The sequence below is a fragment of the Pseudomonas morbosilactucae genome (assembly GCF_023241715.1).
GTDB lineage: Bacteria > Pseudomonadota > Gammaproteobacteria > Pseudomonadales > Pseudomonadaceae > Aquipseudomonas > Aquipseudomonas morbosilactucae.
In genome coordinates, this window is sequence record NZ_JALQCW010000004.1 from 1 (window position 1) to 56964 (window position 56964).

A 56964-nucleotide genomic window follows, 5' to 3' on the forward strand; every position below is an offset into this window, starting at 1 on the left:
GCCGAAGCGGTCGGAGATCGTCGCCACGCCGAAGCCCCACAGCACCCAGGCGCCGCCCAGGCAACTCATCACCGTGCCCATGCTCGCCGGGCTGTAACCGCGGACCTTGACCAGAAAGGTCGGGGTGAAAGAGATCAGGATCACGAACCAGGTGAGGAACACGCAGCTGATCAGGGTGCAGAGCACGATGTTGCGGCTCTTTAGCAGCGCCAGGCGATTCACTGGGGGTTGGCTGCGGTCAGTGGTGGCGGGGGCCAGCGGTGCATCGTTGCGCACATAGCGCCAGATCAGCAGAGCAATCAGCAGCCCGGGGATCAGGGAGACGATAAAGGCGTGGCGCCAACCATAGGCTTCGGCCAGGGCGATCAACACCGGCGGCCCGATCACCGCCCCCAGCAGCCCGGCCGCCGACCCTTGCAGCAAGCCCATGTTCAGGCCTCGGCGATGGGGCGATGAGGCTTCCACCATCAAGGATTGCGAGAGCGGCAGGATCGGCCCTTCGGCCAGGCCCATGATGCCGCGGAACAGCAGCAGGCTGAAAAACCCGGTGACCAGCCCCGACAGCGCCGAGCACAGGGAAAACAGGATCACCGCGATGATCAGCAGCGGCTTGCGTTTGCCGCGCCGGTCCGACCAGGCCCCGACCAGCGCACCGGACACTGCCCAGGCCAGGGCCAGGACCGACGACAGCATGCCCAGGTGGCTGTTGCTCAGTTGCAGCTCGTCAGCCATGAACGGAAACAGGAAGGACAGGGCCAGGCGATCGAAAAAGACGAAGCCGAACGTCAGGAACAGCACGCCCAGCAGGATGTTCTCGTAACCGGCTTTATTGTTGTTGTAAGCCATGGTCGTTCTCCGCGAGAGGGGCAGGTGAAAGTCGCAAACTCAGCGAAACAGGGTGTCGATGTAGGCCGCACCGAGGCCGACCTTTTCGTAGTGCGCGCGGCACAGGGCGATGTAGGAATGCACGTCGAAATAACCCTCCGGCTCGCCTTGCTCGTCGAGCCAGATCAGCGGGCCCTTGACGATGAAAAACGCGCGCATCGGTTGCTCGTGCTCGTAGGCCACCAAGGTGTGGCCTTCGCCCGGGGTCTCGTAGACGAAGTCGCCGGCGGTGGCGGTCCAGTCATGCTCCAGGTAGCCCCACTTGCCGGACAGGGTGTAGGCGAACACTTCGTGGGGGTGGTAATGGCGGTTCACCAGCCCGGCGCTGCTGGCCATCAAGATGTCGCACCAGCGGTTCTCGCTGGGCGAGATCCACAGCGGCCGCGAGGACACGGTGTCGGTGAAGGGCACGTACAGCTTCAGGTCGTCGCTGGCGGCATTGGGCAGGTAGACCTCGGGCTTGGCGTCCGGCTTGAAGCAGTTGGCAATCGGTTGCAGGTCTTTCCAGAATTCACGGCGGGGGGCTTCGGGCATGGTCGGCCTCTTTGTTGTGGGGGGAGTCGAGGCGACTTTAGGCGTGGCGAGGGGGCGGGGTTTTATCGAATCGGACGGGATTGTTGACTGGATCGGACGAGGTTTTTTCTACAGGCGCCTGGCACGATTCTTACCCAGACGAGCGGCCCGGAGCGGCAACGTTTCAAGTTGACAGGGCCTAATATTCATATGTTAATGAATCGCTCCGGCCGCCCTGTGGCGCGGCCTCGGTATCCGGTCAGGGCCTTGCTGGCCGGGAACTTCCAGCCCATGAGAAGAATAAAAATGTCTCCATGCGCCTTGCTCGAAACCCGGCATGCCTGCACCCAAAGCATCGCCCCGGATCAACGGCTGGCCTTCTGGGAGGACTACAACGCCTCCACGCTGGTCGGCCTCAAATGCAGCTCATTTTGTGAAAGCGGTTTTGCTGCCAGCCAGGACAACCTGCAACTGGAGGGCATGCGCCTGGCGCATATCCAGGGCAACGAGCACGTGGTCGAGCGGGACAGCTCGATGATCCGCACGGTGCCCAAGGAGTCGGTGTTCGTGTCCTTTGTCACCGGCAGCGCTTCGTTTTTCTATCAGGATGGCGGCTGCCAGTTGCTCGAGCCCGGCGAGGTGATTGTCTACCGCACCGACAAGCCTTACCTGTTCGGTTTCTCCGGGCCGATGCGCCAGTTCATTTTCGACATTCCCCAGGCGTTGTTCGCCGAGCGCTGCCTCAAGCGTTTCGATCGTCCGTTGAAGATTGGTGGGCAAAGCGGTGTACAGCGTTTGTTGCTGCGCACACTGGGCGAGCGCACCCGTGGGTTTTTCCAGCAGCCGTTGAGCCAGGACGCGGAGTGTTATCAAAACCAGTCGTTCGAGCTGTTGGGCAGCCTGATCGCTGGGCAGGTGGGCGAGCGACGGATCAATGCCTTGAGCGCCTCTTACCTGTTGGCGGCCAAGCAGTGCATCAACGAGCAGTTGGCCGACCCGGACCTGAGCTGCGAGCGGGTGGCCGCGCAAACCGGGATTTCACCCCGGCACCTGAGCCGTCTGTTCGCCCTGGAAGATACCCAGCCCAGCCGCTTTATCCTGGAAAAACGCCTGCAGCAGGCCCATGACCTGCTGAGCAGCCCACGGGGCCTGGGCCTGGATATCGGCGAAATCGCCTACCGCCATGGCTTCACCAGCCAGGCTCACTTTGCCAGGGCGTTCAAGGCCCATTTCCGCCAGACACCCAGCGAAGTAAGGGCGCTGTTGCCGTTGTCGGGTCAGTGATGTCAGGGGAGGGCGGTGCTCGATCCGCTCAGGAATGCTCGATCACCATCACCGCCGTGGTGTCTGCCTCAAGGGCCTCGAACACGTGGGGCACGTTCGCCAGGTAGCTGATGTAGTCGCCCGCGTGCAGCAGCACAGGCCCGCTGGCCGGGCCGATATGGGCGCTGCCGGTGCACAGCACCACGTGCTCCACCGTGCCGGGTGGGTGGGGCTGAGACAGGCGCACTTCGCCGGGCTGCACCTTGAGTCGGTAAATATCGCGCTGGATCCCAACCGGGCAGTCCGCAAGCAGCGTCGCGGCATAACGGGCGGTTTCGGAATAGCGGGTCAGGCCTTCGTTGGCGCGGATCACCCGCAGGGGCTGCTGGGGTTGCTCGAAGAACCGAGTGACCTGCAAGCCCATGGCGGTGGCCAGCGACCACAAGGTTTCGATACTGGGATTACCGATCCCCGACTCCAACTGGGACAAGGTTGATTTCGCCACCCCGGCGCGTTTCGCCAATTCAGTCAACGAAAGCCCGGCTGACAGGCGCTCGTGCTTGATCGACAGGGCCAGCAGGTCAATTCGGCTGGGGTTGTTGCTTGCCTGGTTGTTCGTTATATCGGTCATTTGTTTGTTAAATCATCCGATTCTGGGTTGACGCTCTGATACGGCGTGTTCAGTATAGTGACTAATTGTTCATTATAAAATTCGTGTTGCCCGGTGCCAGCCAACGAAAGAGGGCGGCGGTCAGGGCAATGCCAGCCGCAAGGAAGCCGTACCTGATGCAGCCGCAAACCCGTGGGACAGTGGAAATGATTTCGGCCATGGTGATCTCTGGCACGGTGGGCTGGTTCGTCGTTATGTCGGGCCAGAGCCCGGAGGCGGTGGTGTTCTGGCGCTGCGTGTTTGGCGCCATGGCGATGCTGGTGGCATGCCTGGCACTCGGCGTGCTGCGTCGCTCGTTGATCAGCCCCCGGCAACTCCTGTTGGCCTGCCTGGGCGGGGTCGCGTTGATCCTCAACTGGGTGCTGCTGTTCAGTGCCTACCGCCATTCCACGATTGCCATCGCCACTGTGGTCTACCACGTCCAGCCCTTTATGCTGGTCGGCCTGGGCGTACTGTTTTTCGCCGAGCGCTTGAGCGCGGTCAAGGTGGGTTGGTTGCTGCTGGCTTTCTCCGGCCTGCTGTTGATCGTGTCGGCCAAGGGCAGTGGGCAGGCTAACGGTTCCGATTACTTGTTGGGGGTCGGCCTGGCCTTGGCGTCGGCCTTTTTCTATGCGCTGGCGGCAGCGATAACCAAGCGTCTCAAGGAGCTGCCTGCGCACCTGATCGTGCTGATCCAAATGCTGGTGGGGGTTCTGGTCCTGGCGCCTTTTGTGGACTTCTCGGCGGTCGGGTCCCGCACAGAGGCCTGGACTTACCTGATCATTATCGGCGTGGTGCACACCGGGCTGATGTCGACCCTGCTGTACAGCGCCATCCAGAAAATCCCCACGGCACTGGTAGGGGCGCTGTCGTTCATCTATCCGATCGTTGCCATCCTGGTGGATTGGCTGGCGTTCGCCCACCCACTCGGCGTTCTGCAAATGGTGGGCGCGAGCGCCATCCTGTTGGCGGCGGCCGGCATGAACTTCGGTTGGTCGCTGGGCAGTGCCAAGCGTGTGGAGGTGAATGAGTGAGCTTCCAGAGGGGAGACTTTTAGTGGGCTTAGCGGGCCAGTCGTGGTTACCGCATTCAATAGGCGTCGTAGTGAGCCGCAGCGACCAGCCAATGCCGTAAGCCCCTGGCGGTGCTCTGGAGCCCCCATGCAAAGGGTGCATGGGGCTCTTGCAGATAGCACGTACGAACAGGGCCGTATTGTTGCTCAAGGTGATGGCTGGAGGGGCCGGCAATCCTTACTCGGACATGGACAGCAAGCCTTCATCCAATCGCCCACCCTGAATGTTGATTTTCGACAGTTGTTCGTCGATTTCCCGCAGGTCAACCTGGGTCAGGTGGAGTTGCACAGACTTAATGTTGTCATCGAGGTATTCGACTTTATCCATGCCGGGAATGGGCACGATCCAGGGTTTTTGCGCCAGCAGCCAGGCCAGGGCAATCTGCACCGGCGTGGCGTTTTTCTTCGCGGCCATGGCGCGCAGCATGTCGACCACGGGCATGTTTGCCTGCATCGCCGCTTGCGTGAACCTAGGGAAATTGGCCCGCAGGTCGGTCGTGCTGTCGAAGGTGGTGTTGGCATCGATGGTGCCCGTGAGGAATCCGGTTCCCAGAGGGCCCCAGGGCACAAACCCGATACCGAGTGCCTCGCAGACAGGGATGACGTCTTTCTCGGGCTCTCGTGTCCAGATGGAGTATTGGTTTTGCACGGCCGCGACGGGATGCACCGCATGGGCTCGGCGGATCGTCGAGGCCCCGGCTTCGGACAGCCCGTAATGCCGAACCTTGCCTTCAGCGATCAGGTCTTTCAGCGTCCCGGCGACGTCTTCAATCGGCACATTGGGGTCAACCCGGTGCTGATAGAACAAGTCGATGTAGTCCGTTTTAAGGCTCTTTAGCGAGGCTTCGGCCACGGTGCGGATGGTCTCTGGCCGACTATCGGTGCCTACGGTTACACCGTTTTCAAGCTTGAAGCCGAACTTGGTGGCAACCACCACGTCCTGGCGCCGCTGGACCAGGGCCTCGCCCAGCAGGATTTCATTGGTGTAGGGCCCATAGGCCTGGGCGGTGTCGAAGAAGTTGATGCCTCGTTCGATGGCCGCGTGGATGACTTTGATGCCCTGACTCTGTTCCACAGCGTTCCCGGTGCCGAAGCTCAGGTTCATCACGCCCATGCCCAGAGCAGACACTTCAAGGCCGCTGTTGCCCAACTTGCGCTTGATCATTCTTTCCACCTTTTTAGGTTGCGGTAATATCTGACGGCGCTGATTTTGTGCGGGCAAGGCCTGCTGCTCTACCTCAGGTTTGCGGGGCCTGTTGCGATTTTGCTTTTATCTTGGGTGCCAGGATCTGCACTGCGCGCGCCCAGCACTGCGACGGTATCAACGGCGTGGTCCACCAGGAGAGTTCCCTTGAAGGTCACGTCTGTTCCCGAGATGACGTCGGTAGAGAGCCTCGACTCTTACCCGGCAGGCCAAAAAACCAGAACCACCAGCGGCCCGGCCTGGAGACAGGTGCGGCTGTCCGTTTTTTCCCTTGCCGATGCCGCGGCGACCTTCGAGATGCCGACCGTGGCAGAGCCGCTCATCGTCTGGGTAACCGCCGGTGAAGCGCAAACCCAAGAACGCGATAATGATGGCCCATGGCTGACCAGCCGGATAAAACCGGGCTCGCTGTTTGTGACTGCCGCCGGCGCGCCTTATGAGTTTGGCTGGAGGCGCTTAAGCGAGGTGCCGCTGGAAGTGGTGATGGTGCTACTGGATCTGGCGTTGTTTGAACAGGCGCTTCGGGACATCCATGGTGCCAACGCCGCCTTTGCCATGCTTCAGGATGTGTCTGCCGCTGAAGACTTGGCGCTGGTCCACCTGCTCCAGTGCCTGCGCAGTGAGGCAGAGCGCGACGACGCCAGCGCTCTGTTCACCCAGGGCCTGGCCCAGGCCGTTTGCGTGCACCTGGCCCGTCACTATGTCGAACTCGATCCGGGCTCATGCAAAACGGCGCCGTCGCTTCCGGCCTTCAAACTACGCCGTATCACCCGCTGGATGGCCGAGAACCTGGCGCAGGAGTTCAGCCTGGGAGCCCTGGCAGAGCAAGCGGGCATGAGCGAGTACCACTTCAACAGGCTGTTCAAACGCGCCGTCGGCCTTCCGCCCTCGCAGTATCAAATCAAGCTGAGAATGAGCGAGGCGCGTCGCTTGCTAAGGGAAACCGAAATGACGGTGGTGACCGTGGCGAACGAGGTTGGTTACACCAACCCCAGCCACTTCTCGCGTATTTTCCGCAAAGATACCGGCTTTTCCCCCAGTGACTATCGGCGACAACGTTAAAGGCCATAGCGCCCCGACCAAGCGGGGTCGGGGTAGGGGGGCTGTCCCTTATAAGGCGTGCCGATCTGCCTGGGGGCGCCGTTGGCAATGATTTCAAATTGTATCGTTCCTTCGGACGCTCGGCGCCCATGCCACTGGCTACGTGGCTTTGCGCCTATTCATGAGCAGCGCTCATATGCGTATGTTGACTGAGTGCCGTAGTCGCCTTGTCGGGCCATCGCTAGATTCGCGCTAAGCCAATTTCAGCAGGATCCGCCGATGGCGATCGAATGCGTCAACACCATTGAAATACGTCTCTTCGAGGCCCTTGATTCGACGTTTACGGAGAGCATCGAGGCATGCACCGGAAGGCTTCAAGAGGCGCCTGGATGCCTCGATTACACCCTGAGCCGAAGCACGCGAGAGGCCGGTCTTTGGTGGCTGACCGGCTACTGGGACAGCGAAGCTCGAATGACCGAATCCTTTGAGAGCGTGCCGATGGCGCAGTTGCTCAACTGCCTGATCGAAGCGGGCGCACGCCTGAGTTTTGGCAGCTTTGTTGCCCTGACGGCCACCGCTCAAGGCAATTGACCCCCTCACCCCCGCCTTCATGCACATCGACGTTGCCTTGGGGCACGCCCAGTCGAAGCGCTGAAGCGAATTCAACTTTTGTCGATCAAGTGACCGGAGCCATCAGTGCTGATACGGACCGTGATGCTGGCCTTGCGCCGCCCCTATACTTTTGTCGTGATGGCATTGCTCGTCTTGATCGTCGGCCCCTTAACGGCCTCGCGCACACCGACTGACATTTTTCCGGACATTCGAATCCCGGTGATTGCCGTGGCCTGGCAGTACACCGGGCTGCCACCGGACCAGATGGCGGGGCGCATCTCCACGGTTTTCCAGCGCTTGCTCACCGCGTCGGTCAATGACATCGAGCACATCGAGTCCAACACTTATCCGGGCGTGGGGGTGGTCAAGATCTTCTTCCAGCCCGGCGTCGACATTGCGGTGGCCAACGCGCAGATCACCGCGGCCTCGCAAGTCGCGTTGCGGCAGATGCCGGCGGGTATCCAGCCGCCGGTGATCCTCAATTACAACGCCGCCACGGTGCCGATCCTGCAACTGGCGCTGTCGGGGGAGGGTTTGTCGGAACAGCAGCTCTTCGACCTGGGCATGAACACCGTGCGCACGCCCCTGATTACCGTGCCCGGCGTGGTGATGCCCCTGCCTTACGGTGGCAAGCAGCGCCAGGTGCAGATCGACGTCAACCCAGAGGCGCTGCAGGCCCGGGGGCTCTCGGCCCAGGATGTTTCCGCAGCCCTGGCGGCGCACAATATCCTGGTGCCGATTGGCACCCAAAAGCTCGGCGAGCTGGAGTACACCTTGCAGCTCAATGGGGCGCCTTCAGCGATCGACGAACTGGGACTGATCCCGGTCAAAGTGGTAAACGGCAGCACGGTCTATCTCCGTGACGTCGCCGATGTGCATGACGGCAATGCGCCGCAAACCAACATTGTCCACGTTGACGGCAGCCGTTCGGTTTTGATGTCGGTGCTCAAGAACGGGTCCGCCTCGACGTTGGCCATTGTCGACGGCATTCGGGCGCAGATCGAAGCCCTCAAGCCGGGTTGGCCCGAAGCGCTGAAGGTGCAGCCGATCAACGACCAATCACTGTTCGTCCGGGCGGCGATCAAGGGTGTGGTGCTGGAGGGCGCGATTGCGGCTGCGCTGACCAGCGTGATGATCCTGCTGTTCCTCGGCAGTTTGCGGTCGACCGTGATCATTGCGGTGTCGATTCCGCTGGCGATCCTGGGCTCGTTGATCATCCTCGCGGCCTTGGGTGAAACCCTCAACCTCATGACCCTGGGAGGCCTGGCATTGGCCATCGGCATCCTGGTGGACGATGCCACGGTGACCATCGAGAACGTTAATTGGCACCTGGAGCAGGGCAAGGACGTCGAGACTGCGATCGTGGATGGCGCCCGCCAGATCGTCACCCCGGCGTTCGTGTCGTTGCTGTGCATCTGTATTGCGTTCGTTCCGATGTTCTTTCTCGAAGGTGTTTCACGCTATCTGTTCGTGCCCATGGCCGAAGCGGTGATCTTTGCCATGATCTGTTCCTTCATCTTGTCGAGGACGCTGGTACCGACCCTGGCCAAGTACCTGCTGCAGCCGCACTCCCTGCACAGCGCGCCGCAAGCGACCTCACGCAACCCGTTGGTGCGCCTGCAGAAGGGCTTCGAGCTCCGTTTCGAGCGCTTGCGCCAGCGCTATCAGCAGGTGCTCGAAGGCGCATTGCGCCGGCGCAAAGTCTTCCTTGCGGGTTTTATGGCGGTGGTGATGCTGTCGTTCGGGCTGGTGCCCTTTATTGGCAGTAACTTTTTCCCCACGGTGGATTCTGGACAGGTGCTGATGCATGTGCGGGTGCCGGTGGGCACTCGCGTGGAAGAGACCGCCTCGCGCTTTGCGCAGATAGAGGAGGCAATACGCAGCATCATTCCTGCCGAGGAGATCACCACCCTGGTCGACAACATCGGCCTGCCACCCAGCAACATCAACCTGACCTACAACAACACTGGGGTTATGGGGTCCCAGGATGGCGACTTTCAAATCGCCCTGCGCGCCGGCCACCAGCCCACCGCCGACTACGTAAAGAAGCTGCGTGAGTTGTTGCCTGAGCGCTTCCCGGACAGCACCTTTTCCTTTCCTCCGGCGGACATCGTCAGCCAGATTCTCAACTTCGGTGCCCCGGCGCCCATTGATATCCAGGTGCGCGGCAACAACGTCGAAGCCAACTTCGCCTACGCACAGCAGTTGCTCAAGCGCCTGCGCACGGTGCCGGGCCTGGCCGATGCACGAATCCTGCAATCGAACAGGGCGCCGGTGTTCAATGTTGACCTCGACCGCACCCAGGCCCAGTTGCTCAATTTAACCACCCGCGATGTCACCAATAGCCTGGTCGTCAACCTTGCGGGCAGCAGCCAGGTGGCCCCCACTTACTGGCTCAACCCCGCCAATGGCGTGAGCTATCCGATCGTGCTGCAGACGCCGCAGTCAAAGCTGGACTCCTTGTCGGCGCTGGCCAACCTGCCGGTCGGCAACGGCAGCAGCGTGAACGTGACGACGCTCGGCGCGGTGGCGGACTTTGAACGCACCACCGGCAGCGGCATGGTCAGCCAATACAACGTCCAGCCGATGGTGCAGGTCCATGCGGCCACCCAAGACCGTGACCTGGGCGCCGTGGCTAAAGATATCCGCCAGATCATCGGGCAAATGGCCGATGAGTTGCCGCGTGGCAGCACGGTCCACCTGATGGGCCAGGTGCAAACCATGGAGCGGGCGTTTTCTGGCCTGCTGTACGGCCTGCTCGGCGCCGTGGTGCTGATCTACCTGTTGATCGTGGTCAACTTTCAATCCTGGGTCGACCGGCGGTGATCGTTTCCGGCCTGTCCGCTGCCCTTGCGGGAATCGTCTGGATGCTCTTCGCCACCGGCACCACGTTATCGGTGCCAGCGTTGACCGGGGCGATCATGTGCATGGGCGTGGCCACTGCCAACAGTGTGCTGGTGATCAGTTTTGCCCGTGAGCGCCTGCAGGCACTGGGTGATGCCAGCGCCGCCGCGCTCGAGGCCGGCATCGCGCGCCTGCGGCCAGTGCTGATGACCGCATTGGCAATGATCCTCGGCATGCTGCCCATGGCCTTGGGCATGGGCGAGGGGGGCGAGCAGAACGCCCCTCTGGGCCGCGCCGTGATCGGCGGCCTGCTGTTCGCCACTGTCGCGACCCTGTTGTTTGTCCCGGTGCTTTTCAGCCTGGCGCACCGCAATGATTTCCGTACTGAACCCAAGCAGCACCTTGTTCCTGGAGCCCTCTGATATGCCTGTGAAAGCCTTCAGCGCGAATGGTCGCGTCCTGTTTATTCTCGGGGCCCTGGCGACGGCGGGTGTGATCATCGTCGCTGGCACCCTGAGCCGACACTCGCAAGCGGACCAGTTGGAGCAGATCGCCCAGCGCAAACGCGTCGCTACGGTCGCGCTGGTCCAGCCCAGCCTGGTGACGCCTGCGTCCCTGCAACTGCCCGGGCGTATCGAAGCCTGGTCGCGGGCGCCGTTGTACGCACGGGTCAGCGGTTACCTGAAACGCTGGGACCAGGACATCGGGGCGCCGGTCAAGGCGGGACAGCTGTTGGCCGAGATCGATGCCCCGGACCTGGACCAGCAACTGCGCCAGGCCCGTGCAGAGTTGGCCACCTCCCGCAGTGAAACGGCGCTGGCCGGCACCACGGCCAAACGCTGGGAGCAGTTGCGTGAAAGTGAAGCCGTGTCGCTCCAGGAAGTCGAGGAGCGGCGCGGTGATCTCGCCACCAAGCGCTCTCGGGTGAACGAGGCTCAAGCCAATGTGGATCGGCTGCAGGCGCTGCAGGGCTACACCCGCATCGTGGCGCCGTTTGACGGCGTAGTGACGGCCCGTAATACCGACGTCGGCGCCTTGATCAATGTCGGCATGACCGCCGGAAGCGAGTTGTTCGTGGTCTCTGATGTGAGTCGCCTGCGGGTGTATGTCAGCGTTCCCCAGCGCCAACTGGCCTGGGTAAAAACCGGCAGTCGCGCCAGGCTCAGCGTGCCCGAGCACCCGGGAAAAACCTTCGATGCCACCGTGCAATCCTTGTCTCAAGCGGTGGATGTGGGTTCGGGCGCCATGCGCGTGCAACTCAGCGTGGAAAACCATGGGGGAGAGCTGTTGCCCGGATCCTTTGCCACCGTGCAGTTCGAGGGCACGCTGGCCCCCAGCACTCTGAGCCTTCCCCCCAGCGCGCTGATCGTTGGCAAGCAGGGGGTGCAGGTGGCGACGGTCGATGGTGATGGGAGGGTGCAGCTCAAGCAGGTCACGGTGACCCGCGACCACGGTACCTACCTCGAACTCGCCGATGGCGTCGGCCCGTCCGATGAGGTCATTGCCAATCCGCCGGATGGATTGAGTTCGGGGGATCAGGTGCGCGTCGCCCAGGCCGAGACTGCTGTGGCGCAGTAGACCTTGCCCTAGCCTCGGTAACGTAACGCTTCCAGCAACAGGGCGAAGGCAGGGGAGGCCTGGCGCCTGTTGGGGTAATAAAGGTGGAAGCCGGGGAAGCAAGGGCTCCAGTCTTCCAGCACTTGGATCAGGCGCCCGTCTGCAAGGTGCGGCGCGACGATGTCGGAAGGCAGGTAACTCAGGCCAAAACCGTCCAGGGCCGCGTCCAGCAAATGATAAATACCGTTGTAGATGATTTGCCCCGAGACACGGACGTTCAGGCTCTCGTTGTCTTTTTTGAACTCCCAGGCGTACAGGCCCCCGTTGGTGGGCAGGCGCAGGTTGTTGCATTGGTGCTGGACCAGATCACGGGGTGTTTGCGGTGGCGTACGGTCGGCGAAGTAAGCGGGCGAACCGACCACCGACATGCTGATGTCCGGACCGATTCGCGTGGCAATCATGCCTTCGGCGACGTCCTCGCCAAGTCGCACCCCGGCATCGAAGCCTTGTGCTGCGATATCGACAAAGCTGTAGTCGCAGCACACCTCCACTGAGATATCCGGGTATTCCGGGAGGAATTTTTTCAGCACCGGGCGCAGTACCAGGTCCAGCGAGAAGTCCATGGCATTGATGCGGATCTTGCCGGTGGGGGTGTCTCGCAGGTCACTGAGCAGTGTCAATTCGTGTTCGATTTCCTCGAACCGCGGGCCGACCTTTTGCAGCAGCCGTTCGCCGGCTTCGGTGAGCGAGACGCTGCGTGTGGTGCGGGTCAGCAGGCGCAGCCCCAAGCGTGCCTCCAACCCGCGAACGGTGTGGCTCAGGGCCGATTGCGATACGCCCAGCTTGGCCGCCGCCTTGGTGAAACTGCGCTCTCGGGCGACGGCGAGAAAGGCAAGCAGGTCGTTGGCGTTTTCCCTAAGCATTGATGAGCCCGGTTCATGAGGTTATTGGGATTCTACTGGCTAATCACAGGTACCCGTAAAGGCTACATTCAACCGCTGGGTCCCCCGTTCGCGCCCCCCCCCCCACTCGAGGACATCCCATGCCGGCTGTTGACGTACCCGCGCTCAGCGCACACCGCCGCCAATACTCACGCGTGCTGCAAGTGCTCGGCGCGGCGCTGGTGCTGGTGGTGTTCAGTGCTCGTGGCGAAGTGCACCCACGGGTGACGGTTTCTCCGGCCGGCTCCCAGCCGTCCACCCCAGGCCCGGCGCAATACTTCTCCGGCAAGGTGCGCGTTGACGGTCGCTTCCAGGGCAGCCATGGCGCTCGCGTCAGCGGCGGTACAGTCACTTTCGAACCGGGTGCGCGCAGCGCCTGGCACACCCATCCCCTGGGTCAGACGCTAATAGTGACGGCCGGTGTCGGCCTGGTGCAGCAGGACGGCCAGGCCGCCCATCTGATTCGTCCGGGCGACACGGTGTGGATACCGCCCGGGGTCAAACACTGGCATGGCGCAACCCCCAGCGATGGCATGAGCCATGTCGCAATCGCCGAGTTGCTTGAAGGCAACGCGGTTCAATGGCTAGAGCAGGTGTCCGACGCAGACTATGCCAAGGCCTTTTGCTGCTCAGCACGCTCCGGCACCGTAGCGGCGCCCGTTAAAGGTGAAACCTGATGACTTGAGGGGCGATGCCGGGCCGCCCCTCAAGCGTTGTGATGACGCCGGAGCTCCTCTTTCAAGGGCCGGGCAGACCTCAGCGCACGCTCTTCACAGTCAAGGTTTGCTGGGCGCTTCAACGCCGGAGTAGGCCAGCACCGTATCCGGCAAGCGGGCGCCCTGGACCTTGATCCCTGCGACGGCGCTATTCAGTTCGCTGAGTTCTTGCGGTGTCAGTTGAACCGACGCGGCCCCAATGTTCTCCAGCAGGTGAGGCATCTGCGTGGTGCCGGGAATGGGCACGATCCAGGGTTTTTGCGCCATCAGCCAGGCCAGGGCAATCTGGGCCGGCGTCGCTTGTTTGCGGCTGGTCCAGGCCTTCAGCAAGGCAACGAGTTGCAAATTGGCGGGCAGGTTTTCCTCGGCGAAGCGGCTTTCCAGCTTCCTGATATCGCCGTCTGCAAAGCGCGTTTTAGCATCGATGGCTCCCGTGAGGAACCCGACGCCCAAAGGGCTCCAAGGTACGAAGCCGATGCCCAGTTCTTCGCAGGTGGACAGCACGCCATCTTCCGGCCCCCGCCAGAGCATCGAGTATTCGCTTTGTACGGCCGTCACCGGGCTGGCCGCATGGGCGCGACGAAGGGTGCCCAGCCCCATTTCACTGAGGCCCCAATGCAGCACCTTGCCCTGGGCGATCAATTCGTCGATGGCCCCGGCCACGTCTTCAATGGGCACCTGGGGATCGACGCGATGCTGGTAGAGCAGATCGATACGGTCCGTGCGCAGACGTTTCAGCATGGCCTCCACCACTTGCTGGATGTGCTCCGGGCGGCTATTGAGGCCGGGGCTGCGCACTCCTGTTTCGGGATCAATGTTCCACCCGAACTTGGTGGCGATCACCACCTTGTCACGAAACGGCGCGACGCCCTCGCCAAGGATTCGCTCGACCTCAAGCGGGCCATAGGCTTCAGCGGCGTCGAAAAAGGTGACGCCCTGGTCGAATGCCCGATGGATGATCGCGAGCATCTCGGGGCGGCTGGGAAGGGTGGTCTGGTAGGTGCGGCTCATGTTCTGCACGCCAAGGCCCAGGGATGAAACCTCCAGTGCGCCCAAGCGGCGGCGACCCACAACCTGGGCTGCGTGCGGGGCTGCGTTGGGTGCTGGAATACTGGGAGCTGCGCTCGCCCCAAAGGTTGCTGCACTGGCCAACAAGGGAACCGCCGCCACGCTGGCGGCGGCAGCGAGCAAGCCGCGACGGCTGATGTCATACGGGGTGTGTTGTGTCATGGCTGATCGTCCATTGGTTGAGCCGAAGGGCCAGGCTTACTGCCCGACCATTTTCATCGCTGCTGCTGGCAATCGATCGCCCTGGACCTGGATGTTCGAGACCTCGGAGTCGATTTCAACCAGGTCGGCTTGAGTCAATTCAAGCTCGACGGCCGCCAGGTTTTCTTCCAGGCGATGCTGTTTGGTGGTGCCCGGAATCGGAACAATCCAGGGCTTCTGGGCCAGCAACCAGGCAAGGGCGATTTGCGCCAGCGTTGCGCCCTTGCGGTCGGCGATGCGTTTGATCGCCACCACCAAGGCAGCATTGGCCTTGCGGGCTTCGGAGCTGAAACGGGGGACAGCGTTGCGGAAATCCGTTGAGTCGAAGGTGGTGTTCTCGTCGATCTTCCCGGTCAGGAAGCCTGCGCCTAGTGGGCTGAAAGGCATAAAGCCAATCTTCAGTTCTTCGAGCACCGGCAACAGTTCCTGCTCCGGGGTTCGCCAGAACAGTGAATATTCGCTCTGAACGGCGGCGACGGGTTGCACAGCGTGGGCGCGGCGGATAGTTTGGATACCGGCTTCAGACAGCCCAAAGTGCCCGACTTTGCCTTCGGCAATCAGTTGTTGCACGGTGCCGGCAACGTCCTCGATCGGTACGGCGGGGTCGACACGGTGCTGATAAAGGAGGTCAATGCGCTCGGTGCGCAGGCGTTTCAAGGAGGCCTCCACTACCGCCTTGATATGTGGCGGACGGCTGTTGGTACCACCACGCCGTTCGCCGCTTTCCAGGTCGATGTCAAAGCCGAATTTGGTGGCGATGATCACCTTGTCCCTGATGGGCGCCAAGGCGCGGCCCAGCAAGGTTTCATTGACGAATGGGCCATAGGCTTCTGCCGTATCGAACAGCGTAACGCCTTGCTCATGCGCGGTACGGATCAGCTTGATCATCTCTTCGACGTCGGCCGCCGGGCCGTAGGCCGCGCTCATGCCCATGCAACCCAGGCCCAGGGCGGAAACCTCGAGTCCATTGCTTAGTGTTCGGGTCTGCATCTGTTCGCTCCAATCCAGTGGGAAAAGTCGACAAGGCTGGGTGGCTGAGCCCTCTGCCTGGGTCGTTCAATGTGATTGGCAAGCAATTTATCCAGTCGCAACCGTTCCAACTAGCCGAGTAAATCGGGACGGGCTTATGAGGCACATTCATCAGTGAGCGACTGACAGTCAGGGTGCGCTCTCGCGGGGCAAGAGCCCGGTGAACTGCTGAGCCTTAGCCGCGTGACGCGAAGACTTCCTTGAGCACGGGTACGGCGGACATCGCCTTTGGCCAGCCCACATAGAAGGCCAGATGGGTGACCACTTCGGCCGCCTGGGCCTGGCTGAGGCCGTTATCCATGGCTCGGTTGAGGTGGAAGGGCAGTTGTGCCGCCTGGCCCTGGGCGATCAGGGACGCGACGGTGACCAGGCTGCGGTCGCGGGCGCTGAGGTCGCTGTGACGCCACAGTTCACCGAACAACACTTCATTGGTGTAGCGCGCCAGCACCGGTGCAACCCCGCCGACCCCGGCCTCGACGGCGGCTCGGCGTTTGCCTTCACTGTCTGGGTCGAGGGCCAAGGGCTCACCGACGGGTGGTGCTATCTGGTCGGCAGGGATGTTTCGCTCATTGAAGACTTGCTTGGCGACCCCCGCCGCCGACATTGCGTTCGGCCACCCGGAGTAAAACGCCAGGTGGGTGATCAGCGCGCTGATTTCACTGGGTTTGAGGCCATTGTCGAGCCCCAGCTTGATGTGCCCAGTGAGTTGCGGGGCCTGGCCGCTGGCGACCAGGGCCGACAAGGTGATCAGGCTGCGATCCCGTGGTAGCAGCTCTGCGCGCTTCCACACTTCGCCGAACAGCAGGTCGGTGGTGTATCGGTACAGCTGTGGGGTGACTTCCAGCACGTCGGGTGACGGTTTGGGATCCGGGCGCGGCTGAGCCTGGTCGGCGTCCACGGCCGCGGAGAAGAGCAGGGTGGCAAAGGTTGTAGCGGTGAGCAGTTTCATCGAGCGTTCCTGATGGCCAAGTCGAAGTGCTCGCAGGCCTGGAGCTCGACCCGCGAACCTGGTGCGGTGGTGAGTGGTCAGGCTGGTTCCGGGGCGGGCAACGAGCCCATGTCGATGACAAAGCGATAGCGCACGTCGGCGCGCTCCATCCGCTCAAAGGCTTCATTGATCTGGTCCATGCGGATCATTTCGCACTCCGGCAGGATGTTCTTCTCGGCGCACAGGTCGAGCATCTCCTGGGTTTCCCGAATGCCGCCGATGGGCGAGCCTGCAATGCGCCGTCGACCGAGAATCATCGGCACGGTGTTCTGTTCTTCCATGGGCCCGACCTGGCCAACCATCACCAGGGTGGCGTCGACATCGAGCAGCGACACATAGCCATCGAGTTGGTGCTTGACCGGCACCGTATCGATAATCAGGTCGAAACTTGAGGCCGCAGCAGCCATGGCCGCGTTGTCACTGGACGGCAGCAGGCGTGTTGCACCCAGGGCCAGCGCGTCGCCTTCCTTGTCCCGCGTGCGGCTGATCACCGTCACCTCGGCCCCCATGCCCACTGCCAGCTTGACCGCCATATGGCCCAGGCCGCCGAGGCCGATCACACCGACGCGGCTGCCGGGAACGACGTTCCAGGTGCGCAATGGGGAATAGGTGGTGATGCCCGCACACAGCAGCGGGGCGACTTTGGCCAAGTCCAGGCTTGCGGGGACGCGCAGGATAAATTCTTCACGGACCACCAGGTGCTTGGAGTATCCGCCGAAGGTGTTTTCGCCCGTTACACGGTCCTTGCCGTTGTAGGTATTGGTATTGCCTTCGCGGCACAGTTGCTCTTCGCCTTTGCGGCATTGGTCGCAGGTCATGCAGGCATCCACCATGCAGCCGACGGCCACCGCGTCACCGACCTGGTAGTGGCTGACGTCGCTGCCGATGGCCGTCACGCGGCCGACAATCTCGTGTCCGGGCATGGCAGGGTAGACCGTCCAGCCCCAGTCGTTGCGCGCCGTATGCAGATCGGAGTGGCACACACCGCAGTAGAGCACTTCCATGGCGACGTCATTGGGGCGCAGCTCGCGGCGATTGAAGCGCAGGGGCGTGAGAGGGCTTTGCGGGGTTTGCGCGGCGTAACCGATGGTCTTCATTGCATACCTCGAACAATTGAAACGAATGAACAGACCTCTCCATGGTAGGCAACGCTGATCCATTGATTAAGAGGCATAACCTGCATGGCGTCATGAGCCTGGCTCATCAATCCCGCCCCTGGCACTGTCCCTCGACATCGGCTATTCATGAGCCGGGCTCATGTCCGTATCCCTCTTTTGCACCTTAATCATCAATCCCCGTTGGTCTAGGATCAGCTCACCTGTTCAACGCCTTTGAGGGTGAATGATGAATTACCGTTATCTGGGCCGCAGCGCCTTGAAAGTCTCGCCTTTGTGCCTGGGCGCCATGATGTTCGGCGGCGAGACCGACGAAGCCACGGCCAAGCGCATCATCGACAAGGCGGGGGCCGCTGGCATCAACTTCATCGACACCGCCGATGCCTACCACGCAGGGCGCTCCGAAGCCGTGGTGGGTCGCGCCATCGCGGCTCAGCGGGACCATTGGGTCGTGGCGACCAAGTTCGGTTATCCGTCGTCGGCCGATGCGGCCCGAATCAACAGGGGCAGTCGCGCAAATGGATCATGCAGAATGTCGAAGCCAGCCTGAAACGCCTGGGCACCGACTACATCGACATCCTGTATTTCCACCGCCTCTTGAACGATGCGCCGATGGAAGAGGGCTTGCGCGCCATCGACGACCTGATTCGTCAGGGGAAGATCCGCTATTACGGGGTGTCGAATTTCCACGGCTGGAAAATCGCCGAGATGGTGCGTATCGCCGATTCGTTGGCCATCCAGCGGCCGACCGTCAGCCAGCCGCTGTACAACATCGTCAACCGCATTGCCGAAGTCGAGCAACTGCCGGTGGCCGGCCATTACGGCATCGGGGTGGTTCCTTACAGCCCACTGGCCCGGGGTGTTCTCAGCGGTAAATACGCCGTGGACGCGCCACCCCCGGCGGACACCCGGGCAGGGCGCGGCGACAAGCGCATCCAGCAGACGGAGTGGCGCCCCGAGTCGTTGAAGATCGCGCAGACCATCGCCCAACATGCGACCGATCGCGGCACCACGTCCGTGGCCTTTGCCATCGCCTGGGTATTGAAGAATCAGTTGGTCAGCGCGGCGATCGCAGGCCCGCGCACCGAGGCCCATTGGGACAGCTACCTGCAGGCCCTGGGCCTGGAGTTGGGGCCGGATGACGAAGCACTGGTGGACAGCCTGGTGGTGCCGGGCCATGCATCCACCCACGGGTTCACCGATCCGGGCTACCCGGTGGAAGGGCGCAACGTGATCTGAGACGTTTGAGCCAGGGGCAGTCGTCGCCAGGCGACTGCCCCCTCCTAGGGCTCTGCAGGCTGGGTGTTGCTGGCCTCTGCCGGGCTCGATTTAACCAGCCAGAACGCGCACAGCAGGCTTGCCACTCCAAACACGGCAATGACCATTGCCATGGGTTTTGGACTACCGTCTGCGAGCACCCCCACCAGGCCTGAACCCAGGATTCCGGTGCCATATTGCAAGGCGCCCACCAATGCCGATACCGCACCGGCGACATGTGGAAAGCTGTTCAGCGCCCCGACGATCGAGTTGGCTACGATCAAGCCCGCCGCCGAGACGAACACGAACAAGGGCAGGACCAATCCCGCAAGCCCTCCAAACTCGCTCCACGCATCCATGGCCAGGCAGATACCGGACAGTGCCGCCAATAGTGCGCCCAGGCGCATGAGCCGATCGCTGCCGACCCGGCGAACCAGCCTGGCGTTGATCTGGTTGGCCAACATGATGCCGACGATGCCCACGCCGAATAACACACCGTAGGTTTGCGGGGAGACGTGGTAATAGTCGATATAGGCAAAGGGGGTTCCGGCGATGTAGGCATACATGCCGCCGTAGAGAAAACCACCGGCAGAGGCGTAGCCCAGCACTCGGCGATCTTTGAGCAATTGCCCGTAGCGGCGAAAGGCGCCGCTGAGTGGGGCGTAATTGCGGCGCTCGGCAGGCAGTGTCTCGGGGAGGCTGTAGAGGGCGACAACCGTCGCCATGCCAAACGCCGCCAGGGCCCAGAAAATCAATGGCCAGGAACCGAACTTGAGCATGAGCCCACCCAGGCTTGGGCCGAGCAACGGAGCAATCGCCATCACGGTCATCAGGGTAGACAGCATCTGCGCCGCCCGGTGGCCTTCATACACATCCCGGATCATCGCCCGAGCCAGTACCACGCTGGCGCAGGCCCCAGCAGCCTGCACCGCACGCCAACCGATCATCATCGGCGCGGTGCTCGACAGTGCGCAGCCGGCGGACCCGGCGATAAAGAGCAGTAACCCCAGGGCGATCGGTAGGCGCCTGCCGTATCGATCACTGATGGGGCCCCATACCAACTGCCCCAGGCTGAAGCCGATCAGGTAGCTGGAAATCGTCAGCTCCAGCTGGCCCGCGTCGGCATGCAGCGACGTCGCCATGGCGGGCATGGCAGGGAGGTAGAGGTCGGTTGAAATGGACGCAAAGGCCATCAGGGCACTGAGGATCGACAGAAACCAGAGGCTCTGCTTTTCCGATGGTGGTGCTCCGTCTAGGGGGCGATCTGTGGGGGGCATGGTCAGTGGGGCTCTCTCAATCAGGGGCATGAAACACGAGGGCCGGCGCCCATGAACGGGGCCGGCGAGTAGCGAAGGGTTGCAGCGAGCGGTTAACGTTCCGAGGCGTTGACGCCGGTTTTGAGGGGCTGCGGCCGGTTGTCCAGGCTGTCACCCGACCGCTCAATAGCGCGGTTGTCCCGATGAGGTTTCCGCATGTTTCCGCTCCTTCGCAAGGATAGGGTTGATAGGTAAACTTTAAATTCCTGTGCAAAATTCAACAATTAGCCCATCACTTCATGGGGACTTGAGGAGGATTCACTAATGATCCGTGCCGGGCTTCCGGAATTAACCGCTTTTGTCGCCATCGCTGAACAACGCAGCTTTAGCGGCGCGGCAAGGATGCTGGGTGTTTCGGCCTCGGCGCTGAGCCATTCCATGCGCGGGCTTGAGTCTCGCCTTGAACTGCGGCTGTTCAATCGAACCACCCGGTCGGTCGCCTTGACCGAAGCCGGTGAGCAACTGTTCTTGCGCGTGCAGCCGTTGCTGGGTGAACTCGAATGTGCGGTCAACGACGTCACCTCAGAGCGCAACACCCCCTCGGGGCTGATACGCCTGAGTGCGTCCGAATCCTCTTTCAAACTGTTGATCCGCCATGTCATGCCGCAGTTTCTCAAGGACAATCCGCAGATCCATATCGAGTGTGTGGCGGATAGCCGCTTGGTCGATATTGTTGGCGATGGGTTCGATGCGGGCATTCGGCTGTTTGACGATGTGCCGCGGGACATGATCGCGGTGCGCTTCGGCCCGGATGTTCGGTTCGCCGCCGTGGCTTCGCCCGAGTACCTCAGCCGGCACCCCGCGCCTGTGGCACCCCATGACCTCAAGGCCCATCGATGCATCCGCTTTCGCTTTGCCAGCGGTACGCTGTTTCGCTGGGACCTCGATCACCAGGGCCGGTCCGCCAGCATCGACGTCGACGGGCCCATGACCATGGACAACATCAACCTGATGACCGAGGCCGCGTTGGCGGGCATTGGCATCGCCTGGGTGCCCGAGCTTCAGGTCGAGGAACATCTGCGTGCCGGGCGCCTGGTCCATCTGCTGCCTGAGTGGGGTCCTTACTATGCCGGCGCCTGCCTCTACTACCCAGCCAACCGCCACCCGCCGATGGCTTTGCGCATGTTCGCGGAGGCGGTGCGGGAGTGGGCGCGCCAGCAAGCGTGAAAGCGCCTCTGCCAGCGTTTGAGGCTATTGGTCGCTGCCGTACCAGTATTGCGCGGTTACACCGCCGTCCATCAGGAAGTCGCTGCCGGTAATGAAGGTCCCTTCAGGGCCCATCAGCAGCGCAGCAACCGCGGCCACTTCATCGGGCGTACCGCCGCGCTGGGCGGCGGACGATTCAATCATGCGGCGGTAGCCATCCCCACGCGGGCCATTGAGTTCATCCCGAGCCAGGGGGGTGAAGATGATGCCGGGGCTGATGGTGTTGACCCGGGCACCGCGCTTGCCCCAGCGAACGGCTTGCGCCGCGACCCGCAGTGAGTTGCCACGTTTGGATATCTGATAGGCATTCAAAGGGTCGGTGACCACTTCCGGTTGCAGCATCGGCAAAGCCAGCAGCGCTTCCACCGGCGTCAGCGCCAAGGCCTGGTTCTGCTCAGCGCTGAGTGCCGGCAAGCGATGACCGGACTGCGAGGCGATGACAATGGCTGAACCCCCTTTGGCGATCACCTCGCCAAACAGCTCCAGCACCAGGGCGGTGCCATACAGGTCGACCCGAAGAATGGTGGCAGGTGCTGCCTGAGAGGGAGAGACCCCGGCGGCATGGATCACCCCGCTAATGTCGCCAAGACTGGCCGCCTTGGCCACCAATGCCTGGACTGACGCACGGGACGAGACATCCACCGTGGACGTCGTGACAGCAAAACCCGCATCGCTCATCACCTTCGCGGCGGCGTCTGCCGTTTCCTGGTGCAGATCGGCGAGCAAGACATGTTTGCCAGCGCTGACGCGTCGAGCGATGGCTTGGCCAATCGAGCCAGCACCGATAACTACAGTGACATCGGTCATCTTCATTTTCCTGGAGGGTGGGGACTCCACTTTAGGGTCAGAAGAACCTGATGATTAGTCTTTCAAGCATGCGTGGCCTTGTGAGTGCAATTCAGTAGTTGAGCGGGGCAAACCGGTGAATTGCTGAATCACCCTCATGAGGTCATACAGCCTTGCCCTGATTGTTGCCGCATGCACCAGCGTCTAGCCTGGCTAGACGCTAATTGACGCCTAGGTGGCCGTCATTCATGAGGAAACACGATGCCTTCACACGACCCCCACCGTCGCAAAGTGGTCGCAGCGATCGCCAGCCTGCCGCTTATTGCCTCTGGCGCGAACCCCGATGGGAACACCTCCGCCCCGTCGAGTGCCAAGGTCCTGGTCGCTTACTTTTCCAGGTCGGGTAATACCAGGGTCGTCGCCGGCCTGATCCAACGCTCACAGCACGCCGACCTGTTTGAGATCCGCCCCGCAAACGCCTATCCCGAGGACTACCTTGAAACGGTCGAGCAGGCACGGCGTGAAACCGCCACGGGCTTCAAACCTGAACTGGAGACAATCGTCTCGAATATGGGGCAGTACGACGTGCTGTTCCTGGGTTTTCCCATCTGGGGGCAAACTGCACCTCCCGTGATCAAGGCATTCCTTTCGGCCCATGAGCTGTCCGGAAAGACTGTCGTGCCCTTAATCACTCATGGGGGATATGGACTGGGTGACAGCCTGGACGTCCTCGCCCGCCACGCGCCCGGCGCTCGGTGGGTAGAAGGGTTTGTGATGGAAGGGGAGCAGGAACGGAGAACCATGGAGAAGGTGAAGGACTGGTTAGCCAATCCTGAGCGATTCACCCTTGGGTAAAGGGGCGACGCTCTGCGAGGGGGAGCCATTGCTTTGCCAATGGCTCGTTATGAAGTGCCAACGGTTTTATTAACCAGCATTGCCTTCGGACACAGTCCCGTCCGGTTCGTCCCCTGAAGGCATCAACGATGGGAGGAGGGTGTCGCGGCAGGCCGCGAGAATCTCATCAGCAAGCCGCGAGTCGTCAGGGCAGGCGCGTGACAGGACGATGGCGCCGACTACCTGCGCCATCAAGGCGAGGCGTTTGGCCCGTGCCTGGGCCGAGTCCGCACTGTTGTGCTTGTCTTGCAAGACCGCGAGTTGGGCCTCGATGCCGGCAGCAAAGGTGGCTCGGACATCGTCCTCTTTGCGGGCCGCATCCCCGCACAGTGCGGCCATCGTGCAGCCTGAGGCGCGATTGTCGCGATGCTCGCGAGAGAGATAGACCTTTACGAATTCAGACGCTGAAGACCCCACGGTCAGCTCGGCGGATTGCAGCAGGCCGCAGCTTGCCGACTCCGCCATCAGGTCGGCTTTGGAGCGGAAGTGCTTGTAGAAGCCGCCCTGAGTGAAGCCAGCCGCCGCCATCAGGTCGGCGATGCCCACCCCGTCATAGCCACGCTCGCGAAAAAGCGCGGACGCAGTTTCCACGATATGCGCCCGATTGGCCTGCGCCTGTTTTTTAGTGACTTTCATCGCTCACCCAACAACGTTTATCCAGCTGTGATCGCGCCACTATACATTGATGTTGATCGACATCAAACCGTTGACATTTTAGAGTTCGATCGTAATCATTGGCGTCATCCCACTCGCTGAAGTTAACCAAAATGACCGAGAAAACCCTGTTCCAGCCCTACGTCCTGGGCGATCTGACGCTCGCCAATCGCATCGTGATGGCGCCGCTGACCCGCAACCGCGCCGGCGCCGGGTTAGTCCCCGGCGAACTGACCGCGACCTACTATGCCCAGCGCGCTTCGGCCGGCTTGATCATCACCGAGGCGACCCAAGTCTCCGCCCAGGCCCAGGGTTATCAGGACACGCCCGGCCTCTACACGCCCGAGCAGATAGCCGGCTGGCGCAAGGTCACGGATGCCGTGCATGCCGAGGGGGGACGCATCTTTGTTCAGCTTTGGCATGTCGGTCGCGTTTCTCACGTTGACGTGCAACCGGGCGGCGCTGCGCCGGTCGCGCCTTCGGCGATCCGGGCGCAGACCAAGACCTTCGTCAATAACGCATTTGTCGACGTTTCCGAGCCACGCGCCCTGGCGCTGGGCGAGCTGCCAGGCATCGTCAACGACTTTCGCCAAGCGGCGGCCAACGCCATTGCGGCAGGCTTCGACGGTGTGGAGATTCACGGCGCAAACGGCTATCTGCTGGAGCAGTTCATCAAGGACGGGGCCAACCAGCGCACGGATGCCTACGGTGGCTCGATAGAGAACCGCGCACGCTTGCTGCTGGATGTGGTCAGCGCCGTGGTGAAAGAAATCGGTGCCGGTCGCACCGGGGTGCGCATCTCGCCAGTGTCTCCGGCCAACGGAATTTCTTGCAGCGCTCCGCAACCCCAATACGCCTACATCGCCGAGCAACTCGACGCGCTGTCCGTCGCCTATCTGCATGTCGTGGAAGGGGCGACCGGAGGCCCGCGGGATGCGGCCGAGTTCGATTACGACGCACTGCGCCAGCACTTCAAACAGGCCTACCTGGCCAACAACGGCTACGACCTGGAGCTCGCCACGACCGCCCTCAACGCCGGCAAGGCAGACCTCTTTGCCTTCGGTCGCCCGTTCATCAGCAACCCCGATCTGGTTGACCGCTTGAAAACCGCAGCGCCCCTGGCGCCGCTCAACCCGGCCACGCTCTACGGCGGCGGCGCTGTCGGCTATACCGACTACCCGACGATCGCCGGCTGAAGCTCTATCTGTGTGACTCACATCAAAACCCCTTGCGAAGGAATGACCCCATGACAAAGCCTGCGACCGTTCTCATCACCGGTGCCTCCAGCGGTATCGGCGCCATCTACGCCCAACGCTTCGCCCGCCGTGGCCATGACCTCGTGCTGGTTGCACGAGACAAGGCACGCCTCGAGGCTCTGGCAGTACGCCTGCGAGCAGACAGCGGTGTGGCTGTCGAAGTGCTGCAGGCCGATCTGACCCAGCCGGCTGATCTTGCCGCGGTCGAAACGCGCCTGCGCGACGACGCTCAGATCGGCATCTTGATTAACAACGCCGGGATTGCTCAGTCCGGGGGTATCGTCCAGCAGAACGCGGAGTCCATCGATCGCCTGATCGCGCTCAACATCACGGCGTTGACCCGGCTCGCGGCAGCCGTGGCGCCGCGTTTTGCACAGTCGGGTGCCGGTTCCATTGTCAATCTGGGTTCAGTGGTGGGTTTTGCGCCCGAGTTCGGCATGACGGTTTATGGCGCCACCAAGGCCTTCGTGCTGTTCCTGTCCCAGGGGTTGAACCTGGAATTGTCGCCGAGCGGGGTCTACGTCCAGGCCGTACTGCCGGCAGCAACCCGCACTGAAATCTGGGAGCGCGCCGGGATCGACCTCAACACCATTTCCGAAGTCATGGATGTTGAAGAGTTGGTCGATGCCGCCCTGGTCGGGTTCGACCGCCGCGAGCTCGTGACCATCCCGCCGCTGCACGCAGAGGGCCGTTGGGATGCGTTGGACCAGGCTCGTCAGGGCTTGCTGTCCGACATTCGACAAGCCCGGGCCGCCGAGCGTTATCGAGATCAGGCCTGACCTTCCGCACGCGCTTGCCCAAATCCGAGGAATCACTGATGAGCCGTTCGATGCCGGTTGCCCAACTGACACCCTCTTACGTCCAGGCACCCAACAACCTGGTTGTCGTGGGGGAGACCGAGTTTGCATACCGCGAGCTGGGTGTGCGCACCGGCATCCCTGTTTTTCTGCTGAATCATTGGGGGGCTGTGCTGGATAACGTCGACCCGCGAATCGCCGATGGTCTTGCCCGTCATCACCGAGTCATCGCCATTGATTACCGAGGCATCGGCTTATCCGGCGGCGTTGCCCCAGTGACGGTGGGCGAGATGGCCCGCGACACCCTCGCGCTGATTCGTACCCTGGGCTTTGAGCAAGTCGATGTGCTGGGTTTTTCGCTGGGCGGTTTTGTGGCGCAGGACCTGGCGCTGAAGGCGCCGGCCCTGGTGCGCAAACTCATACTGGCTGGCACCGGCCCTGCGGGAGGGCAAGGCATCGAGCGCGTCGGTGCGTTGTCCTGGCCGCTGATGCTCAAGGGTTTGTTGACGTTGCGCGATCCCAAGACTTATCTGTTCTTCACCTCCACGCAGAATGGTCGGCAAGCAGCCCGTGCCTTTCTGACGCGGCTGAAGGAGCGCACATCCGCGCGCGACAAAGGGCCGACGCCTCGGGCGTTTCTTCGCCAGCTCAGGGCTATCAAGGCCTGGGGCCGGCAGGCGGCGCAGGATCTTGGCCGCTTGAGCATGCCTGTCCTGATCGTCAACGGAGACCACGACATCATGGTGCCGACGGCGCTGAGTCACGACATGGCCCGGCGCATCCCCCAGGCGCAGCTCGTGATCTACCAGGACGCGGGGCACGGCGGCGTTTTCCAGTACCACGCAGAGTTCGTCTCCAAGGCTCTGGACTTTCTGGCGTAGACATTCGCTTGGGCGCCAGGCAAGCAACCAGTTCCATAGCCCGGCAGAGCAGGGGCCTGGAGCGGATCGTGTCAAACCCAAGCCTTACCGACACCTCACACAATTCCATCGGAATCACAGCACGATGAAAGCGCTTACGTTCAAACGCTACGGAAAATCGCCTGGAATCGGCTTTGCCGACGTTCCTCGCCCAGAACTGAAGCCCAACGACATTTTGGTCGAGGTGCATGCCGCTGGCATAAACCCCATCGACAACATGATCCCCACGGGAATCTTCAAGGCCGTGTTGACCTTTCAATTGCCAGCCATCATCGGCAGCGATCTGGCGGGCGTCGTGAGCGAGGTTGGAAGCAGCGTCACCCGCTTCAAGAAGGGCGATGCGGTCTTTGCTAATGTGTTCGACCTCGGCAATGGGGCAATTGCCGAATATGCGGTTGTCCCTGAACACCTGGCCGCGCCGAAGCCGGCCAATCTGGACTTTGTGCAAGCGGCCTCCATTCCGATGGTGGGCCTGACCTCCTGGCAAGCATTAAAGGAGCGCGCTGACCTCCGGCCTGGCCAGAAAGTATTCATTCCGGCGGGGTCCGGGGGCATCGGGACCTTTGCAATCCAGTTGGCTAAATACCTGGGGGCCAAGGTGGCAACCAACACCAGTACCGCCAATGTCCAGTGGGTGAGCAGCCTGGGTGCGGATGAGGTGATTGACTACAAGAAGTACGGGTTCGAGAAACTGCTGCGCGGCTACGATCTGGTGCTCGGCACAATCAGAGGGGACGCGATCGAGAAGTCCGTCGACATCCTCAAGCCTGGCGGCAAGATCGTCTCCCTGGTCGGGCCGCTGGATAAAGCGTTTGCCCGCGCTCGTGGGCTGAACGTTTTTCTTGGTTTTGTCTTCGGGCTGATGAGCCGCAAAATCGTGCGGCTGGCGCGGAAAAAAGACGTGGAGTATTCATTCCTCTTTGCTCGCCCCGATGGCGACCAACTCAATGAAATTGGCAAACTGCTCGAATCCGAGCGCATTCGGCCGGTGATCGACAAGGTCTTTGCGTTCGAACAAGCCAAGGATGCACTCGACTACCTGGCCCAAGGCCGCGCCAAAGGCAAAGTGGTGATCAGGATCAAATAGACAACGCAGGGGTCATGGACATGACCCTGTTTCAACGACCCTCAGGGTCGCCAAAGAATATGTCGCCAGGGCCCTGGATCAATGGGGTGAACCGCCCTCAATCCAGCCTCCGGCAGGTATCGATCAACAGCGTGCGCAGCCACTGCTGGCCTGGGTCGTGATGGGTTCGTTCATGCCAGGCCAGGGTCTTGCTGAACCCCGGAACCTCCACCGGCGGTTCAAGCATCACCAGGCCATCGGCATGCAACGCCAGGCGACGCGGCACCACGGCGATCAAATCGCTGGTACGCAGGATCTCTGGGAGCACCAAAAAGCTGGTCACCGAGAGGGTCACACGACGTGATCGGCCGATGCGTGCCAGCGCCTGGTCGGTCACGCCCTGAAATGAGCCGCCGGAAGGTGAGACCAGCACATGATCAAGGCTGCAGAAGCGCTCCAGCGACCATGTTTTTGCAGCCGCGTCAGGATGCCCGGCGCGCATCACGCACACGTAGCGCTCATCGAACAGCGCCGCCGCGTGCAAGCCCGGCGCAGTGCTGTCTGGCGTGACCAGCGCCAGGTCAATATCGCCACGGTCCAGTTGGCCCGCCAGGTGTTGAACATCGACCGGCTGCACGGCGACCCGGATATTCGGCGCCTGCAAGCGTAAGGCGCTGAGGAATGGCACCACCACGGCCCGTAACGCGTAATCGGTGGACGCCATCGAGACGATCATCTGCGCAGTGGCTGGATCGAAGGCTTGGGGTTGCAGCATCTGTTCGATGTCACTGAGCAGTTGCTTGACCGGCGCCGCCAACTGCTCGGCGCGCAGGGTGGGCACCATGCCGCGTTGCGCGCGTACGAACAGCGGGTCGCCAAAGCTTTCACGCAGGCGGGTGAGCATGCCGCTGACGGCGGGCTGGGTGAGCGATAAACGTTCAGCAGCGCGGGTGACGCTGCGTTCATCGAGCAGCGCGTCGAGGGTTTTAAGCAGGTTGAAGTCGAGGTGTCTGATATCAGGGTTCATGATGTTCAGGATAAAAGATGGCGATTGGCGTTATTTCACGCTAGCACCCAGCATGACGTCAGTCCAACAACTGTGAGTGCTGATCATGAATGAAATCCTCTGGCCGGAAGGCTATCTGCCTGGCTTCACCGAAAACTTTGTCTCCAATGAACTCATCGTCGCGGGCCTCGGCACGGCTGATATCTGGCCGTTACTGAGTCATGCGCCGCAGTGGCCGAGCTACTACGCCAATTCGGCGAACGTAAGGTTCCATCACGGCACGGGTCCTGAATTGAAGGAGGGTGTGCGCTTCTATTTTGAAACCTTCGGCTTTCCGGTTGAGGCGCAGTGCAACGAATGCGTAGCCCCCGCCGATGGCCAGCCAGCACGGATTGCCTGGCACGGTTGGGCGGGCGAGGGCGATAGCCGCCTTGATGTGCACCATGCCTGGCTGATCGAGGATTTGCCGGGCGGTCGTGTGCGCATCCTCACCCAGGAAACCCAGAAGGGTAAGCCTGCCGCAGAACTGGCGCTGGCCCGGCCCAATCCGATGATCAACGGGCATCAGGATTGGCTGGAGGGGTTGGTCAAGGCTGCGCGTGAGGCAAGCCAGTCCTGAGACCTTCGAAAGTGCCTCGCTTTGAGGCTGGAAAATGTCTATGGGGCGGGGGCAGTCCAGCTCTCGACTCAAGGGCTCTCTCGTAAAACCCAGTCAATAAGATGTTACGCATTGGCCAACATTGCTTTCTGCTTGGATGTTCGCCGTGCAAAAGCTCCCGGTATCGTTCTAAAGTGCGCACCGTCGCGGTCGATAATTCAGAGTACGCATGGGCTCTATCTCCTCATAACAACACATGCGACGTTCAGCGCTAGCGTTTCCCCTTGCCAAAACTATAAATACCCGCAGGTGAAGTCATGAATATCAAGCAGAAGCTGACCTGGGCGTTCGCGGCTATCGCGTGCGTCCCGGTCATCCTGGTCGCCGTTTTGGTGGTGCTGAATCTGCGAGAGGGGGCCCAGGCCAATTTTCTCGACAGCAGCGGTCGCGAGATCCGCCAGATCGACAATGGCATGAAGCAGTTTTTCGATGGCATCAGCCAAAACGTCGACTACGTAGCCAAGGACCCGCGGGTGGTCGCAGCCAAAGACCTCAAGAGCTACGCTGGCGCCGAAGCCGCGCAAATTCCCCTCACTCAGACCAACAAAGAGCTGCTGGCGATATTCGACCAGTTCGCCAAAAGCCATCCGAGTACTGCTTACCTGTCCCTGGGCCTGAGCGATGGCGGTTACGCCAGCTGGCCGGACGACGCCAAACTGAACAACTACGACCCACGCGTACGTCCCTGGTACAAAGCGGCCATCGCCGCGCCAGGTGCCACCGTGCGCACCGGGGCCTACTATTGGGCGCCGGACGATGTGACGCTGATCGGCACCGTGCACACGGTCGCCGACGCCGCCGGGAATATCCTGGGGGTGGTTGGCTTGGACGTGTCGCTCAAACAGCTCACCGAACTGGTGCGCAACATCAAGCTGGGCGACAGCGGCTACCTGATGCTGGTGGAAGCCAACGGCAACGTGCTGGTAGACCCCAGCGACGCCAAGCACAACTTCAAACCCCTGGCCGACCTGGGGCCCAACTATGCCGAACTCGCCAAGCGAGGCGATGGCGTGACCCAGATCGAGATTGATGGCGTGCCCTACATGGCCAACGTGGTCAGTTCCAAAGACCTGGGCTGGCGCTTTATCGGCCTGATCAAGCGTGATGAAGTGATGGCCGACGCCACCCGCCTGACCTGGTTGATCGCCGCCATTGCAGCGGCATTGGCGTTGGTGTTCGCGATTGTCGGCGCCAGCTTTGCCAGCGTTATCGTGCGTCCGATTCGCGGCGTGGCCGACGGCCTGCAAGAAATCGCCGAAGGAGAGGGCGACCTGACGCGCCAGCTCAAGGTGCAGGGCAAGGACGAAACCGCCAGCTTGGCGGGCTGGTTCAACCAGTTCCTGGGCATGATCGCCCAATTGGTGCAGCGCATCGGCAGCGCCTCATCTGACCTGCAGACCGCCGCCGCCGACTCCAGCGAAGTGGCCAACAACATGAACCAGGCCGCAGGTCGCCAGCGTGAAGCCGTGGAGCTGGTGAGCACGGCATTCAACGAAATGGTCGCTACTGCCAACGAAGTCGCGCGTTCATGCAGTGCCGCCGCGTCGAGTGCCGACGAAGGCTACCGCGACGTACATGACGGCCAGCAGCACATCGGCGAAGCCACCGGCAGCGTGCTCAAGCTCAGCGAAGACCTGCAAAAGTCGACCCAGACCATGCAGTTGCTGGAGCAGGACAGCCAGAACATCAACACCATTCTCGACACCATCCGCTCGATTGCCGAGCAGACCAACCTGCTGGCGCTCAACGCAGCGATTGAAGCGGCGCGCGCCGGTGATCAAGGCCGAGGTTTCGCCGTGGTCGCCGACGAAGTCCGCGCCCTGGCTCGTCGGACAGCCGATTCCACCGGCGAGATCGACAGCTTGCTGGGCAATCTCGCCCGCCGCACCCAGGAAGTCACGCAGCAGATGCAAGGCAGCCTGCAGGTGTCCCACGCGAGTGTGGAACGCATCCAGCAGGCCCGTGACAGCTTTGACAAGATCCGTGGCTCGGTGGACTCGATCCGCGACCAGAACACGCAGATCGCCACAGCCGCCGAGGAGCAGCACCAGGTGGCCGAAGAGATCAATCGGCACATCGCGCAGATCCATGCCGATGCCCAACTGGTCGAAGGCTTTGCCCAGTCCTCACAGATTGGCTCGGGTCGATTGATAGAGATTTCTGGTCAGCTCAAAGGCCTGGTGGGTCGTTTCAACTATTAGCATCCCTGCCCGAATGAAAACGGTGAGCCCTCACCGCTTTCACTCGGCCGGTCTACGCCGCTTTTATCGCTTCCACCGTTCCACTGAGCGCTTCAGGCCGGTCTATCGAATCGCAGAGAGTCCGGTCGGAGCTGTCCTCATCAATAGCCCACTTGGCCTTTCATAAGAAACTAATAATGCCCCCAGTTTTGCCCCCACTTGCACCGTGCGTGCGAGCAATGGCGAGCGGCGATTTATGACCAAAGACCAAGATGGTACAGGGTGACTTTCGGTGTCACTCCAGATTGGAATTGGGTGAGTTCTGGTAGCCAATATTGGTGCAGCAAAGCGCTAGGAGGAGAGGCCGCATCCAGGTTCAGCTTTATGAATGGAAGAACGTGCGGTTGGACGGCTGTTGGCGCAGCCGACCAACGACTGACTCCATTCGTCAGAACTTAAATGTATACCGGAAAATCAGGCGGTTTTCGTTGGCGCTATCGGCGTACGTCGACCGATTGGTCGAGTTTCGCCACTGCGCTGACACATTTTTGAACGGCCCACTCTGGATGGTGTAAGTGATATCAGTCACACGCTCCCATTCCTTACCGTCCTCTCCTTCAAGTCGTAAGCGGGCGGCCTGAGCCGAGCTCAGTAACGTCGGGTCTACCTTTTGTCCTTTCGCATACTTCAAACCAAGGGTGAGTCCAGGCAATCCTGCGGCGGCAAGATCAAAATCGTAACGTGCAATCCACACCCGTTCCTGAGGCGCCGTAAAGGTGCTGACCAGCGACTCGCCGAACAGATAGGTATCAGCGCCGTTGACCATGGCGAACGGCGTATCGCCCCAGGCCCTCTGAAAGCCAACGCCCAGGGTGTGACCGCTCTGGCGAAAAGACAACATCGTGCTGAGGGTACGGTTATTCACATCACCCACCCCTTGATCGCCTGTATCGCCGGCCGAAAAGTAGCGAACGTCAGACAGCACGGTACCGCTGCCCAGCGCGTGTTCATACTTGAGGCCAAAGAAATTCGAGCGGTAAAGGTCTTCCAACTCAGCCACGTGGTAGCTGAGTGAGAGTTGGGGCATCGGTTTGTAATCAACCGCCAGATAGGAGAAATGATCTGCCTTTACCGGCTTGTACCCGAACGCCGTCAAGGGTTCGAAATCCGTGGAGTTGCGTTGTTTGACCGCGTTGATACGGATTGCACTGAAGGTCAGGGAATCCAGCTCTTTGGATACCAGCATCCCACCCCGGAACACTTGCGGCAGCAGTCGGCTGTTATTGCTCGACAGCAGCGGGAGTACCGGGTTGAGCCCGCCGATGCGCAGCTCACTACGGCTTAGGCGGGCTTTTGCGGTGGGTATGAATTTGCCGTATTGATCTTCTACATTGCGCCGCGAGTCGTAGGCCAATAGGCCTGACCCCGTACGCTCAGGGCTGGAGTCGAGTTTCACCCCGAGCAAACCGAGTGCGTCGACGCCAAAACCCAACGGGCCCTCGGTGAATCCGGACTGTAGATTCAAAATAAAGCCCTGAGCCCACTCATCGCGTTTCGATTGGCTGGCCCCTTCGTTACGAAAGTCCCGATTGTAGTAGAAGTTGCGTAATTCCAGGCTGGTCTGTGTATCACCGACAAAGTCTGCAAAGGCGTTTGGCGCCGCAGAGGAAAACAACAGGATCGTCACCGACGTCGTACGGTTTATTGCCATCTCGAATGCACCTTTTGTTGTTGTTTTTGGTGTTTGCGGCGCGCACGCCCCCTCAGAGGGAGGCGCTTGCGCGCTCCGCATGCCGACAGTCTTGAGGTCTAGTAAAAAGGGTGAGGTGTCAGCCCGTTGAGGCCAGCCGTACGATTGCCTCTTGGCTTCCGGCTTGTTGGCGCAGGATGAACTTCTGGATTTTCCCTGTGGCGGTTTTCGGCAGCTCCATGAATATCACGCGGCTCGGGCACTTGTAGCGGGCCAGGCGCGCCTGGCAATACGCGATCAATTCAGCTTCGGTGGGTGGCTGAACCTGGCTTCTGAGCTCGATGAAGGCGCAGGGCACTTCACCCCATTTGTTGTCTGGCTGCGCCACCACGGCGGCATGCAACACCGATGCGTGACCATGAAGAATGTCTTCGATCTCTACGGATGAAATGTTTTCACCGCCAGAGATGATGACGTCTTTGGTGCGGTCGGTGATTTGCACGTAACCGTTGGGATGAACCACGGCGACATCACCGGTATGGAACCAGCCGCCCTCAAATGCTTTTTGCGTTGCGGACTGATTTTTCAGATAACCCATCATGACGGTATTGCCGCGCAACAACAGTTCACCTGTAGTCTGGCCATCATGCGGAACGGGTTCGAGTGTTTGTGCATCGGCAACCAGCAAACCTTCGAAAGCTGCCGCCCGCGCGCCCTGTCTTACGCGCATCCTGGCTTTTTCGGAGGGGCTGAATTCATCCCAAGTGTCCTGCCAGACGCAACTGACCGGAGTACCCGCGACTTCGGTGATGCCGTACACGTGGTCGACCTGAAAGCCCATTGAAACCACCGCGTCCAAGACTGTGGCCGGGGGAGGGGAACCGGCCGTCAATACACGCACAGGGTGGGGGAGACTGAACGGTGTTGGGGTGTTCGCAAGCATGGCCATCACCGTCGGTGCTGCACAGAAGTGATTGGCTTTATGTTCGACAATGGCGCCGAAGACAGCGTCCGCTGTCACTTTGCGTAGGCAAATGTGGGTGCCTGCCGCAGCAGTGATCGCCCATGTGAAGCACCAACCGTTGGCATGGAACATGGGCAGCGTCCATAAATACCGTGGCGCCTGGGCAAGCGGCCAATTGGTCATCTGCAGTAAGCTCATCAGGTAGGTGCCCCTATGGCTGACCACGACGCCTTTGGGATCGCCGGTGGTGCCGGAGGTGTAGTTGAGGGCTATCGGCTGCCATTCCGTGCCGGGCCATACGCCCTGGAAATTCGGGTCTCCTTCGGCAAGCAGGGCTTCATAGTCGATCCCATCAATTGCGCCAACTGCCGGGGCCAGGTGATCTCGGATTATCACGATTGCCGGTGGGCGTTCGAGCTTCTTCAACGCGGCACTGGCCACGGCCATGAACTCGCAATCCACCAGCAGCAAGCTGCACTCACTGTGCCGCAGGATAAATGCAATGCCTTCGGCATCCAGGCGATGGTTGATGGTATTGAGGATGGCGCCGGATAAAGGAATGCCGAAGTGGGCTTCGATCATTGCCGGGGTGTTCGGGGAGAGAATCGAAACCGTCTCCCCTGGTTGCACGCCCCGGCCCACCAGCGCTGAGGCGAGGCTATAACAGCGCTCACGTGTTTGTGCCCAAGTACGCTGCAGTTCTCCGTGAATAATCGCGACACGCTCAGGATGAACCAACGCGGCGCGGTCCAGAAATCCCAAGGGTGTTAACGGAACATGGTTGGCTGGGGTTTGATCAAGTCCACTTGCGTACGCTGCACTGATCATGGGCAGGTCTCCTTATTATTATGATGAAAAATGGCGAAAGCGCTGACCGGTTCCCGAGCTGTCACTAGAGTGTTTTCAATGGCCTTGGGGTCGGCATAGCCAAGGCTCATGCCACACACCAGCATCTGGTCGGCGGGAATGCTCAACGTCTCTGAAATGACGTTGTGGTATTTGAGAAATGCGGCCTGCGGGCAGGTGTGCAAACCCCGCCCACGTGCTGCCAGCATGATGCTTTGCAAAAACATGCCGTAGTCCAGCAGGCTGCCCTGTTCCAGGACGTTGTCCACGGTGAACAGCAGGCCCACCGGTGCATCGAAGAAACGATAATTGCGCCCATGCTGTTCGTGCATGTGCTGCTTTTCACCCTTGGCGATGCCGAGCAGTCCATAGAGGTCCCAACCCACCTTGCGCCGCCGATCGATGTAAGGCGTGACCCATTCGTTCGGGTAATAGGTGTAGGGATCCTGCAGGCCGCTGCTGAGCTGTGGGTCGTTATCTATCGCGCTGATGGCCAACGACAGGCGCTCTTTCGCCGCACCGGTTACAACGTGCACCCGCCAGGGTTGCATGTTCACTCCCGAGGCACTGAAACGTGCGACATCCAGAATCGCTTCGATTTCTTCATGCGCTACGGCGGTCGGCAAAAAGGCCCTGACGCTGCGCCGTGATGTGATTGCCCAGTCGACAGTACGCTGGGTTTCTTGCGCAGACAGCGGCGTGGGTGACAGGCGATTCAAGATACGTATCCTTTTGGCAAGTCAGTTCCGGGTGAGCCGTCAGTGGGACAGGGCCGGTAATTTGCTGGCCTGATGGGAGTCAGCCCGTGACTGATTGACGAACGTGATCGCCAGTGCGCCGATCAGGCCTGCCAGCGCGATCACCATGAAATTCTGCTCCAGCGGCAAAGCCAGTGAAACGAGCCAGCCGATCAACACCGGCGCGATGATTGCGCCGATCCGACCCACTCCGGAGGCGAAGCCCACACCGGTGGAGCGAATGGGCGTGGGGTAGAAGTCCCCGGCATAGGCGTAGGCGATCAACTGGGTACCCAGCGTCGAGGCACCGACGATGAACACCACGACAAACAACAACTCGGTTGAGCGTGTGAAGGCCATCGCTGTGAGTGCCAATGCCCCCACGATGTAGAACGCAATCAGCACATATTTGATATTGAGCTTGTCGCTCAACCATCCCCCGCCGATCGCACCTACAATCGCGCCCACGTTGAACACGATGACAAAGTTCAGGGCCGATCCGAGGCTATGACCCGACATCGCCATCAACTTGGTCAGCCAGGAATTAAGCGCATAGACCATGAAAAGCCCCGTCATGAAGGCCAACCAGATCATCACCGTGCTGAACCCGCGACCTTCGCTGAAGAGGCCCTTGATCGGGCTGTCGAGTGCGGCTTTGGTCTCGGTTGGGTTGCCTACCAATACCGCGTCATTGCTCAGTCGGAGAGTGGGGCTGATCCTCTGAACGATAGTGCGTAGTTCAGCCTGGCGGCCTTGTTTGAGCAAATACGCCATGGACTCCGGCATGGTTTTCAATATCAGGGGGATCAGCAGCACAGGCAGCCCTGCGACAAAGAACACCGACTGCCAGCCATGGCTCTCGATCAGGTGTTTTCCTGTCAGTGCAACGAGAATGCCGCCCACGGAGTAGCCCGCGAACACCAGGGTGACTAACCGCGTACGCAGCTTGGCCGGTGAGAACTCGCCCATCTGCGCGGTGACTATCGGCAAGACGCCGCCGATTCCAAGACCCGCGATAAAGCGCGAAATGCTGAAGCTGATGGGATCACTCGTCAGCCCTGCGGCGGCGGTAAACAGGCTGAACAGCGCCACACAGATCGCGATCATTTTTGGACGGCCGATGCGGTCAGCCAGTGTGCCGAGGAAAATGGCCCCGAGCATTGTTCCCAGCAGGGCCGACCCCGCCATCACGCCAGCACTGGTTGCGTCGATACCCATGTCCTGCATGATGGCGGGCAGGGCCGCGCCGACCACGGCAAGGTCATAACCATCGATGATCAAGATAAGCACGCACCAGAACAGAATCAGCCGGTGAAACCGGTTGAATGTGGATTCGCCCGCGAGCGTATAGACGTTCACTGATTGCATGAGGTGTCTCCTTCAATCTTATTGTTGTTGGTGAAGTGCACTTGGCGAGATTCTAGGAAGGCGAACAGGTGCCGCCCATGTCGGGTGGCACCAATTTGTGTGAGCTGTTTGGGCATGCGTGCAACGCAGTGCACTGAGCGGCGTTGGGGGAGGGTGGCCGCAGGGGGAGGCTTACTCCTCCAGACGTCCCCGTCGATAGGCGCCGGGGCTGACGCCGGTCCATTTCTTGAACGCCCGATGAAACGCACTGGTTTCCTCGAAGCCGGTGGCGGCCGCAACCTGTGTCACGGTCATATCGCCACGCGACAGCAGGTCAATCGCCATGTCGCGACGAAGGTTGTCCCTGAGGTTCTGGTAATGCGTGCCCTCGGCTTGCAAGCGGCGTTGCAGTGTCGAGTTGGACATGTGAAGGATCACCGCCAGCTCATCGCGCTCGGGCCATTTTTCCGGGCTTGATCCACGCAAGTAGCGTCTTATCTGTGCACTGAGGCTGTCGTCGTTGCGGTATTTCACCAGAAGGCTGCCGGGGGACTCCTTGAGGAAGGCGGCCACCGTGGCCGGCGACTGCGCAATTTTCATGTCGAGGAATTTTTTGTCGAAACTGACCTGGGTCACGGGCGCGTCGTATTCGATGTCTTCACAGAAGCGCATGCGGTAGTCGCTTTGATCCTCAGGCCTGGAGGCCCGGAAACTGAGCCTGTACAGGGGAATACGCTGGTTGACCAGCCAGCATGACAGCCCGTGTACGAGGATGAACCAGGTGCCATAGGCAAATAGGCGGCGCAGGACACCCTGGTCGTGTACCACGATAAAAGCCTGATCGCCCTCGACCTGCAACTCACCATGAATGTCATCCAGAACCAGCCGCAGGAACGACAGCATTCGCTGCAGTGCCTGGCCCAAGGTGCTGCAGTCCAGGAGCGCATGGCACATCAGCTTGAAGCTGCCGCGACGCATAGGATGGGTGTCGATGCCAAAAAATTCGTCATCCAGCAAGTCGGCTATCTCCACCCACAGTCGGGCGAAGGACGTCGCTGAGACTCGCGCTTTCGGGGCGTTGAGCAGTTGCGGGTCAATGTCGGCATTGGCCAATGCCATCGTCAGGTCCAGGCCCCGTTCTCTGGCGCTGTGCAATGCCTCATGCACCAAAGCCATTGACGTGGTGCCTTTGTCCTGGAGGGGCGTCATGGATGTTCCGTGCAGGTGTGGTTGGCGCTAATGTAGGGCTAACGCACATCCACCGCCAGCGGGACGAGTAGCTTCTCGGCTCAGGCGCGTGCGGGCGTGCCTGTTTTTCGCTCGACTCTTTATTTTTAAGTCGGAGGGCTGAGCGCAGAAAGTTTTCTTGCTCCTGCTGCAGAGTTTAACCAGAGCAGAATGGCAGCGAGAGAGGCGGCTACTATCAGCGTAAGCCACATGATGACCAACACGCTGAATGTGACGCTATTGTTTAACTCACGGAAAATGCCGAAGGCAAAAGCGGTGTACCAAGACACACCCGAAACTGCGCCTGATGCGAGAAATAAGGCAGCTCTGCTGCGGGAGACTCCAAAGAGCAGGGGGCGACTCAAGTCGCGTAGAGCTTCTGGCAACACAAACGCATGGATGATGATTCCATTGATGGTCAGGGCGATCACCACAATTATCTTCGCCCAGAGTTTAGGGTTATCCAATTTTCCCGGCGACTCCATCGCGTAAAGGGCTAGGAAACCAAGGCCTGATAGCCATAGGAGGCATAGTCCCGTAGTGACCGCGTCGCTGATGAAGTGAAAGGTGCGTCCGATTTCAACTGGGAGGCTCCCCCTGCGCATCCAACGGAAAATCCAGAGGTCTAGCATGGTTGCCCCGCCGAGACCGAAGCACATACCGAGCAGGTGTATACCGACAAGGAGTGTCAGAACGTTTAGCTGTGGGAGTGGATCAGGCAAGGGAATGCTCAGCGCAAGTGTGTCTGCGAATAAGTGACCGCTACTGGAGAGCGCAAATAGGCCGCCGAAAATCATGAAAGACGTTCGTATCTTCATTTGTTACGACCTCAGGCTAGTGTTCTTATTCAGCGGGTAGCACGGGCGTGGCCCTTATTCAGGAAGGAACCGGTGCTTGCGCATCGATCAAGCTCTGGCTCTTGAGCTCCTCCCAAAAGGCTGACGGAATACCGACCTTCATCGCTTGTACATTGGAAACTATCTGCCCCGGCGAACGCGCCCCCGGAATGATCGCGGACACTTGCGGATGTGCCGCGGCGAACTGCAGGGCGGCGGTATGAATGTCAATGCCGTGTCGGCTGGCAACCGCCATGATCCGCGCGCGCTTTTCTACCGCTCCGGCAGGTAGATCCATGCTGAAGTTGTATCGGCTGCGCCCTCCCAGAAATCCATCATTCAGGGGTGTTCCAACCACGACACTGGTGCCCTTGCTTCTCAATGCCGGAAAGGTGTTGCGCAACGCATCGCTGTGGTCGAGGAGGGAATACTGACAGGCAAGCAACACGATGTCGGGCGTCGGGTCATGACTGGTCAGCGCCTGAACCACGGCGTTCGGTGTATTGACTCCGAAGCCCCATGCCTTGATGAGTCCTTCATCACGCATTTTTTCAAGCTCAACCATCGCCCCTGTGCGCGCAATTTGATACGCCGCTTCCCATCCGCCCTCCAGCTCGGTGTTATCTGGCGAGAGGTCATGGATAAAGACGATATCGATACGGGGCAACCCCAGACGCTGCTGGCTGTCTTCCACGGAGCGACGCGTGCCTGCTGCGGTGTAGTCATATCGATAGTTAAAGGGCGCCGGCGACTTCCAGATGGCATGGTCCGCGCGCAGGCCACCAGCGGCCGTCAATACGCGGCCGACCTTGGTGGAGACCACATAATCGTCTGGATTTTTGCCGTGCAGGAAGCGGCCCAGACGATATTCACTCAAGCCAAACCCGTAGAACGGCGACGTGTCGTAAAGCCTTACACCCGCCCCCCAAGCCGCCTGCAGAACCAAGGCCGCCTGCTCGTCGCTGATCGGCGCAAAGATATTGCCAATCTGCGTCCCGCCCATACCAAAGCGTTGAGGTGTCATGTATCTAATGGCATGTGAGGGCGAATTGAGGGGCAGGCCTGTGCGCACGAGGCGGCCTTGCGTAGGCATCACGCTTCCGCGCTCTGTCAGTGAAGAGGGCGCTGGGGCTGTAGCCACTGAACTTGCGACACTCGATGCTGGCAGCAAAGTGGCTGCAACAGCACCCGCCGCCGAATAAGTAAGAAAATCTCGTCTGTCCATCCAAATTTCCTTTCGCAACTGAGGGCTCACGGGCTCATCGAAGCCGGTCTTCATGCTAGAAACTAGAACAACGAGGGTTGGCCGGGTGACCCTAATGCGCCATATCTTTTGCACAATCCTGCCGATGCACTTGTGCTGGTCACGCACTCTCAGCAGACTCGAACTTTCCGTAAACAGGGGGGCATGTGATGACGAGCGGTTCCTTCTCGCAGTTCGGTTTCGGCCATGTGCATTCCCTGGCCTTGAGCGAACCCGCTCAGCCCAACGAGCGCCTCCAGGTACTCAGACGGCTTATCGAAAAAGTCACCCTGCAGATTGGTTTGAACGAGGTATGCACAACATCGATTCCAGGGCTGACCTTTTATCGAATGGCCGAACTGGGTACGCCCACGTACTGCATTTATGAGCCTTGCGTAGCCATCATTCTGCAGGGTGCGAAGGAGATCACGTTCGGCGAGGAGGCCTGTGACTTCGGGCAGGGGGCGTTCTTCGTCACTTCGGTCGATATACCCACACTGGCTCGCGTTACCGCCGCGAGCGAGCAAACCCCTTATTTATCAGTTGTGTTGAAGCTCGATCTTGCCATGCTCAATGAGGTGATCCAGACCTTGGAACCCCCAAGGCAGGAAATGGCTTCTGAAGCACGAGGCTTCGCATCTGGTGCGGCGTCGAGTGAGATGCTCGACGCGTTCACCCGACTCTCCACGCTGATCGAACGGCCGCTTGAGGCAGGCTTGATGTCGAACCTTATCAAGCGGGAGATATGCGTTCGGCTGCTGCTCAGTGGCGCAGGCCAGTGGCTGCGCAGCGTCACTCGCGATGGTTACCGAGATAAGGGCATCGTGAGAGCCATTGAATGGTTGAAACATCATTACGACAAACCGCTGCACGTGGCCGATCTCGCCCAACGATCGGGCATGGCCAGCTCTACTCTGCATCACAACTTTCGCAAGCTGACAGGCACCAGCCCCGTTCAATATCAAAAGTCGTTACGGCTGCAAGCCGCGCGCAGCCTGATGTTGACCGATAGGGTTGATGTGAACACGGCCGCCTTGCGGGTCGGCTATGAAAGTGTCGCTCAATTCAGTCGCGAATATGCCCGGCGTTTCGGAGCCCCACCCTCGAGAGACATCAAGCACGCACGGGAGAATGGTGGACGGCTCGACTAATTAAGCGACCCAATCTCCCCAATCCAGACAGAGATTGGCGCAAGTCGCAATTGTTAGCTGTCGAGGTGTCGAATTCAGCTCGGCGTCTCGAATCATTCAGGCATCGGCGCAAGCGTCAAAAGCGTACCTCCTTGCCGAGCTGAAGCGTAGGCGGCGTCCATGACCTGCATGATGGCCTCAGCGTCGCGCAATGAGGCAATTGGCTTGGCGCCGTTACGACACTCATCAAGCACTTGTTTGACGAACAGTGGGTAATAGACGTCAGTGTCCAGTTGCAGTCGGCGGCTTCGAGTGCCGGCCGCAAGGTTCTGTCGGTCCCTTATTTCGATTCGGTCGGGACCGGATTTGGCATACATGCGATCGGATGAAAGGGTGAAGGAGAACTCACGCTGCTCATCAACGGTACTGGGGAAACTGTATCCCGTTTCCACAACTCCGATCACGCCATCTTCAGTCTGCAGGGTCAATAACGAATAGTCTTCGATGGCCCCCCGATGTGTGAGCGAATTCATGACGGCTGAGACTCGCGAGACCTCCTTAATGAGTTTGATGAAAACCGGATTTTTATTAATTATCCCATATCGTTATTGTGACGATTATTTCGCTCGCCCAATACCTGGTAGCGTGACTTCTGCGATCGTTTGAACAGTAATAACTTCATCAGGCGGTTGCAGATAAACCCAGCGTCAATTAGGCACTTAATGTGGCGTTGGTAGGTTTACCTCCGCGGCCTCGTCAAACTTCAACCGGGCTGCTTCAACCTCAGGCAATTTGTCGAGTGTCCATTTATGCAATTCGCGAAATGGCTGCTGCAGTGTTCGACCAAGTTGGGTGATCTCATACTGCACCGCCACGGGCGAGAACGAAATGACCTTGCGCGAGACGAGGCCATTTCGTTCCAGCCGTCGCAGGCACTGTGTCAGTGCCTTCTGAGTGACGCCCTCCAGGCGGCGCCTGATGGCATTAAAACGGTGCGGGCCATCATCCAGCACTGCCAGTACCATCATTGACCACTTATCTGCGATCTGGTCGAACAGCGCCCGGCTTGGGCACTCCGACGAAAAACATTGCGGCTTTAATTCCAGCATCGAAGTTTCCTCATATATACCTAGGCTACTCTTGGTGCCTAATTGACATTAGGTCTACAAAATATACTTATATGGCTTCCGAAAGCAAATGGAGTCCATCCAATGTCAAACCCTGATACCCGCATTTTATTCCGTCCTTTTTCCATCGGGTCACTTGAGTTGAAAAACCGGATTGTCATGGCACCGATGACTAGGCAATTTTCGCCGGAGGGCATCCCCGGCGAAGCGAGCGCTGCATACTACCGGCGGCGCGCGGAAGGTCGTGCCGGATTAATCTTGTCAGAAGGGACCGTTATCGATCGTCCCGCTTCACGTAACGGTTCCGGTATTCCTTTTTTCCACGGTGAAGCAGCGCTGGCCGGATGGAAGAACGTGATCGATTCTGTTCACAATGTGGGTGGCCGTATGGGGCCGCAACTCTGGCACACCGGCGCAGTGCGTGACGTCAGCGGCTGGGAGCCCGATGCGCCGGTGGAAAGTCCATCTGGCCTCGATTCGCCAAACGACCCCCGCGGTGTGGCAATGAGCGAAGAGGATATTGCTGACACAGTTGCTGCATTTGCCAAGGCAGCAGCGGATGCCAAACGCCTGGGTTTCGACACCGTTGAAATCCATGGGGCTCATGGCTATTTGATCGATCAGTTTTTCTGGGCCGGCACCAATCAGCGCACCGATCGTTATGGCGGACCGACAATCAAGGAGCGTTCCCGCTTTGCCGCTGAGATCGTGTCTGCAGTTCGTCATGCCGTTGGGCCCGAGTTCCCTATCATCATGCGCGTTAGCCAATGGAAGCAGCAGGATTTTGGAGTGCGCCTCGCCGAGACGCCTGCATTAATGGAAGCGTGGCTGCTACCGTTGGTTGAGGCGGGTGTTGATGTTCTGCACTGCTCGCAGCGGCGTTTCTGGGACCCTGAGTTTCCCGAAATTGATGGTGAGAACGGGCTGAGCTGCGCGGGCTGGGCGAAGAAAGTCACTGGAGCCACAACCATCAGCGTCGGCTCGGTCGGGCTGGACAATGATGTTACTCACGCATTCGCCGGCCAGGGCTCAACCCCTGCGAGCCTGGATCGGCTCGTCGAGCGTATGGAGCGCGAAGAGTTTGATCTGATCGCAGTAGGGCGTGTTCTGCTGAGTGACAAGGACTGGGTCGCCAAAGTGGAAAAAGGCGATTACGCGGATCTGAAGGGCTTCAATCCGGCCTCTTTAGCCGAATTGGTTTGAGCCTTACAGCGGAGTGGAGAGTGTGATGCCACACAGGTTTTAGTCTCAGGGAATCAGAGGCTGAACCTCGGTTTCTGAGTTCGAGTCGTAATCCGTTGTTGAGTACAGCATGCATCGTTTCAATGACTGACTTTTTACGACCACTCAACATTCGCCAAAGTTGGATTGAATGACAGGGGGGCGGGCATCTGCGTGCAAGTCGTAGATGTCCGTTGGTTGGGTGATATGACGTCGCCACGAATGATCCGGCGCTTCTGCACGAAAGCGCCCACTGGTATGCCCGTATTGATCAATGGTCAGTTGAGCCAATTGTAAAGGTTTGCCACAACTCTCAGGACCACGCCTTAGATTAAATGCCGATGTGGCAAGGGGGACGACTGGTCATGGGAAGGTGTATCCAAGTATACCTAGTAGGAATTTAGTGCCTAATTGAAACCAGATATACACTGTATATCATTGATTTCTTTAGCCATCGCCTCCAGTTGAAAAGTAGAGGTGAGCAACAGGATCGATCATGACATCTATTAGTCAATCAGTGAGGCTCACAAAAAATAACGTCACGCGGTTTGCCTGCAACGGGTGCGGAACTTGCTGTAAAGAACGTCTTATCCCTCTAACTCTTCAAGAGACCGAGGCATGGTTAAATCGCGGTGGTAACGTCGCAGTCATACTCGAAGCTTTTGACACGTCAGTCTTCTCTTTGCCAGCGCACTACAACCACAGTGTGCAACGCGCGGTAGATGTAGCCAGTGGAGATGCACGTATCCAGGTAATAGCCATTTTTGCGGGTAACGCACTGATACAGTGTCCTAGTTTAGGAGAAGATAACCACTGCACGATCTATGAAGATCGACCACTGGTCTGTCGAATCTATCCGATGGAAATCAATCCATTTCTAATGCTGCGCCCAGAGGAAAAGGTGTGTCCACCGGAAGTCTGGGAGGTGGGAGAGGTGATATGTTCTGACCGTATAGTCGATCCTGTCTTGGAAGATCAGATTCAACACTCCCGACAGGCTGACCGCGAAGATGCCAAAGCTAAAGTTTTAGTATGCGCTGCGATGGGTATGAGTGTTGCTGCGTGGAAAGGCAACGCGCTGGCTGTTTACTTAGCCGACCGTGCGCAATTGCAACAGGCCATCAGTCTCGTTCGCGAGAGTGGCGATGTTCCGGAAAATGTGCAATGGAAAGTACGGGTCGATGATGCTGACCTTCACACGCGTCTGCATGGGGCAGGTATTGAGCTGGATCTTCGTGCAGAGACTGAATATATCTTTCACTCGATATAATAGATTTTTCTGGTTTTTAGTCCGAGTCGATGGTTGGTAAGCGTGACGTCCCCATCTAGACTTACATAAGCACCGCTTATAAGGGATGTTTTTGTTTGTAAGTGAGTTTTTGAGCTGCGCAGGGGAGAAGTTGCAATCTCTGATCTGTCCGGCTCCACTTACGTGGGCATGATCTCCATTGCCCTGATGAGTCTGATCACCGGTGTCGTCGTCATACGCGATGTCAAGAATCCCGAATCCTGAGAATACAGAACAGGAGATGCACGCTATTTGTTCGTTATTCGATTTAGGAATAAGCATAATAAAATATATTCCTTGAGCATGTTAGTCATCGTGCTACCTTGCTGTCACCGGACCGCCGGATATGTTCAATCCTATTGTTATGGTACGACTATGTCCGGCGCCCGAATCTTCCAAATCTGCCTTGAGGCTCTGTCGCATGACGGCGCCCATGCAGCGATTTATCACGCCGGCAATATCCGCATCAGTTCCTTTTCCTCCATTGCTGTTCCATTCGTGACCGGCAAACCCCTCCCTTGTCAGGCCAACAGCGAAGCCTGCAGTGCAATCAGCGAAGGCTTGGCGTTTCTTCTCTACGCCATGTGAATCATCGTTGTTGGGCACTTCCATACCGTCAGTCCAGCCAATCATCTTCCGGTAATCCCCCGTCTATGGGGTTGCAGCCTGAAGTGTGAGTGATTGGGCGTCTGTTCCGAGCTAGACCTATCACGATTGACAACAATGCCAAACTATCTGGATGAAGCTCATCGAGCTGAAATCGCTAAGCTGAGCACTACCGTAACGAGTAAAACTGAATGGCCCACTTGGCTTTTGTTAGTCGGGTTCTATCTGGCTTGGGCGTTTATTATTTTTTGTGGGAGCGTACTTGGCGAAGTACTCAGCCTCGTCCTGTTGATTCCACTGGTTGTGCTGTGGATGTCGATTCAGCATGAGCTTATCCACGGTCATCCAACGCGTTGGGCTGGCATCAATAAAGCCCTGGGATTTCTGCCGTTTGCCGTGTGGTACCCCTACGATATTTATAGGGACACCCATCTGACGCATCACAACGACGAGGTGCTGACGGTGCCGGGTCACGATCCGGAAAGTCGTTATGTCACCGGTGCTGTTTGGTTTCGCTCGCCTCGGTATATCAGAACGCTGTTGTGGGTAAACAAGACCTTGGGTGGTCGTTTGCTTATGGGCGCGCCTTTGGCGGTGATAACCCTCGTGGGCAGTGAGATCGGAGGGCTGTTTCACACCGGGCGAATCGCTTGGCGGATGTGGGTTGCTCATCTACTCAGTGTTGGCGTAGTGCTGGCCTTGGTTGAGCAATACAGCGCCATCAGCGCCATACAGTACCTATTCCTGGTGTCGCTGCCGGCCTTGTCAATTGCCATGATCAGGTCGTTTTACGAGCATCGGCCGTCAACGCTTCCGCAACACCGCACGGTTATCAATGAATCGTCGGGGCTGTTGAGTTGGCTGTTTCTCAACCTCAATCTTCACTTGGTTCATCACGATCTTCCCGGTTTGCCCTGGTTTTACTTACCCAAGGTGTATAGAGCCAGGCGTGAACAATGGATTGCGCGAAACAATGGCTATGTCATTCATGGCTACTTCCGGCTATTGCAGAAACATCTGGTCAGTCCCGTGGATTGTCCTCGCCATCCTGCTGAGCACTAACAATATGCAAGCTAATGTGGGCGTCGGAAAATGATACGTTTTGAAGCCATCAAGAAAACTCATAAAGGCAGCCCGCGAATGGCCGTGAGCGATTTGACGCTTCACGTCCGGGAGGGTGAGATCTGTGTATTTGTCGGGCCCAGTGGGTGTGGCAAAACCACCATTTTGCGCATGATCAACAGGCTGGATACCCAGGACAGTGGCCGCATCTGTGTCAACGGCGTCGCGACCGATGAACTTGACGTCGTTACGCTACGCCGCGGCATTGGTTTCATGATGCAGAGCGCAGCCTTATTTCCTCACCAGACGGTTGCCGAAAATATTGGCGCAGTCCCGCGGCTGCTGGGCTGGAGCAAACATGAAATTCGCCAGCGCGTGAGCGAACTCATCTCCCTGGTTGGGCTTCAGCCGGAATTTCTGGGCCGCTACCCTAATCAGCTGTCGGGGGGGCAGCAAAGTCGTGTCGCTCTGGCGAGGGCATTGGCCTCGGACCCACCGGTTGTATTGATGGACGAACCCTTTGCCGCGCTTGATCCGGTGATACGCGAGCGACTGCAGGATGAACTGGTTGCACTTCAGAGACGTTTGCATAAAACCATTATCCTGGTGACCCATGATATGGAGGAGGCCATCAAGATTGGTGATCGGATTGCCATCTTCGAGGGCGAAGGGAAACTTGTTCAATTCGATACACCTCACAACATTCTTGCCCATCCTGCCAGCGAATTTGTGAAGAACTTTATCGGCAAAGATCCGCTGTTAAAAAGACTTTCGCTGATGAAAGTTTCTGATCTTCCGGTGGATGAGGTCAGTTGTGAGTTCAAACTTCTACTGGATGACAAGTCCAACCCGTTGAAGTGGGTCAGTGAATCGGACGTGCCTGTTCCGGAGCTGACAACGGTGTCGAGTAACGACTCATTGCATCACGCACTGGTTAAAATTCTAACGGCTCCTATCGGTGTGGTTGTTCGCGTGGACGAGGCAGGCGGTTACGAAGGTTGCCTCTCGATTGCCAGCCTTCACAGCGCACTCAATGAGCGCAGCTTCGGAAGTGCGCAATGATTGACTGGTCCTGGATCGTTGAAAACTGGCAGCAGATCGGCCAGCTGTTAGTTGATCATATTCAACTGGTGACCTTGGGCCTGTTTATAGGGATGCTGTTAGCGGGTGCAATGGTGCTCTTGACGTTGTGGCTGCCAGGATTGGCGCGGCCGATGATTTATGTCTGCGGCATACTCTTTACCATTCCGTCCCTGGCACTGTTTATTTTGATAATGCCTTTTACCGGGTTATCCAAGACCACGGCGGTCATTGGTTTGAGCCTGTATTCCTTGCTTATTGTGTTGCAGAACACCTTGGCGGGGCTTGCGAGTAACCCTGCGGACGTATTGGAGGAAGCCCGTGCGCTCGGGTATACGCGCATGCAGAGATTCCTCGGGGTTGAACTTCCACTGGCGTTGCCTGCGTTATTGGCGGGCTTACGAACAACCTCGGTCACGTTGGTGGGGCTGGTGACTGTTACTGCCTTGATTGGACAAGGTGGATTGGGCCAGCTGTTCATTACCGGGCTGGCTCAAAGTTTCACTACACCTGTGGCAGTCAGCTTGGTCCTGACCGTAATGTTGGCGTTATGTTTTGATTTTCTGTTTTATTCAATCAATAAATGGCTGGTGCCTTGGGTGCGCTGATGAACATGATCGCGGGTGTCTACCTTTGGTTTTCTCTTCCTGATAATTGGTTGGGTGAAAACGGCATACTGACTCGGCTGGTAGAGCATATTTATTATGTGTCTTTGAGCCTGGTTATTGCTTGTGCAATAGCGTTGCCGCTCGGCGTACTCCTGGCTAACTACCGCAAAGGCGCGCAGGTGGCGATAGGGCTGTTCAATATTGGGCGAGCATTACCTTCTCTGGGTATTGTGATACTTGCAATCATGCTCATTGGCTATGAAACCAGCACGGTGATTATCGCGTTGGTGACCATGAGCATCCCGCCGATATTAACCAATACCTACGTTGGAATCGATCAGGTGGATTCATCTCTGAAGCAGGCTGCCAGATCGATGGGCATGCGCAGAGGGCAGATGTTTTTTCAGCTCGAGTTGCCGCTGGCTTTTCCGCTGATCTTTTCAGGGTTCCGATCAGCCCTGGTGCAACTTATCGCCACGGCCACCATCGCTGCTTATGCCGGCTTCGGCGGGCTGGGCAGGTTTCTTATTGATGGACTGGGCCGAAATGATACGCCGCAAATTATTGGCGGCGCACTGATGGTGTCGGCACTGGCGATTGTCAGTGAGTGGGTTTGTTCAATGATAGAAGCATTCATGGTTAGAAAATGGCGGGCGGGGAAACTCGAACTAAGCGCTACATGACCTGAGGCATTTGAAAGTGTGTATTAACTCTGCAGAGGTGCAAACCCACATGAAAAACAAACAACGTTCGAAGGCTCGCTCAGTGCACTCGGTTTCATTGTTGCTGGGGTTAGGCTTGCTGGTTGGCAGCGCGTTTGCCAGCGCGCAGTCCATCACCATTGGAGGGGCCAATTTTTCCGAGCAGACGATTCTCGCCAACATCTATGCATCAGCCTTGAAAAATCAAGGGATAGACGTCAAGACCCGACTCAATCTGGGCAACCGCCAGATCATCGCCCAGGCGCTGGAAAACGGCGATATAGACGTCGTACCCGAATACATAGGGTCACTGTTGAGTTTCTATGACGACAAGACCGCCCTGACCACCCAAAAGGAGATCCTCAGCGCTTTGCAACAGAAGTTGCCGGCGGACCTCCAGCTGCTTGAACCTTCGTCCGCAGGCTCCATTACCGCCTGGGCTGTCACCAAAAAGACCGCAGAAAAGTACAACCTGCGCACCTTGTCCGACCTGGCGCCCGTATCGGGTGATTTCACCCTGGGTGGGCCTCCCGAGGTCGCCACAGCTGCGTTAGGCCTGCCCGGGTTGAAGGCGGTCTACGGCATCAACTTCAAGAGCATCAAGTCGCTGGACATGGGCGGGCCCTTGTCGCGGCTGGCGTTGAACTCCGGCGCTATCGACGTGGCCACGGTGGTCTCCACGCAAGGCATCCTGGCGAAAGAGCCTTGGGTTGTCCTCGAGGACGACAAGCACCAACAGCCCCTGCAAAACATCACGCCACTGGGTCGCAAGGCGTTGCTGACCCCGGAAGTCACCCAGGTGCTCAACGAGGTCTCTGCAAAACTGACCGATGACGACCTCAAGCAACTCAATCGCCTGGTTGATATCGATCACAAGGACCCCGCGAAAGTCGCGGCGCAGTGGGTCGCCGAACATACCGTCAAGACGGCCCAGTGAAAATCAATGCGACGTGGGTAAGGTCGCGGAGGCGTTATGTCGAATAAAAGTATGATTTTGAATTTGTTCTTTTTTAACCCCCAGGGCGATCATCGTTTTTCCTGGCGCCACCCGCTGGCACCGACCCAAGAGATATTGACGCTGGGTTACTACGTAAAACTGGTGCAGGCGGCGGAGGCGGCGAAGTTTGATGCGGTTTTTGTTGCGGATCACGTCGCGGTCTGGGACTCCGTGGCCAGCGGGCTAAGGCACTATGCCAACGCCCGCCTTGAACCGATTACGCTGTTGTCCGCACTGGCTGCGGTTACCGAGCACATCGGGCTGATGGGCACGGCTTCGACTTCCTATAACGAGCCCTTCAACCTCGCGCGCTATTTTGCGTCGCTGGATTACCTCAGCGCAGGACGAGCCAGCTGGAATATCGTGACCTCCTGGCTGGAAGAGGAGGCCTCGAATTTCGGATTGTCAGGCGTGACGAAGCACGGTGATCGTTATCTGCGGGCCGAGGAATTCATCCACGTCGTCAAGCAGCTCTGGGACTCCTGGGAGGAGGGTGCGCTAGAGTTCGACAAGGGTACCGGCAACTTTGCCGACCCATCGAAAATTCACCCGATCAATCACAAAGGCGCACATTTCAACGTGCGTGGGCCGCTTAACGTGCCGCGTCCACCTCAAGGCCATCCGGTCCTTGCCCAGGCGGGGTCTTCTGAAGCCGGCAAAAACCTGGCCGCTGCGCATGCGGACGTGCACTTCTGTTTTATCAATTCGGTCGAAGAGGGGTTGGCGTACAGGGCCGATTTGAATCGCCGACTCGAGTTGAAGGGCAGGCATTCCAGTGATCTGAAAATTATCACCGGCGTGCTGCCGGTGGTGCTCGGGGATGAGACTGAGGAGGAGCGACGTCGGCACCTGGAGGACAGCCTGATTATCGATGCGGTGGCGATTGACCTGGTCTCCAGCTACACACGCCTGGACTTGACAGGCCTCTCGCCGGACGGCCCATTGCCAGCGTTGCCGGATGAGTCTGAGTTTGATGGCATTCGAACTGAGCTGGCGTTGCTCAAGCAGTACGACACCTCCCTGTCCATCCGCGAGATAGGGCGCCGGTTGGTCAAGAGCTCCAGCACCTGGCTATTGATCGGAACGGCGGAGCATATTGCCGACAAGCTTTCAGCGTTATACGAGTCGAATGCCGTCGATGGCTACAACCTTATGTTTCCGTTTTTGCCCACTGACTTCGAGACGTTCACCCGTGGCGTGGTGCCTCTGCTGCAAGCCAGAGGGGTGTTCCGCCAGGAATATGAACCCGGGACACTGAGGGATCGCTTGGGCTTGAAGACGCCTGCCAACCGTTTCCTGCTGTGATCAGCGGCAATCGTACCCTCTGAATGGATTTCATATGACCAGCGATCTATCCATGTACCTCGCTCCCGCCAGGGTTTTACAGGCACAGGACGCCTGGCTTGAGCGCATCCTGGAGATTCTCGGCGAGCGCCGAGGGCAAAAACAGATCGTTGAACTCGCTTCGCACTGGCTGTCCCCAGATCTGTTGTTATCCCAGACCTGCGGCTATCCATTCGTCACGTCACTGCGGGGAAAGGTGAGGCTGATAGGGCGCCCGAGCTATGAGCTTACCCATAGCTCGGGGGGGGACCATTGCAGTTTGCTGCTCTGTAGGGCTGATTCGGCCGTGACTGACCTGGCGGGTTTCCAGGGCAGCCATGGCCTGATCAACGCCCGGGATTCCAACTCAGGAATGAATTTATTGCGCCACACGCTGGCCGGGATCAGCGACCGCGGGTTTTTCTCGACACTCACCTTCACCGGATCCCACAGAGAGAGCATGCGACGGCTGAAAGAGGGCGAGGGCGATTTGGCTTCCATCGACAGCGTCACCTACGACTATCTTGCGAGAGATAACAGTGCCGAGATCGAAGGCCTCAGGATCCTGGTGCGGAGTGCGCGCAGCCCCTGCCTGCCTTACATAACCTCGATTGGTCAAACGGCTGCGGACCCCGCTTCAATCAGGCATGCAATGAACGAAGCCTTGGGCCAGCTTCCTGAGGTTTCCCGTGACCTCGCGATCAAGGAAGTCCTGCCGGCCATTGAGGCGGACTATGAGTGTCTTCTGGAATATGAGCGCAGTGCGGTCAATCGCCACTTTTCGTTTGTACAGTCCTGACGGGCCAGCCGCCCCTGGATGGGCAACTCACAAGCTAGGTCCGGAAACGGGAGCTAATACTAAACGATAGTTGCGACTTTTTGCGGGGAGTGAAATCAGATCCTTCTGGGGCTATCGTTAGCTATCGAAAATACGGCGTAAAGTATTGATTTAAAATAAAATACGTCACGGCAGCTATCGGTGACTATCGCCGGCCAGCAGAACAGGTTGGCGGTGGAACTAGCAGTAAGAACAGAGGGCCGGATTAAGACCGTCCCGTTCACTATTCAGACCTAAACCGTCTTTGACGATAAAGGTCTCCTCGGGAAAGCTTGTCTTATGCGGCTTTCCCGGCATCAGCAGGTCTCCAGGCCCCTGACGGTAAAAGCCGTCACGAAACAGGAGAAAAACCTCGATGTTTACCGACATAGCACTGTGCAATTTCAAGCCTAAGTCCAAGATTTATAAGGCTTCAGACCGTGATGGGATGTTTTTAACGGTATTGCCAACCGGTACCGTCACCTTCCGCTACGACAAGGGCTGGGCGACCTGGGCTATGGCGTGATGGCCGCCATTGGCAACATCTGGGGCGGACGCCTGACCGACCGCAGGGGGGCGGACTTCGCCGTGATGATCGTCCTGATCGGCCTGGCTGTGGTGCTGTCGGCGATCTGGGCATCGGCACCGTCGTTGCCATTGATGGTACTGCTGACGGGCCTGCTGGGTGCGTTGACCTATGCGGCGGTGCCAGCCTTGCAAGCACTGGTGATCGGACTGTCGCATATCCACGCACCGCAAGCGCCAGCAGTGGCCGCAGGTCTGAACATCGCCGGCTTCAATGGTGGTATCGCGCTGGGTCCGCTGCTGGGGGGCAGTCTGGAGAGGATGGGCCTGACGAGTACCGCCTGGGTCGGTGCGGTGGCCGTGGGGCTGGGAATTGCCTGGATGCTCTGGCAGATGCGACGTCCCGCGTTCCTGGGCGCAAGACTTCATGGATAGGTGAATGATGGAGCTTCGGCATCTTCGCTGCTTCCTGGCCGTCGCCGAAGAATTGCACTTCGCGCGAGCGGCCGAGCGATTGCACATCAAGTAGTCGCCGCTGTCGCGTGAGGTCAAGGAACTGGAAGAAGAATTGCGCGTGGCGCTGTTCGCCCGCACCATTCGCAGCACGCTGCTGACCCGCGCGGGCAAGCTATTCCTGGAACATATGCCGCGCGTCTTCGCCGCCTTGCAGCGCACTACAGCGTGAAGGAGGCCGCTAATGGCTTCCACGGCCAGTTGCGCATCGCCTTGTCCCAACGGAATCATGCCAACACGGCTAACTGCCTTGCTGGCGCTGTGCAGGCACACCGAGTCCGAGGTGGAAATTCGCCTATTTGACGTGCCTCTGGCGCAGCAGACTAAGGGCTTGCACGACGACCTGAACTACGTGGTTTTTGCCCGTGCCGATGAGGTCGGCGATGGCATCGCTGCTTTGCCTGCCTGGAACGACCCGCTAATGGTAGCCGTGCCGGCTCGACACCTGTTGCTGGCCCGCACGCGCATCCCGCTCGAAGCACTGCTGCGTTTCCGCTGGTGCTCTGTGATCAGCAGGCGTGCAAGGGCCATGCGCGGCAGGTCGAGCGCGTGCTGCGCCGCGTGGACATGGAACCGCTGGCGGCGGAGCGGGTCGTGTCGAGCGACCAGATGATGGCGCTGGTATTTGCCGGCGTCGCCCTTAGCGCTACCGCCGCTGCGCTCATTGCGGCCAGCGGAGAGCAGGGTGTCATCGAACGGGCACTGGCCGGTCGTTCGCCGATGCTCGTGACCGATCTGCGACGCTTGGATGGCGACCCCTCGGAAACACTGGGTCGCTTCATTGAGCCCATACAGGCCATCGAGTCACCGGACGACTATCCTCGCTCCCTGGAGGACTCCGAACGATGAATAAGACCCATCCCATTCAACGCTGGCAGGCGAGCTCGCTAGATATCGTTGTCTACCGATCGTAGGTCGGCCATTTCATGACCGTAGGTCAACCCGGCGCATTTTATGGAACGGCCTGAACCGGTACGCAGACGGATGCGCGGCTAGCGGGTTTCGTCAGTTCAATACGCGGGGTCTGCAACTTTGAGCTCGGGATAGCCAAACGTAGTGAACTTCGATCGTACCTATTGCCGGCTCTTTCGATCGAGAGGACAAAGGGTGCCGCCGCTGGTCATATGCGCGAGGCCATCTATCGATGGTTCAACTAACAAGCGCCAACAAGTGTTCTTAGGCAGTAGGTTTCCTAAAACCTACTAGGGCGACTCAAAGTACCTAATAGACACTAGGTTTATTCCATATACCATAATGATGGTCCTCACTTTCGAGGCGAGCGGTCCGAGCCGTCACCTTCGTTTGTTGCTCTTGTCGGCAAGCTGCGATTCGCCAGTTGTTCATCCGACAGGAAGCACCTCTTCGGTGAAGCCGCGCCTGACTAAACATCAAGTGCGGACGGGACATTAATAAACGGTAGATGGAGAAAACATGGAAAAGCTGAAGCTTTTGACCCCCTTGAGCAATATAGAGCTCACCTTCAAGAATCGGGTATTCATGGCGCCGATGACCAGAGGTCGATCCAAGGATCAGATCGCCAACGAATTGACTGCGACGTATTACGCGCAGCGCGCAACAGCAGGACTAATTTTCACGGAGGGCACCCAGATCAGCGCCCAGGCGGTCGGCTGGACGAATACCCCAGGTATCTATACTCCCGAGCAAATTGCGGGGTGGAAGAAGGTAACCCGGGCAGTGCATGACGCGGGCGGTCTGATTTTTGCGCAACTTTGGCATACAGGGAGAGCATCTCACCCGGATTTCCATGGTGGAGAACTGCCGGTGGCGCCATCGGCAGTCCCCTTCAATAGCCAAGCGTTCACGCCAGAAGGCATCAAGCCTTCTGTGACCCCGCGCGAAATGACCCTTGATGAAATCAATGCCACCATCGCAGCCTATGAAAAGGCTGCGCAGGCTGCAAAGGATGCGGGCTTTGATGGCGTTGAGGTTCACGGAGCCAATGGTTACCTGCCTGCGCAGTTTCTGGAAGATGGTTCAAACAAGCGAACCGACGAGTATGGTGGCACTGTAGAAAAGCGGGCTCGGTTCCTGCTGGAGGCTACCGATGCTGCAATAAAGGTCTTCGGGTCGGCCCGAGTCTCGGTCAGGCTGTCACCACGCATTCCGTACAACGACATGGGCGACTCTGATCTCGAGCAGACCTATATGTACGCGGTAGATGCACTGGAAAAGAAAAACGTTGGCATTCTGCATTTCATGGAGTCTGCAGCCCTGCCGGAAGGTGCTAAACCTCTGGCACCAGGCGCTCGCAAGCGATTCTCAGGGATTTTCGTGTTGAATGTTGGCTACGACCGGGAGTCTGCGGAACAGGTGCTGGAAAGTGGCTTGGCTGATGCAGTCACATTCGGCACGCTGTTTATCAGTAACCCTGACCTGCCTGAACGCTTCCGCCAAGGTGCTCCACTGACAATACCGGATGCTTCCAAGTACTACAGCGGTGCAGAAGAAGGCTATACAGACTATCCGCTGATGGCGTAATCAGTCCTAGTCGAAGCGCACTGGCTGAAGTCCAGATATTGACCTGAACCGGGTCGCTCCGTCACTCGCCGTGCCCTCTGAGCACGGCGTTTTTATTTGGGTAATTTCATGGCCTAACATCTAGCCGCCGTTGGACGTAGACGCTGCCCGGGACCGGTGGGTTGGTCCCAGGCGGCACCTTGCACGGATGGGCGGGCTGCTCGATGTCACCGTTTTTGGAACGCAGTGATGTTCTCGCTCAACCAGGCATTGACCGATCGCGGCGCCTTGCCAGTCAGGTCGGTCACAGTGTTGGTCGTTTCGGCAAGCACCGATTCTCTGAACAATCGATCGATCCCAAGCAAGACATCGGCCGTCAGTTCGCTGACCCCTGAACCGATCAATATCTCTCGGTGATTCTCAGGGGGTCGATGCTGATAAACAATCGTTTTGCCCAACAGTCGCGAGAGTTCGTCAGCAACCTCCATCATGCTGACCGTCGCCGGACCCGTCAGATGGTAGGCCCGCTGGGAGTCAATGTGAGCAACATCGAGTAGTGCAATGCGTGCTGCTTCGGCTACATCCCGCGTGTCGATCAGGTTGACTCGGCCGTTACCCGCAGCGCCCCCCCATGAGCCCTCGGCAACCGCAGCGCCGGCCCGGGCCAAGATGTCAACGAAGGATGATGGGCGTAAAAGGGAATAGCCGATATCCTGCCGGGCAAGGTGCGCTTCCACCTCCATGTGCCAGTCGAAAGGATGCAGTCTTGATGCAGGCCCCATCACCGACAATTTGACGATATGCCTCACGCCCGCAGCGACTGCCGCATCGATCAAGGCAATCTCGTGAGCAGCTTGCTGTGCTGATGTGCCATGCGCTAGGAAGAGACGGTCCGCACCACCAA

49 protein-coding genes and 6 pseudogenes (1 of these 55 only partly in view) are annotated in these 56964 nt (G+C 59.1%); 31 read left to right on the plus strand and 24 right to left on the minus strand.

Annotated features, from left to right (window positions below; genetic code table 11):
- A partial coding sequence (locus M1B34_RS01310) for an MFS transporter (RefSeq protein WP_268264227.1) occupies nucleotides 1–846 on the minus strand: 846 nt, incomplete at its 3' end.
- Nucleotides 847–885: 39 nt separating this feature from the next.
- Nucleotides 886–1419 carry a 2,4'-dihydroxyacetophenone dioxygenase family protein gene (locus M1B34_RS01315; RefSeq protein WP_123333290.1) on the minus strand — a complete coding sequence of 178 codons (534 nt, stop codon included), beginning with the start codon at nucleotides 1417–1419 and terminating at the stop codon, nucleotides 886–888.
- Nucleotides 1420–1704: 285 nt separating this feature from the next.
- Between M1B34_RS01315 and M1B34_RS01320 the strand changes: the two genes are divergently transcribed.
- Nucleotides 1705–2682, plus strand: a complete 978-nt coding sequence (locus M1B34_RS01320; RefSeq protein WP_268264228.1) for a helix-turn-helix domain-containing protein — start codon at nucleotides 1705–1707, stop codon at nucleotides 2680–2682.
- A 28-nt stretch (nucleotides 2683–2710) separates the two neighbouring features.
- On the opposite strand, the gene M1B34_RS01325 is transcribed toward M1B34_RS01320, so the two are convergent.
- On the minus strand, nucleotides 2711–3292 hold the full coding sequence (locus M1B34_RS01325) for a helix-turn-helix domain-containing protein (RefSeq protein WP_123333286.1): 582 nt from the start codon (nucleotides 3290–3292) through the stop codon (nucleotides 2711–2713).
- 155 nt (nucleotides 3293–3447) lie between these two features.
- On the opposite strand from M1B34_RS01325, the gene M1B34_RS01330 reads away from it, so the two are divergent.
- Entirely contained in the window at nucleotides 3448–4344 is an 897-nt protein-coding gene (locus M1B34_RS01330; protein WP_268263312.1) for a DMT family transporter, read from the plus strand.
- Nucleotides 4345–4560: 216 nt separating this feature from the next.
- On the opposite strand, the gene M1B34_RS01335 is transcribed toward M1B34_RS01330, so the two are convergent.
- Entirely contained in the window at nucleotides 4561–5547 is a 987-nt protein-coding gene (locus M1B34_RS01335; RefSeq protein WP_268264229.1) for an aldo/keto reductase, read from the minus strand.
- A 186-nt stretch (nucleotides 5548–5733) separates the two neighbouring features.
- Here M1B34_RS01335 and M1B34_RS01340 point away from each other — a divergent pair, with 186 nt between their 5' ends.
- The 4 genes and pseudogenes from M1B34_RS01340 (at nucleotide 5734) to M1B34_RS01355 (ending at nucleotide 11661) form a co-directional block, all read left to right on the plus strand.
- Nucleotides 5734–6648, plus strand: a complete 915-nt coding sequence (locus M1B34_RS01340; protein WP_268264230.1) for a helix-turn-helix domain-containing protein — start codon at nucleotides 5734–5736, stop codon at nucleotides 6646–6648.
- 258 nt (nucleotides 6649–6906) lie between these two features.
- On the plus strand, nucleotides 6907–7218 hold the full coding sequence (locus M1B34_RS01345; RefSeq protein ID WP_268264231.1) for an antibiotic biosynthesis monooxygenase family protein: 312 nt from the start codon (nucleotides 6907–6909) through the stop codon (nucleotides 7216–7218).
- Between the two features lie 108 nt (nucleotides 7219–7326).
- A pseudogene (locus M1B34_RS01350) lies at nucleotides 7327–10505 on the plus strand (efflux RND transporter permease subunit).
- 1 nt (nucleotide 10506) lies between these two features.
- Nucleotides 10507–11661 carry an efflux RND transporter periplasmic adaptor subunit gene (locus tag M1B34_RS01355; RefSeq protein ID WP_268264232.1) on the plus strand — a complete coding sequence of 385 codons (1155 nt, stop codon included), beginning with the start codon at nucleotides 10507–10509 and terminating at the stop codon, nucleotides 11659–11661.
- A gap of 8 nt (nucleotides 11662–11669) precedes the next feature.
- Here the strand turns inward: M1B34_RS01355 and M1B34_RS01360 are convergent, their stop codons facing one another.
- Complete coding sequence (locus M1B34_RS01360) at nucleotides 11670–12563, minus strand: LysR family transcriptional regulator (RefSeq protein ID WP_268264233.1); 894 nt, start codon at nucleotides 12561–12563, stop codon at nucleotides 11670–11672.
- A 119-nt stretch (nucleotides 12564–12682) separates the two neighbouring features.
- Between M1B34_RS01360 and M1B34_RS01365 the strand changes: the two genes are divergently transcribed.
- A complete protein-coding gene (locus tag M1B34_RS01365) occupies nucleotides 12683–13258 on the plus strand; it encodes a (R)-mandelonitrile lyase (protein ID WP_425273482.1) in 576 nt (191 codons plus the stop codon).
- 99 nt (nucleotides 13259–13357) lie between these two features.
- Here the strand turns inward: M1B34_RS01365 and M1B34_RS01370 are convergent, their stop codons facing one another.
- The 4 genes from M1B34_RS01370 to M1B34_RS01385 form a co-directional block, all read right to left on the minus strand.
- Complete coding sequence (locus M1B34_RS01370; RefSeq protein WP_279653089.1) at nucleotides 13358–14527, minus strand: aldo/keto reductase; 1170 nt, start codon at nucleotides 14525–14527, stop codon at nucleotides 13358–13360.
- 36 nt (nucleotides 14528–14563) lie between these two features.
- On the minus strand, nucleotides 14564–15556 hold the full coding sequence (locus M1B34_RS01375; RefSeq protein ID WP_268264234.1) for an aldo/keto reductase: 993 nt from the start codon (nucleotides 15554–15556) through the stop codon (nucleotides 14564–14566).
- 214 nt (nucleotides 15557–15770) lie between these two features.
- Nucleotides 15771–16544, minus strand: a complete 774-nt coding sequence (locus M1B34_RS01380; RefSeq protein ID WP_268264235.1) for a carboxymuconolactone decarboxylase family protein — start codon at nucleotides 16542–16544, stop codon at nucleotides 15771–15773.
- A gap of 77 nt (nucleotides 16545–16621) precedes the next feature.
- Nucleotides 16622–17680 carry an NAD(P)-dependent alcohol dehydrogenase gene (locus M1B34_RS01385; RefSeq protein WP_268264236.1) on the minus strand — a complete coding sequence of 353 codons (1059 nt, stop codon included), beginning with the start codon at nucleotides 17678–17680 and terminating at the stop codon, nucleotides 16622–16624.
- Between the two features lie 247 nt (nucleotides 17681–17927).
- Between M1B34_RS01385 and M1B34_RS01390 the strand changes: the two are divergent.
- Nucleotides 17928–18937: pseudogene (locus M1B34_RS01390) on the plus strand (aldo/keto reductase).
- Between the two features lie 44 nt (nucleotides 18938–18981).
- Here M1B34_RS01390 and M1B34_RS01395 read toward each other — a convergent pair.
- Nucleotides 18982–20232 carry a Bcr/CflA family multidrug efflux MFS transporter gene (locus M1B34_RS01395; RefSeq protein WP_268264237.1) on the minus strand — a complete coding sequence of 417 codons (1251 nt, stop codon included), beginning with the start codon at nucleotides 20230–20232 and terminating at the stop codon, nucleotides 18982–18984.
- A gap of 303 nt (nucleotides 20233–20535) precedes the next feature.
- On the opposite strand from M1B34_RS01395, the gene M1B34_RS01400 reads away from it, so the two are divergent.
- Nucleotides 20536–21438, plus strand: coding sequence for a LysR family transcriptional regulator (locus tag M1B34_RS01400; RefSeq protein ID WP_268263302.1), 903 nt, complete (start codon nucleotides 20536–20538; stop codon nucleotides 21436–21438).
- A gap of 24 nt (nucleotides 21439–21462) precedes the next feature.
- On the opposite strand, the gene M1B34_RS01405 is transcribed toward M1B34_RS01400, so the two are convergent.
- Nucleotides 21463–22284 carry an SDR family oxidoreductase gene (locus tag M1B34_RS01405; protein ID WP_268264238.1) on the minus strand — a complete coding sequence of 274 codons (822 nt, stop codon included), beginning with the start codon at nucleotides 22282–22284 and terminating at the stop codon, nucleotides 21463–21465.
- Nucleotides 22285–22524: 240 nt separating this feature from the next.
- Between M1B34_RS01405 and M1B34_RS01410 the strand changes: the two genes are divergently transcribed.
- Nucleotides 22525–23118 carry a flavodoxin gene (locus M1B34_RS01410; protein ID WP_268264239.1) on the plus strand — a complete coding sequence of 198 codons (594 nt, stop codon included), beginning with the start codon at nucleotides 22525–22527 and terminating at the stop codon, nucleotides 23116–23118.
- 69 nt (nucleotides 23119–23187) lie between these two features.
- Here the strand turns inward: M1B34_RS01410 and M1B34_RS01415 are convergent, their stop codons facing one another.
- Complete coding sequence (locus M1B34_RS01415; RefSeq protein ID WP_268263300.1) at nucleotides 23188–23793, minus strand: TetR family transcriptional regulator; 606 nt, start codon at nucleotides 23791–23793, stop codon at nucleotides 23188–23190.
- 131 nt (nucleotides 23794–23924) lie between these two features.
- Between M1B34_RS01415 and M1B34_RS01420 the strand changes: the two genes are divergently transcribed.
- The 4 genes from M1B34_RS01420 (at nucleotide 23925) to M1B34_RS01435 (ending at nucleotide 27871) form a co-directional block, all read left to right on the plus strand.
- Nucleotides 23925–25007 (plus strand): alkene reductase, encoded by a 1083-nt coding sequence (locus tag M1B34_RS01420; RefSeq protein ID WP_268264240.1) that lies wholly within the window; start codon nucleotides 23925–23927, stop codon nucleotides 25005–25007.
- A gap of 50 nt (nucleotides 25008–25057) precedes the next feature.
- Entirely contained in the window at nucleotides 25058–25846 is a 789-nt protein-coding gene (locus M1B34_RS01425; RefSeq protein WP_268264241.1) for an SDR family NAD(P)-dependent oxidoreductase, read from the plus strand.
- 38 nt (nucleotides 25847–25884) lie between these two features.
- A complete protein-coding gene (locus M1B34_RS01430; protein WP_268264242.1) occupies nucleotides 25885–26745 on the plus strand; it encodes an alpha/beta fold hydrolase in 861 nt (286 codons plus the stop codon).
- A gap of 124 nt (nucleotides 26746–26869) precedes the next feature.
- Nucleotides 26870–27871, plus strand: a complete 1002-nt coding sequence (locus M1B34_RS01435) for an NADP-dependent oxidoreductase (protein ID WP_268264243.1) — start codon at nucleotides 26870–26872, stop codon at nucleotides 27869–27871.
- Nucleotides 27872–27968: 97 nt separating this feature from the next.
- Here M1B34_RS01435 and M1B34_RS01440 read toward each other — a convergent pair whose 3' ends face one another.
- Entirely contained in the window at nucleotides 27969–28877 is a 909-nt protein-coding gene (locus M1B34_RS01440) for a LysR family transcriptional regulator (RefSeq protein WP_268264244.1), read from the minus strand.
- A gap of 85 nt (nucleotides 28878–28962) precedes the next feature.
- Between M1B34_RS01440 and M1B34_RS01445 the strand changes: the two genes are divergently transcribed.
- The 3 genes and pseudogenes from M1B34_RS01445 to M1B34_RS33925 form a co-directional block, all read left to right on the plus strand.
- Nucleotides 28963–29475, plus strand: coding sequence for an SRPBCC family protein (locus M1B34_RS01445; protein WP_268264245.1), 513 nt, complete (start codon nucleotides 28963–28965; stop codon nucleotides 29473–29475).
- A 452-nt stretch (nucleotides 29476–29927) separates the two neighbouring features.
- Nucleotides 29928–30854, plus strand: a pseudogene (locus tag M1B34_RS33920) (HAMP domain-containing protein); the annotation flags it as partial.
- 345 nt (nucleotides 30855–31199) lie between these two features.
- Nucleotides 31200–31715, plus strand: a pseudogene (locus tag M1B34_RS33925) (methyl-accepting chemotaxis protein); the annotation flags it as partial.
- 427 nt (nucleotides 31716–32142) lie between these two features.
- Here the strand turns inward: M1B34_RS33925 and M1B34_RS01455 are convergent.
- The 7 genes from M1B34_RS01455 to M1B34_RS01485 form a co-directional block, all read right to left on the minus strand.
- The gene (locus M1B34_RS01455) at nucleotides 32143–33405 is read right to left on the minus strand and encodes an OprD family porin (RefSeq protein ID WP_268264247.1); all 1263 of its coding nucleotides are present in this window, start codon (nucleotides 33403–33405) and stop codon (nucleotides 32143–32145) included.
- Nucleotides 33406–33523: 118 nt separating this feature from the next.
- On the minus strand, nucleotides 33524–35176 hold the full coding sequence (locus tag M1B34_RS01460) for an AMP-binding protein (RefSeq protein WP_268264248.1): 1653 nt from the start codon (nucleotides 35174–35176) through the stop codon (nucleotides 33524–33526).
- Nucleotides 35173–35913, minus strand: a complete 741-nt coding sequence (locus M1B34_RS01465; protein WP_268264249.1) for a nitroreductase — start codon at nucleotides 35911–35913, stop codon at nucleotides 35173–35175. Before M1B34_RS01465 ends, M1B34_RS01460 begins: the two co-directional genes overlap by 4 nt.
- A 39-nt stretch (nucleotides 35914–35952) precedes the next feature.
- Nucleotides 35953–37299, minus strand: coding sequence for an MFS transporter (locus tag M1B34_RS01470; RefSeq protein ID WP_268264250.1), 1347 nt, complete (start codon nucleotides 37297–37299; stop codon nucleotides 35953–35955).
- Between the two features lie 171 nt (nucleotides 37300–37470).
- Nucleotides 37471–38487: an AraC family transcriptional regulator gene (locus M1B34_RS01475; RefSeq protein ID WP_268264251.1), complete on the minus strand. Its 1017-nt coding sequence runs from the start codon at nucleotides 38485–38487 to the stop codon at nucleotides 37471–37473.
- A 125-nt stretch (nucleotides 38488–38612) separates the two neighbouring features.
- Nucleotides 38613–39302 (minus strand): hypothetical protein, encoded by a 690-nt coding sequence (locus M1B34_RS01480; RefSeq protein ID WP_268264252.1) that lies wholly within the window; start codon nucleotides 39300–39302, stop codon nucleotides 38613–38615.
- A gap of 79 nt (nucleotides 39303–39381) precedes the next feature.
- Nucleotides 39382–40566 (minus strand): aldo/keto reductase, encoded by a 1185-nt coding sequence (locus M1B34_RS01485; protein WP_268264253.1) that lies wholly within the window; start codon nucleotides 40564–40566, stop codon nucleotides 39382–39384.
- 188 nt (nucleotides 40567–40754) lie between these two features.
- Between M1B34_RS01485 and M1B34_RS01490 the strand changes: the two genes are divergently transcribed.
- The gene (locus M1B34_RS01490) at nucleotides 40755–41735 is read left to right on the plus strand and encodes an AraC family transcriptional regulator (protein WP_268264254.1); all 981 of its coding nucleotides are present in this window, start codon (nucleotides 40755–40757) and stop codon (nucleotides 41733–41735) included.
- A 92-nt stretch (nucleotides 41736–41827) separates the two neighbouring features.
- Here M1B34_RS01490 and M1B34_RS01495 read toward each other — a convergent pair whose 3' ends face one another.
- Both M1B34_RS01495 and M1B34_RS01500 read right to left on the minus strand, forming a co-directional pair.
- Nucleotides 41828–42247: a Gfo/Idh/MocA family oxidoreductase gene (locus M1B34_RS01495; protein WP_268264255.1), complete on the minus strand. Its 420-nt coding sequence runs from the start codon at nucleotides 42245–42247 to the stop codon at nucleotides 41828–41830.
- Nucleotides 42248–42433: 186 nt separating this feature from the next.
- Complete coding sequence (locus M1B34_RS01500; RefSeq protein WP_268264256.1) at nucleotides 42434–42823, minus strand: winged helix-turn-helix transcriptional regulator; 390 nt, start codon at nucleotides 42821–42823, stop codon at nucleotides 42434–42436.
- A gap of 102 nt (nucleotides 42824–42925) precedes the next feature.
- Between M1B34_RS01500 and M1B34_RS01505 the strand changes: the two genes are divergently transcribed.
- Nucleotides 42926–44044, plus strand: a complete 1119-nt coding sequence (locus M1B34_RS01505; protein ID WP_268264257.1) for an NADH:flavin oxidoreductase — start codon at nucleotides 42926–42928, stop codon at nucleotides 44042–44044.
- Between the two features lie 514 nt (nucleotides 44045–44558).
- A complete protein-coding gene (locus tag M1B34_RS01510) occupies nucleotides 44559–45332 on the plus strand; it encodes a YkgJ family cysteine cluster protein (RefSeq protein ID WP_268264258.1) in 774 nt (257 codons plus the stop codon).
- 336 nt (nucleotides 45333–45668) lie between these two features.
- Here M1B34_RS01510 and M1B34_RS01515 read toward each other — a convergent pair whose 3' ends face one another.
- Nucleotides 45669–45962, minus strand: coding sequence for a hypothetical protein (locus M1B34_RS01515; RefSeq protein ID WP_148053477.1), 294 nt, complete (start codon nucleotides 45960–45962; stop codon nucleotides 45669–45671).
- A 111-nt stretch (nucleotides 45963–46073) separates the two neighbouring features.
- On the opposite strand from M1B34_RS01515, the gene M1B34_RS01520 reads away from it, so the two are divergent.
- The 11 genes and pseudogenes from M1B34_RS01520 to M1B34_RS01570 all read left to right on the plus strand — a co-directional run bounded on the left by M1B34_RS01520 (nucleotide 46074) and on the right by M1B34_RS01570 (nucleotide 56081).
- A complete protein-coding gene (locus tag M1B34_RS01520) occupies nucleotides 46074–47018 on the plus strand; it encodes a fatty acid desaturase (protein WP_268264259.1) in 945 nt (314 codons plus the stop codon).
- A gap of 30 nt (nucleotides 47019–47048) precedes the next feature.
- Nucleotides 47049–48080 carry an ABC transporter ATP-binding protein gene (locus tag M1B34_RS01525; protein WP_268264260.1) on the plus strand — a complete coding sequence of 344 codons (1032 nt, stop codon included), beginning with the start codon at nucleotides 47049–47051 and terminating at the stop codon, nucleotides 48078–48080.
- A complete protein-coding gene (locus M1B34_RS01530; protein WP_268264261.1) occupies nucleotides 48077–48706 on the plus strand; it encodes an ABC transporter permease in 630 nt (209 codons plus the stop codon). The genes M1B34_RS01525 and M1B34_RS01530 overlap by 4 nt, the downstream gene beginning before the upstream one ends.
- The gene (locus M1B34_RS01535) at nucleotides 48706–49389 is read left to right on the plus strand and encodes an ABC transporter permease (RefSeq protein WP_268264262.1); all 684 of its coding nucleotides are present in this window, start codon (nucleotides 48706–48708) and stop codon (nucleotides 49387–49389) included. Before M1B34_RS01530 ends, M1B34_RS01535 begins: the two co-directional genes overlap by 1 nt.
- A gap of 49 nt (nucleotides 49390–49438) precedes the next feature.
- Nucleotides 49439–50344: an ABC transporter substrate-binding protein gene (locus tag M1B34_RS01540; protein WP_268264263.1), complete on the plus strand. Its 906-nt coding sequence runs from the start codon at nucleotides 49439–49441 to the stop codon at nucleotides 50342–50344.
- A gap of 36 nt (nucleotides 50345–50380) precedes the next feature.
- The gene (locus M1B34_RS01545) at nucleotides 50381–51709 is read left to right on the plus strand and encodes an LLM class flavin-dependent oxidoreductase (RefSeq protein ID WP_268264264.1); all 1329 of its coding nucleotides are present in this window, start codon (nucleotides 50381–50383) and stop codon (nucleotides 51707–51709) included.
- Nucleotides 51710–51743: 34 nt separating this feature from the next.
- Nucleotides 51744–52526, plus strand: a complete 783-nt coding sequence (locus M1B34_RS01550) for a phosphate/phosphite/phosphonate ABC transporter substrate-binding protein (RefSeq protein ID WP_268264265.1) — start codon at nucleotides 51744–51746, stop codon at nucleotides 52524–52526.
- 394 nt (nucleotides 52527–52920) lie between these two features.
- Nucleotides 52921–53040 (plus strand): annotated as a pseudogene (locus M1B34_RS01555) (tyrosine-type recombinase/integrase); the annotation flags it as partial.
- Nucleotides 53041–53069: 29 nt separating this feature from the next.
- Nucleotides 53070–53504 (plus strand): MFS transporter, encoded by a 435-nt coding sequence (locus M1B34_RS01560; RefSeq protein WP_268264373.1) that lies wholly within the window; start codon nucleotides 53070–53072, stop codon nucleotides 53502–53504.
- Nucleotides 53505–53511: 7 nt separating this feature from the next.
- Nucleotides 53512–54431, plus strand: a pseudogene (locus M1B34_RS01565) (LysR family transcriptional regulator).
- 582 nt (nucleotides 54432–55013) lie between these two features.
- Entirely contained in the window at nucleotides 55014–56081 is a 1068-nt protein-coding gene (locus M1B34_RS01570) for an alkene reductase (protein WP_268264267.1), read from the plus strand.
- A 206-nt stretch (nucleotides 56082–56287) separates the two neighbouring features.
- Here the strand turns inward: M1B34_RS01570 and M1B34_RS01575 are convergent, their stop codons facing one another.
- Nucleotides 56288–56964 carry the 3' portion of an NmrA family NAD(P)-binding protein gene (locus M1B34_RS01575; RefSeq protein WP_268264268.1) on the minus strand. It continues 235 nt past the right edge of the window, so only the last 677 of its 912 coding nucleotides appear in the window; its start codon lies beyond the right edge, outside the window; the stop codon is at nucleotides 56288–56290.

Excerpts from the sequence above, each read along its gene's own strand:
- M1B34_RS01315 (WP_123333290.1), bottom strand. The coding sequence starts at position 1,419 with ATGCCCGAAGCCCCCCGCCGTGAATTCTGGAAAGACCTGCAACCGATT.
- M1B34_RS01320 (WP_268264228.1), top strand. The coding sequence starts at position 1,705 with ATGTCTCCATGCGCCTTGCTCGAAACCCGGCATGCCTGCACCCAAAGC.
- M1B34_RS01325 (WP_123333286.1), bottom strand. The coding sequence starts at position 3,292 with ATGACCGATATAACGAACAACCAGGCAAGCAACAACCCCAGCCGAATT.
- M1B34_RS01330 (WP_268263312.1), top strand. The coding sequence starts at position 3,448 with ATGCAGCCGCAAACCCGTGGGACAGTGGAAATGATTTCGGCCATGGTG.
- M1B34_RS01335 (WP_268264229.1), bottom strand. The coding sequence starts at position 5,547 with ATGATCAAGCGCAAGTTGGGCAACAGCGGCCTTGAAGTGTCTGCTCTG.
- M1B34_RS01345 (WP_268264231.1), top strand. The coding sequence starts at position 6,907 with ATGGCGATCGAATGCGTCAACACCATTGAAATACGTCTCTTCGAGGCC.
- M1B34_RS01355 (WP_268264232.1), top strand. The coding sequence starts at position 10,507 with ATGCCTGTGAAAGCCTTCAGCGCGAATGGTCGCGTCCTGTTTATTCTC.
- M1B34_RS01360 (WP_268264233.1), bottom strand. The coding sequence starts at position 12,563 with ATGCTTAGGGAAAACGCCAACGACCTGCTTGCCTTTCTCGCCGTCGCC.
- M1B34_RS01365 (WP_425273482.1), top strand. The coding sequence starts at position 12,683 with ATGCCGGCTGTTGACGTACCCGCGCTCAGCGCACACCGCCGCCAATAC.
- M1B34_RS01370 (WP_279653089.1), bottom strand. The coding sequence starts at position 14,527 with ATGACACAACACACCCCGTATGACATCAGCCGTCGCGGCTTGCTCGCT.
- M1B34_RS01375 (WP_268264234.1), bottom strand. The coding sequence starts at position 15,556 with ATGCAGACCCGAACACTAAGCAATGGACTCGAGGTTTCCGCCCTGGGC.
- M1B34_RS01380 (WP_268264235.1), bottom strand. The coding sequence starts at position 16,544 with ATGAAACTGCTCACCGCTACAACCTTTGCCACCCTGCTCTTCTCCGCG.
- M1B34_RS01385 (WP_268264236.1), bottom strand. The coding sequence starts at position 17,680 with ATGAAGACCATCGGTTACGCCGCGCAAACCCCGCAAAGCCCTCTCACG.
- M1B34_RS01395 (WP_268264237.1), bottom strand. The coding sequence starts at position 20,232 with ATGCCCCCCACAGATCGCCCCCTAGACGGAGCACCACCATCGGAAAAG.
- M1B34_RS01400 (WP_268263302.1), top strand. The coding sequence starts at position 20,536 with ATGATCCGTGCCGGGCTTCCGGAATTAACCGCTTTTGTCGCCATCGCT.
- M1B34_RS01405 (WP_268264238.1), bottom strand. The coding sequence starts at position 22,284 with ATGACCGATGTCACTGTAGTTATCGGTGCTGGCTCGATTGGCCAAGCC.
- M1B34_RS01410 (WP_268264239.1), top strand. The coding sequence starts at position 22,525 with ATGCCTTCACACGACCCCCACCGTCGCAAAGTGGTCGCAGCGATCGCC.
- M1B34_RS01415 (WP_268263300.1), bottom strand. The coding sequence starts at position 23,793 with ATGAAAGTCACTAAAAAACAGGCGCAGGCCAATCGGGCGCATATCGTG.
- M1B34_RS01420 (WP_268264240.1), top strand. The coding sequence starts at position 23,925 with ATGACCGAGAAAACCCTGTTCCAGCCCTACGTCCTGGGCGATCTGACG.
- M1B34_RS01425 (WP_268264241.1), top strand. The coding sequence starts at position 25,058 with ATGACAAAGCCTGCGACCGTTCTCATCACCGGTGCCTCCAGCGGTATC.
- M1B34_RS01430 (WP_268264242.1), top strand. The coding sequence starts at position 25,885 with ATGAGCCGTTCGATGCCGGTTGCCCAACTGACACCCTCTTACGTCCAG.
- M1B34_RS01435 (WP_268264243.1), top strand. The coding sequence starts at position 26,870 with ATGAAAGCGCTTACGTTCAAACGCTACGGAAAATCGCCTGGAATCGGC.
- M1B34_RS01440 (WP_268264244.1), bottom strand. The coding sequence starts at position 28,877 with ATGAACCCTGATATCAGACACCTCGACTTCAACCTGCTTAAAACCCTC.
- M1B34_RS01445 (WP_268264245.1), top strand. The coding sequence starts at position 28,963 with ATGAATGAAATCCTCTGGCCGGAAGGCTATCTGCCTGGCTTCACCGAA.
- M1B34_RS01455 (WP_268264247.1), bottom strand. The coding sequence starts at position 33,405 with ATGGCAATAAACCGTACGACGTCGGTGACGATCCTGTTGTTTTCCTCT.
- M1B34_RS01460 (WP_268264248.1), bottom strand. The coding sequence starts at position 35,176 with ATGATCAGTGCAGCGTACGCAAGTGGACTTGATCAAACCCCAGCCAAC.
- M1B34_RS01470 (WP_268264250.1), bottom strand. The coding sequence starts at position 37,299 with ATGCAATCAGTGAACGTCTATACGCTCGCGGGCGAATCCACATTCAAC.
- M1B34_RS01475 (WP_268264251.1), bottom strand. The coding sequence starts at position 38,487 with ATGACGCCCCTCCAGGACAAAGGCACCACGTCAATGGCTTTGGTGCAT.
- M1B34_RS01480 (WP_268264252.1), bottom strand. The coding sequence starts at position 39,302 with ATGATTTTCGGCGGCCTATTTGCGCTCTCCAGTAGCGGTCACTTATTC.
- M1B34_RS01485 (WP_268264253.1), bottom strand. The coding sequence starts at position 40,566 with ATGGACAGACGAGATTTTCTTACTTATTCGGCGGCGGGTGCTGTTGCA.
- M1B34_RS01490 (WP_268264254.1), top strand. The coding sequence starts at position 40,755 with ATGACGAGCGGTTCCTTCTCGCAGTTCGGTTTCGGCCATGTGCATTCC.
- M1B34_RS01495 (WP_268264255.1), bottom strand. The coding sequence starts at position 42,247 with ATGAATTCGCTCACACATCGGGGGGCCATCGAAGACTATTCGTTATTG.
- M1B34_RS01500 (WP_268264256.1), bottom strand. The coding sequence starts at position 42,823 with ATGCTGGAATTAAAGCCGCAATGTTTTTCGTCGGAGTGCCCAAGCCGG.
- M1B34_RS01505 (WP_268264257.1), top strand. The coding sequence starts at position 42,926 with ATGTCAAACCCTGATACCCGCATTTTATTCCGTCCTTTTTCCATCGGG.
- M1B34_RS01510 (WP_268264258.1), top strand. The coding sequence starts at position 44,559 with ATGACATCTATTAGTCAATCAGTGAGGCTCACAAAAAATAACGTCACG.
- M1B34_RS01515 (WP_148053477.1), bottom strand. The coding sequence starts at position 45,962 with ATGGAAGTGCCCAACAACGATGATTCACATGGCGTAGAGAAGAAACGC.
- M1B34_RS01520 (WP_268264259.1), top strand. The coding sequence starts at position 46,074 with ATGCCAAACTATCTGGATGAAGCTCATCGAGCTGAAATCGCTAAGCTG.
- M1B34_RS01525 (WP_268264260.1), top strand. The coding sequence starts at position 47,049 with ATGATACGTTTTGAAGCCATCAAGAAAACTCATAAAGGCAGCCCGCGA.
- M1B34_RS01530 (WP_268264261.1), top strand. The coding sequence starts at position 48,077 with ATGATTGACTGGTCCTGGATCGTTGAAAACTGGCAGCAGATCGGCCAG.
- M1B34_RS01535 (WP_268264262.1), top strand. The coding sequence starts at position 48,706 with ATGAACATGATCGCGGGTGTCTACCTTTGGTTTTCTCTTCCTGATAAT.
- M1B34_RS01540 (WP_268264263.1), top strand. The coding sequence starts at position 49,439 with ATGAAAAACAAACAACGTTCGAAGGCTCGCTCAGTGCACTCGGTTTCA.
- M1B34_RS01545 (WP_268264264.1), top strand. The coding sequence starts at position 50,381 with ATGTCGAATAAAAGTATGATTTTGAATTTGTTCTTTTTTAACCCCCAG.
- M1B34_RS01550 (WP_268264265.1), top strand. The coding sequence starts at position 51,744 with ATGACCAGCGATCTATCCATGTACCTCGCTCCCGCCAGGGTTTTACAG.
- M1B34_RS01560 (WP_268264373.1), top strand. The coding sequence starts at position 53,070 with ATGGCCGCCATTGGCAACATCTGGGGCGGACGCCTGACCGACCGCAGG.
- M1B34_RS01570 (WP_268264267.1), top strand. The coding sequence starts at position 55,014 with ATGGAAAAGCTGAAGCTTTTGACCCCCTTGAGCAATATAGAGCTCACC.